Origin of the sequence: Duganella radicis (assembly GCF_009720825.1) — a bacterium.
Taxonomy (GTDB): domain Bacteria; phylum Pseudomonadota; class Gammaproteobacteria; order Burkholderiales; family Burkholderiaceae_D; genus Rugamonas; species Rugamonas radicis.
Window position 1 is genome coordinate 1 of record NZ_WNKY01000045.1, and the last position, 52,501, is coordinate 52,501.

General features: G+C 63.8%; 44 protein-coding genes and 1 tRNA gene. 34 read left to right on the plus strand and 11 right to left on the minus strand.

The window, feature by feature from the left end; genetic code table 11:
* The coding region (gene dsbD / locus GM676_RS25815; protein WP_155467077.1) for a protein-disulfide reductase DsbD at positions 1–1,464 on the plus strand (1,464 nt) is incomplete at its 5' end.
* Here dsbD and GM676_RS25820 read toward each other — a convergent pair.
* On the minus strand, positions 1,465–1,998 hold the full coding sequence (locus GM676_RS25820; RefSeq protein WP_155467078.1) for a Spy/CpxP family protein refolding chaperone: 534 nt from the start codon (positions 1,996–1,998) through the stop codon (positions 1,465–1,467).
* A 191-nt stretch (positions 1,999–2,189) separates the two neighbouring features.
* On the opposite strand from GM676_RS25820, the gene GM676_RS25825 reads away from it, so the two are divergent.
* The 6 genes from GM676_RS25825 (at position 2,190) to GM676_RS25850 (ending at position 11,698) form a co-directional block, all read left to right on the plus strand.
* Complete coding sequence (locus tag GM676_RS25825; protein WP_155467079.1) at positions 2,190–2,918, plus strand: response regulator; 729 nt, start codon at positions 2,190–2,192, stop codon at positions 2,916–2,918.
* Positions 2,915–4,270, plus strand: coding sequence for an ATP-binding protein (locus tag GM676_RS25830; RefSeq protein WP_371866378.1), 1,356 nt, complete (start codon positions 2,915–2,917; stop codon positions 4,268–4,270). The genes GM676_RS25825 and GM676_RS25830 overlap by 4 nt, the downstream gene beginning before the upstream one ends.
* 125 nt (positions 4,271–4,395) lie before the next feature.
* Positions 4,396–5,562, plus strand: coding sequence for an efflux RND transporter periplasmic adaptor subunit (locus GM676_RS25835; RefSeq protein WP_155467080.1), 1,167 nt, complete (start codon positions 4,396–4,398; stop codon positions 5,560–5,562).
* A gap of 3 nt (positions 5,563–5,565) precedes the next feature.
* Complete coding sequence (locus GM676_RS25840; protein WP_155467081.1) at positions 5,566–8,715, plus strand: efflux RND transporter permease subunit; 3,150 nt, start codon at positions 5,566–5,568, stop codon at positions 8,713–8,715.
* Positions 8,716–8,785: 70 nt separating this feature from the next.
* Positions 8,786–10,699, plus strand: a complete 1,914-nt coding sequence (locus tag GM676_RS25845; RefSeq protein WP_155467082.1) for an FAD/NAD(P)-binding protein — start codon at positions 8,786–8,788, stop codon at positions 10,697–10,699.
* Positions 10,700–10,795: 96 nt separating this feature from the next.
* Positions 10,796–11,698, plus strand: a complete 903-nt coding sequence (locus GM676_RS25850) for a hypothetical protein (RefSeq protein WP_155467083.1) — start codon at positions 10,796–10,798, stop codon at positions 11,696–11,698.
* Positions 11,699–11,771: 73 nt separating this feature from the next.
* On the opposite strand, the gene hemB is transcribed toward GM676_RS25850, so the two are convergent.
* A complete protein-coding gene (gene hemB / locus GM676_RS25855; RefSeq protein ID WP_155467084.1) occupies positions 11,772–12,779 on the minus strand; it encodes a porphobilinogen synthase in 1,008 nt (335 codons plus the stop codon).
* Positions 12,772–13,467: a ribosome biogenesis GTP-binding protein YihA/YsxC gene (gene yihA, locus GM676_RS25860; protein ID WP_155467085.1), complete on the minus strand. Its 696-nt coding sequence runs from the start codon at positions 13,465–13,467 to the stop codon at positions 12,772–12,774. The genes hemB and yihA overlap by 8 nt, the downstream gene beginning before the upstream one ends.
* Before the next feature lie 149 nt (positions 13,468–13,616).
* On the opposite strand from yihA, the gene GM676_RS25865 reads away from it, so the two are divergent.
* The 7 genes from GM676_RS25865 to GM676_RS25895 all read left to right on the plus strand — a co-directional run bounded on the left by GM676_RS25865 (position 13,617) and on the right by GM676_RS25895 (position 21,148).
* Positions 13,617–14,273, plus strand: coding sequence for a c-type cytochrome (locus GM676_RS25865; RefSeq protein WP_155467086.1), 657 nt, complete (start codon positions 13,617–13,619; stop codon positions 14,271–14,273).
* A gap of 100 nt (positions 14,274–14,373) precedes the next feature.
* Positions 14,374–16,452 (plus strand): cytochrome c biogenesis protein ResB, encoded by a 2,079-nt coding sequence (locus GM676_RS25870; RefSeq protein ID WP_155467087.1) that lies wholly within the window; start codon positions 14,374–14,376, stop codon positions 16,450–16,452.
* A 13-nt stretch (positions 16,453–16,465) separates the two neighbouring features.
* Positions 16,466–17,620 carry a c-type cytochrome biogenesis protein CcsB gene (gene ccsB / locus GM676_RS25875; RefSeq protein ID WP_155467088.1) on the plus strand — a complete coding sequence of 385 codons (1,155 nt, stop codon included), beginning with the start codon at positions 16,466–16,468 and terminating at the stop codon, positions 17,618–17,620.
* Between the two features lie 71 nt (positions 17,621–17,691).
* Positions 17,692–18,666 carry a protein-methionine-sulfoxide reductase catalytic subunit MsrP gene (msrP, locus tag GM676_RS25880; protein ID WP_155467089.1) on the plus strand — a complete coding sequence of 325 codons (975 nt, stop codon included), beginning with the start codon at positions 17,692–17,694 and terminating at the stop codon, positions 18,664–18,666.
* The gene (msrQ, locus tag GM676_RS25885) at positions 18,666–19,259 is read left to right on the plus strand and encodes a protein-methionine-sulfoxide reductase heme-binding subunit MsrQ (RefSeq protein WP_155467090.1); all 594 of its coding nucleotides are present in this window, start codon (positions 18,666–18,668) and stop codon (positions 19,257–19,259) included. Before msrP ends, msrQ begins: the two co-directional genes overlap by 1 nt.
* Before the next feature lie 32 nt (positions 19,260–19,291).
* Positions 19,292–20,173, plus strand: coding sequence for a transporter substrate-binding domain-containing protein (locus GM676_RS25890; protein WP_155467091.1), 882 nt, complete (start codon positions 19,292–19,294; stop codon positions 20,171–20,173).
* A gap of 54 nt (positions 20,174–20,227) precedes the next feature.
* On the plus strand, positions 20,228–21,148 hold the full coding sequence (locus GM676_RS25895; RefSeq protein WP_155467092.1) for a transporter substrate-binding domain-containing protein: 921 nt from the start codon (positions 20,228–20,230) through the stop codon (positions 21,146–21,148).
* Between the two features lie 10 nt (positions 21,149–21,158).
* Here the strand turns inward: GM676_RS25895 and lysA are convergent, their stop codons facing one another.
* Positions 21,159–22,436 (minus strand): diaminopimelate decarboxylase, encoded by a 1,278-nt coding sequence (gene lysA, locus GM676_RS25900; RefSeq protein WP_155467093.1) that lies wholly within the window; start codon positions 22,434–22,436, stop codon positions 21,159–21,161.
* Between the two features lie 6 nt (positions 22,437–22,442).
* The gene (gene lptM, locus GM676_RS32415) at positions 22,443–22,598 is read right to left on the minus strand and encodes an LPS translocon maturation chaperone LptM (protein ID WP_371866379.1); all 156 of its coding nucleotides are present in this window, start codon (positions 22,596–22,598) and stop codon (positions 22,443–22,445) included.
* Positions 22,599–22,641: 43 nt separating this feature from the next.
* Between lptM and cyaY the strand changes: the two genes are divergently transcribed.
* Entirely contained in the window at positions 22,642–22,974 is a 333-nt protein-coding gene (gene cyaY / locus GM676_RS25905) for an iron donor protein CyaY (protein ID WP_155467094.1), read from the plus strand.
* 3 nt (positions 22,975–22,977) lie between these two features.
* Here the strand turns inward: cyaY and GM676_RS25910 are convergent, their stop codons facing one another.
* Entirely contained in the window at positions 22,978–25,329 is a 2,352-nt protein-coding gene (locus GM676_RS25910; RefSeq protein WP_155467095.1) for a penicillin-binding protein 1A, read from the minus strand.
* A 312-nt stretch (positions 25,330–25,641) separates the two neighbouring features.
* Here GM676_RS25910 and GM676_RS25915 point away from each other — a divergent pair, with 312 nt between their 5' ends.
* The 9 genes from GM676_RS25915 to GM676_RS25955 all read left to right on the plus strand — a co-directional run bounded on the left by GM676_RS25915 (position 25,642) and on the right by GM676_RS25955 (position 36,143).
* Positions 25,642–26,718 carry a pilus assembly protein PilM gene (locus GM676_RS25915; protein WP_155467096.1) on the plus strand — a complete coding sequence of 359 codons (1,077 nt, stop codon included), beginning with the start codon at positions 25,642–25,644 and terminating at the stop codon, positions 26,716–26,718.
* Entirely contained in the window at positions 26,718–27,377 is a 660-nt protein-coding gene (locus tag GM676_RS25920) for a PilN domain-containing protein (protein ID WP_155467097.1), read from the plus strand. The genes GM676_RS25915 and GM676_RS25920 overlap by 1 nt, the downstream gene beginning before the upstream one ends.
* Before the next feature lie 11 nt (positions 27,378–27,388).
* Positions 27,389–28,063, plus strand: coding sequence for a type IV pilus inner membrane component PilO (locus tag GM676_RS25925; RefSeq protein ID WP_155467098.1), 675 nt, complete (start codon positions 27,389–27,391; stop codon positions 28,061–28,063).
* A complete protein-coding gene (locus GM676_RS25930; RefSeq protein ID WP_155467099.1) occupies positions 28,060–28,599 on the plus strand; it encodes a pilus assembly protein PilP in 540 nt (179 codons plus the stop codon). Before GM676_RS25925 ends, GM676_RS25930 begins: the two co-directional genes overlap by 4 nt.
* A complete protein-coding gene (locus tag GM676_RS25935; RefSeq protein ID WP_155467100.1) occupies positions 28,596–30,782 on the plus strand; it encodes a type IV pilus secretin PilQ in 2,187 nt (728 codons plus the stop codon). The genes GM676_RS25930 and GM676_RS25935 overlap by 4 nt, the downstream gene beginning before the upstream one ends.
* A gap of 29 nt (positions 30,783–30,811) precedes the next feature.
* A complete protein-coding gene (locus tag GM676_RS25940; RefSeq protein ID WP_155467101.1) occupies positions 30,812–32,989 on the plus strand; it encodes a beta strand repeat-containing protein in 2,178 nt (725 codons plus the stop codon).
* Positions 32,990–33,003: 14 nt separating this feature from the next.
* Positions 33,004–34,647, plus strand: coding sequence for a bifunctional shikimate kinase/3-dehydroquinate synthase AroKB (gene aroKB / locus GM676_RS25945; RefSeq protein WP_155467102.1), 1,644 nt, complete (start codon positions 33,004–33,006; stop codon positions 34,645–34,647).
* Positions 34,648–34,660: 13 nt separating this feature from the next.
* A complete protein-coding gene (locus GM676_RS25950; RefSeq protein WP_155467103.1) occupies positions 34,661–35,797 on the plus strand; it encodes a deoxyguanosinetriphosphate triphosphohydrolase in 1,137 nt (378 codons plus the stop codon).
* Between the two features lie 79 nt (positions 35,798–35,876).
* Positions 35,877–36,143 carry a hypothetical protein gene (locus tag GM676_RS25955; RefSeq protein ID WP_155467104.1) on the plus strand — a complete coding sequence of 89 codons (267 nt, stop codon included), beginning with the start codon at positions 35,877–35,879 and terminating at the stop codon, positions 36,141–36,143.
* A 3-nt stretch (positions 36,144–36,146) separates the two neighbouring features.
* Here GM676_RS25955 and mutY read toward each other — a convergent pair whose 3' ends face one another.
* The 3 genes from mutY to mutM are packed head-to-tail and all read right to left on the minus strand — an operon-like array spanning position 36,147 to position 40,080.
* Positions 36,147–37,277, minus strand: a complete 1,131-nt coding sequence (gene mutY / locus GM676_RS25960; RefSeq protein ID WP_155467105.1) for an A/G-specific adenine glycosylase — start codon at positions 37,275–37,277, stop codon at positions 36,147–36,149.
* Positions 37,278–37,290: 13 nt separating this feature from the next.
* Positions 37,291–39,219: a dynamin family protein gene (locus GM676_RS25965; protein ID WP_155467119.1), complete on the minus strand. Its 1,929-nt coding sequence runs from the start codon at positions 39,217–39,219 to the stop codon at positions 37,291–37,293.
* 27 nt (positions 39,220–39,246) lie between these two features.
* Positions 39,247–40,080, minus strand: coding sequence for a bifunctional DNA-formamidopyrimidine glycosylase/DNA-(apurinic or apyrimidinic site) lyase (gene mutM / locus GM676_RS25970; RefSeq protein ID WP_155467106.1), 834 nt, complete (start codon positions 40,078–40,080; stop codon positions 39,247–39,249).
* Positions 40,081–40,182: 102 nt separating this feature from the next.
* Between mutM and GM676_RS25975 the strand changes: the two genes are divergently transcribed.
* The 8 genes from GM676_RS25975 to GM676_RS26010 all read left to right on the plus strand — a co-directional run bounded on the left by GM676_RS25975 (position 40,183) and on the right by GM676_RS26010 (position 47,355).
* A complete protein-coding gene (locus GM676_RS25975; RefSeq protein ID WP_155467107.1) occupies positions 40,183–41,958 on the plus strand; it encodes a tetratricopeptide repeat protein in 1,776 nt (591 codons plus the stop codon).
* Positions 41,959–42,552 carry an outer membrane lipoprotein LolB gene (locus tag GM676_RS25980; protein WP_155467108.1) on the plus strand — a complete coding sequence of 198 codons (594 nt, stop codon included), beginning with the start codon at positions 41,959–41,961 and terminating at the stop codon, positions 42,550–42,552. It abuts the gene before it with no gap.
* Between the two features lie 9 nt (positions 42,553–42,561).
* Positions 42,562–43,428, plus strand: a complete 867-nt coding sequence (gene ispE, locus GM676_RS25985; protein ID WP_155467109.1) for a 4-(cytidine 5'-diphospho)-2-C-methyl-D-erythritol kinase — start codon at positions 42,562–42,564, stop codon at positions 43,426–43,428.
* A 76-nt stretch (positions 43,429–43,504) separates the two neighbouring features.
* A tRNA-Gln gene (locus GM676_RS25990) sits at positions 43,505–43,581 on the plus strand.
* A gap of 151 nt (positions 43,582–43,732) precedes the next feature.
* A complete protein-coding gene (locus tag GM676_RS25995) occupies positions 43,733–44,683 on the plus strand; it encodes a ribose-phosphate pyrophosphokinase (protein ID WP_155467110.1) in 951 nt (316 codons plus the stop codon).
* 135 nt (positions 44,684–44,818) lie between these two features.
* Positions 44,819–45,418, plus strand: a complete 600-nt coding sequence (locus GM676_RS26000) for a 50S ribosomal protein L25/general stress protein Ctc (RefSeq protein ID WP_155467111.1) — start codon at positions 44,819–44,821, stop codon at positions 45,416–45,418.
* An 86-nt stretch (positions 45,419–45,504) separates the two neighbouring features.
* Positions 45,505–46,086, plus strand: coding sequence for an aminoacyl-tRNA hydrolase (gene pth / locus GM676_RS26005; RefSeq protein ID WP_155467112.1), 582 nt, complete (start codon positions 45,505–45,507; stop codon positions 46,084–46,086).
* 9 nt (positions 46,087–46,095) lie between these two features.
* On the plus strand, positions 46,096–47,355 hold the full coding sequence (locus GM676_RS26010; RefSeq protein WP_155467113.1) for an amidohydrolase: 1,260 nt from the start codon (positions 46,096–46,098) through the stop codon (positions 47,353–47,355).
* Here the strand turns inward: GM676_RS26010 and GM676_RS26015 are convergent.
* Positions 47,342–49,162, minus strand: coding sequence for a DUF885 domain-containing protein (locus tag GM676_RS26015; protein WP_155467114.1), 1,821 nt, complete (start codon positions 49,160–49,162; stop codon positions 47,342–47,344). The two genes, GM676_RS26010 and GM676_RS26015, sit on opposite strands and share 14 nt — an antisense overlap.
* A 50-nt stretch (positions 49,163–49,212) precedes the next feature.
* A complete protein-coding gene (locus tag GM676_RS26020) occupies positions 49,213–49,644 on the minus strand; it encodes an acyl-CoA thioesterase (RefSeq protein ID WP_229262871.1) in 432 nt (143 codons plus the stop codon).
* A 102-nt stretch (positions 49,645–49,746) separates the two neighbouring features.
* Between GM676_RS26020 and ychF the strand changes: the two genes are divergently transcribed.
* Positions 49,747–50,838, plus strand: coding sequence for a redox-regulated ATPase YchF (ychF, locus tag GM676_RS26025; protein ID WP_155467116.1), 1,092 nt, complete (start codon positions 49,747–49,749; stop codon positions 50,836–50,838).
* Between the two features lie 221 nt (positions 50,839–51,059).
* A partial coding sequence (locus GM676_RS26030; protein ID WP_155467117.1) for an NYN domain-containing protein occupies positions 51,060–52,501 on the plus strand: 1,442 nt, incomplete at its 3' end.

Here is a 52,501-nt window from a genome sequence, read left to right on the forward strand (position 1 = left end):
GCCGCGGCGGCCGCTGCGAGCGCGACGGCGCCAGCGGTTCCAGCCGCCGCAGCCGGGCAGGGCGCGGTCAGCTTCGGCGTCGATGGCGGCAAAGCCGCGCCGGCCGCGCTTGGCGTCAAGATCTACACCGTGCCGAAGCCGACCGCCACCGACATCCCGCAACCGGTAGCCGCTGCCGCCGCGCCGGCCGCTGCGCCAACTAACGAGTCCGGCCGCCTGGAAGCCGCTTTGAAATCGGGCAAACTGCTGGTCATCCTGCCGCTGTTCGCCCTGCTGGGCCTGGGCCTGTCGTTCACGCCCTGCGTGCTGCCGATGGTGCCCATTCTGTCCTCCATCATCGTCGGCGAGGGCGCGCAATCGAGCCGCAGCCGCGGCTTGCTGCTGTCGGTCACCTACGCGCTCGGTATGGCGCTGGTCTACACCGCCCTCGGCGTTGCCGCCGGGCTGGCTGGCGAAGGCCTCGCCAGCGCACTGCAAAACCCCTGGGTACTGGGCGCCTTCGCCCTGCTGATGGCCTTGCTGTCGCTGTCCATGTTCGGTTTCTACGAACTGCAAGTCCCGGCCGCCCTGCAAAGCAAACTGAGCACCGTCTCCAACCGTCAGGCTTCCGGCAAGCTGGCCGGCGTCTTCGTGATGGGCGCCATCTCCGCTCTGATCGTCGGTCCGTGCGTGGCCGCGCCGCTGGCCGCCGCGCTGGTCTACATCAGCCAGTCGCGCGACATCCTGATCGGCGGCGGCGCGTTGTTCGCGATGGCGGTCGGCATGAGCGTGCCGCTGATTCTGGTTGGCATCTCCGCCGGCGCGCTGCTGCCGAAAGCCGGCATGTGGATGGATTCGGTGAAGCGCTTCTTCGGCGTACTGATGCTGGCGGTCGGCTGGTGGCTGGTATCCCCAGTACTGCCGGGCGCGGTGCAGATGATGGGCTGGGCCGCGCTGTTCGTCGGCTACGGCATGTACCTGCTGATGAATTCCGGCCAATGGCTGGCCAAATCGGTGGGCGTGATCGTCGCCGTGCTGGGCGTGTCGCAACTGGTGGGCGTGGTCAGTGGTAGCCGTGATCCGCTGGCGCCGCTGGCGCACCTGACCGGCGGCAAGACGCACGAAGCGCCGCTGGCCTTCCAGCGCATCAAGACCGTGCAGCAGCTGGACGCCGTGCTGGCCCGGACCGGTGGCAAAACCGCCATGCTGGACTTCTACGCCGACTGGTGCGTGTCCTGCAAGGAAATGGAAAAACTCACCTTCGTCGATCCGCAAGTGCGCGCCAAACTGGCCAACAGCGTGCTGCTGCAAGTCGATGTCACCGCCAACGACGACGACGACAAAGCCATGCTGAAACGCTTCGGCCTGTTCGGCCCGCCGGGCATCATCCTGTTCGACAAGACCGGCAAGGAAATCGCCAACGCCCGCGTGATCGGCTTCCAGGATGCGGCGAAATTCACCGCATCCCTGTCGGCCCTGAACTGATCAGCCCTGCTGGCGCGGGCCGCCCCAGCCTTCGTGACCGCCGTGGCCCCAGCCGCCGTGCATGCCATGGTGGCCGCGATGGCCACGGAAGCCGCCGCGCCCGCCGCCCAGGCCGTGCTCGTCAAACAGCGTCTGCTGCGCCGGGTTCAGCTGGGCGTAAAACGCGCCCACCGCCTTCACGCGGGTTTCCAGGAAAGCCTCGCGCTTCCTGGTCATCTCCAGCGCCAGGTTCAGGCGTTCCGGCGCGGTCAGCTTGTTCATCGGCTTGCGCTCCGGACGCTGGCCGTCCAACGCGGCCGGCTTGATGGCGGCTTGATACGTCGCCCAGGCCGACTCCTGTTGCGCGGTCAGCTTCAGCAGATCGTGCAAACGCGCCTGGCGCTTGGCGTACATATCGGCCATCTTGGCCTGCATCTGTTCCTTGGTCGGATGGGCGCCGTGCGGCTTGCCCGCCGGCTGGGTATCCTGTGCGTGGGCGGCGGCCATGCCCAGTACCGTAAAACCGATCAGTATGCTTTTGCGTAAGATGTTCATGGTCGTTCCTTCATGGTTGAGGTTTAAGTCATCGCAGTGATCTGCGCTGGTGACCATCTTCGCCCCCGAAGGTTGCTCTTACGTTGCTCTGGCCGAAGTTTTTGTATCCAGATGTTTCGCCGGCAAGAACGCCCTACGGCCATATACAAGACGATACAATAGCTTCATGGTCTTGCATGGATAATGAGCGCATGGAACCGACATCTACAATTCTGATCGTTGACGACGATCGCGATATCCGCACCCTGCTGGCTGACTACCTCGAATCGAATGGCTACCGCGCCCTGTGCGCGGCCGACGGCGCCGCCATGTGGAAGCTGCTGGACGAAGGCCGTCCGGAACTGGTGGTCCTCGATCTCAACCTCCCCGGCGACGACGGCCTGACCCTGTGCCGCAAGCTGCGCGCCCACTCGACCCTGCCGGTGATCATGCTGACCGCCCGCAACGAGCCGCTGGACCGCATCCTCGGCCTGGAAATGGGCGCCGACGACTACCTGCCGAAACCGTTCGAGCCGCGCGAACTGCTGGCCCGCATCCGCAGCGTCCTGCGCCGCAGCAACGCCATGCCGGTGGGCGTGGGCGCCGACAAGGCGCAGCAAATGAAATTCTCAGGCTGGACGCTGGACCTGACCGCGCGCCACCTGCTCAACCCGGACGGCATCGTCATCATGCTGTCCGGCGCGGAATTCCGCCTGCTCAAGGTTTTCCTTGAACACCCGAACCGCGTGCTCAACCGCGACCAGCTGTTGAACCTGACCCAGGGCCGCGATGCCGATCCCTTCGACCGCTCGATCGACATCCAGATCAGCCGCCTGCGCCAGAAGCTGGGCGAAGACGCGCGCATGCCGCAAATCATCAAGACGGTCCGTAACGGCGGCTACGTGCTGGCCGGCCAGGTGACGGTGGAGCCGCAGGCGTGAGAGCTTTCCTCGGTTCGATGACCGGACGCGTGTTTCTGGTCCTGTTGCTGGGCATCGTCGCCTCGGCGGCGCTGACCCAGTGGCTGGCCGTCAACGAACGCACGCGCGCGCTGGAGCGCTACCGCGACTTCCACGCGCTGGAACGGGCCGAGCAGCTCATCACCACCGCCGACGTCATGCCGGAAAGCGCGCGCCCGACCTTCCTGGTCGCCGCCAGCCGCGGCACGGTGCGCCTGGAAATGAGCGACGTGCCGCAAGCGCAAGCCTTGCCGGCCACCGAATTCTCCACCTCGCTGCAACAGCGCCTCGGCGAACGCTACAAGCTGGGCCCGCTGGCCGAGCACCCCATCGCCTGCGACCAGCCGCGCCAGACCACCAGCATCTTCGCGCCGACGCAATGGCGCGGTACCTGCGAAACCATGAACGTGCAGCTGCATGACGGCCAGATCCTCAAGCTGTCCGTGCTGCCGCCGCGCCAGCCGCCGGCCTCGCCGCACAGCGAGCTGCTGTCGCTGCTGCCGTTCCTGCTCAGCATTGCCTTCCTGGCTTATCTGGTGGCGCGCATGACCATCAAGCCGCTCAAGCGCCTGGCGCAGGCCGCCAAGGACCTGGGCAACGACATCAACCACCCGCCGGTGGCGCTGAGCGGCGCTTCCGAAATCCGCCAGGCCAGCGCCGCCTTCAACGCCATGCAGGCGCGCATCCGCCAGCACATCACCCAGCGCACGCAAATGCTGGCGGCCATTACGCATGATTTGCAAACGCCGCTGACGCGCCTGCGCCTGCGGCTGGAAAAGGTCAACGACCCGGAATTGCAGCAGCGCCTGATCGACGACCTGTCGGCCATGCAGCAAATGGTCAAGGAAGGGCTGGACCTGGCGCGCAGCATGGACTCCACCGAAACCATGCAGGCACTGGACCTCGACGCGCTGCTCGACAGCGTATGCAGCGACGCCACCGACGTCGGCCAGCATGTCGAACTGCGCGGCCGCGCGGCGATGGCGCTGATGGGCCGGCCGATGGCGATCCGCCGCTGCCTGGTCAACCTGATCGACAACGCCGTCAAGTACGGCCACTACGCCAACGTCACCGTCGAACGGCTGGCCGGCGCGGCGCGCATTCGCATCCGCGATGGCGGTCCCGGCATCGCCCCGGACCAGATGGCGCGCGTGTTCGAACCGTTTTACCGCATCGAGACCTCGCGTTCGCGCGAGTCCGGCGGCACCGGCCTGGGGCTGACCATCGCCCGCAACATCGCCGAGCAGCATGGCGCCAACGTCACCCTGTCCAACCACAAGGATGGCGGTTTGGAAGTGACGCTGGTGGTGCCCGAGTACTACGCCGGCAACTAACCAACACTACGCATAAAAAAGCGTCCGGCGGTAATACTGGTGCAGTTTTTCTCGTAGATACTATGCGACAATATTTCGCCCTATCACGGCGGCAATATTTTCCGACGTAAAAATTATTATTAAAAATGAAAAAATCTTCCTTAGCATTACTGGTTGGTGCGATCGTGGTGGTAGGCGGCGGCATCTGGACCATGACGCATCAGGGCGCCGCACCAGCCGGCGGCCAAAAGCCACTGGCCGGCGGCCCACAAGGCCCGACCACGGTCAGCATCATTGCGCCGAAAAAGCAGGATGTGCCGGTGGTATTGCAAGCCAATGGCACCGTGACGCCGATCAGCACCGTGGACTTGCATCCGCAAACCACCAGCACCATCGCCAAGGTCCACATCAAGGAAGGGCAATTCGTTAAATCCGGCGAGCTGATGTTCACACTGGACGACCGCAGCGAGCGCGCCAACATGGACAAGGCCAACGCCCAGGTCGAACGTGACCGCGCCGCGCTGGCCGACTACGAGCGCCAGTACCGGCGCTCGCTGGAACTGCTGGAGAAAAAATTCATCGCCCAGGGCGCGGTCGACACCCTGAAAAGCCAGGTCGACTCCGCCCGCGCGCTGCTGAACGCCGACATCGCCGCCGCCCGCTCGGCCGGTGTGGACGCCAGCTACACCGCCATCCGCGCGCCGATGACCGGCCGCGTCGGCGCCATCAACGTCTATCCGGGCAGCCTGGTGCAGATGACCACCTCGCTCACCACCGTCACCCAGCTCGACCCGATCACCGTCGCCTTCACCCTGCCGGAAACCTCGCTGGCCGGCCTGATGGCGGCCCAGCGCCAAGGCGCGGTGCCGGTGCAGGTCACGCTGGACAATTCCAGCGTCGCCCTGAACGGCAAGCTCAGCTTCATTGACAACACGGTCGACCCGGTGGCCGGCGTGATCCGCGTGAAAGCCGAGTTCGACAACAGGGACACCACCCTGTGGCCGGGCCAGTACGTCAACACCAAACTGATCTCCCACGTGCTAAAAGATGCGACGGTGATCCCGCAAAACGCTATCATTAGCAATACCCGCGGCACCTTCATCTATGCGGTGGACAAAGACCAGTCCGCCAAAGTGGTCAATATCAAGCGCTTGTACGCCTTTGGCGAAAGCGCGGCCGTGTCCGGCCTGAACGGTGATGAACAAGTAATCGTCGACGGCAAGCAAAACCTGCGGCCGGGCGGCAAAGTGCGCATCGCCGCGGCCGACAAGCCTGCCGATGCCAAGCTTGATGGATCTAAGCAGAAAGGCTAAGCGATGAACCTTTCCGAGTTGTGTATCCGCCGTCCGGTGATGGTGGTGCTGCTGTCGGCCACCCTGATCCTGGCCGGCGTGCTGTCCTACTTCTACATCCCGGTGGCGGCCCTGCCTAGCTACAACACGCCGGTGATCAACGTCTCGGCCGACCTGCCGGGCGCCTCGCCGGACACCATGGCGTCCTCGGTGGCGCTGCCGCTGGAGAAACAGTTCTCCACCATCGCCGGCCTGGCCCTGATCACCTCCACCAACACGCTGGGCAACTCCTCGCTGACCCTGGAATTCGACCCCAGCGTCAACGTCAATGAAGCGGCGGTCGACGTGCAGGCGGCGCTGCTGCGCGCGCAACGCCAGCTGCCGATCGAGATGACCGACCTGCCGTCCTACCGCAAGGTCAACCCGGCCGACGCGCCGGTGCTGTTCATGACCATGAACTCGCCATCGCTGACGCTGTCCGAGCTGAACGACTACGCCGAAAACCTGATCGCGCCATCGCTGTCCACGCTGCCGGGCGTGGCGCAGGTCTCGGTCAACGGCCAGAAGCGCTTTGCCGTGCGCATCCGCGCCAAGTCCGACCTGATGAACGCCCGCAACCTGACGCTGGACGAGTTGCAGCAAGCGATCAAGTCGGCCAACGCCAACACGCCGCTGGGCATCCTGGACGGCCCGGCCCAGACCCTGACCATCACCGGCAACGCCCAGCTGATGAAGGCCAGCGACTACGCCAACCTCATCATCGCCATGCGCAACGGCGAACCGGTGCGCCTGAAAGACGTGGCCGAGGTGCAGGACAGCTTCCAGTCGACCAAGGCGGCCGGCAGCTACAACGGCGAGCGCTCCATCGTGCTGCTGGTGCAGCGCCAGCCGGACGCCAACACCGTGCAGGTGGTGGACGGCGTGCGCCGCCTGCTGCCGCAGTTCAAGGCCCAGCTGCCGGCCTCGATCAACATCAACCTGGTCAACGACCGCTCGGTGTCGATCCGCGAGGCGATTCACGACGTCAACCTGACCCTGCTGCTGACCGTGGGGCTGGTGGTGATGGTGATCTTCCTGTTCCTGCGCCGCGCCGCCGCCACCTTCATCCCGGCGATCACCATGCCGATCTCGCTGCTGGGCGCGCTGGCGCTGCTGTACGCGTTTGGCTACTCGCTGGACAACGTGTCGCTGTTGGGGATTACCTTGGCCGTGGGCCTGGTGGTGGACGACGCCATCGTGGTGCTGGAAAACATCGTGCGCCACATCGAGATGGGCAAGCGGCCGCTGGAGGCCTCGCTGGTGGGCGCGAAGGAGATGGGCTTCACCATCGTCTCGATTTCCGTGTCGCTGGTGGCGGTGTTCATTCCGATCTTCTTCATGCCGGGCGTGATCGGCCTGATGTTCCATGAATTCGCCGTGGTGGTGGCGCTGTCCGTGCTGGTGTCGGCGGCGGTGTCGCTGATGCTGGTGCCGATGCTGGCCAGCCGCCTGCTGCCGGCCGACGCCATCGATCCCGAGCACGACAAGGGCAACTTCATCGGCCGCTGGTTCGAGGCCGGTTTCGGCGCGCTGCGCAACTTCTACAGCCGCACGCTGGACGTGGCGCTGGCACATCGCTACATCGTGCTGGTGGCCGCGCTGGGCACCTTCGCGCTGACGGCGGTGCTGTACATCACCATCCCGAAAGGCTTCTTCCCCGAGGAGGACCTGGGCCAGATCCGCGTCAATACCGAAGCCTCGGAAGACATCTCCTCGTCGGCGCTGCTGGAACTGCAAGAGAAAGTGGCGGCCGTCATCAAGGCCGATCCCAACGTGCAGGACGTGACCTCCTTCGTCGGCGGCGGCAACACCGGCCGCATGTTCCTGGTGCTCAAGCCGCGCAACCAGCGCGCCAAGATGCCGCAAGTGCTGGACAGCCTGCGCAAGGCCACCAGGCAGGTGGCGGGCATCTCGGTCTACCTGAGCCCGGTTCAGAACTTGCAGCTGGGCGGGCGCCAGTCCAAGTCGCGCTACCAGTACACACTGCAATCGGTCAGCCCGGGGGCGCTGAACGAGTGGGCCGATAAATACATGGAGCGCATGCGCGCCGACAGCGATTTCCGCGACGTCACCAGCGACTCGCAGAACAAAGGCCTGCAAGCCTCGCTCAAGATCGACCGCGACAAGGCCAACAACCTCGGCGTGGCGATCGGCGACATCCGCACCGCGCTGTATCTGGCCTTCGGCGAGCGCCAGGTCTCGACGATTTATTCGCCGGCGGCCAGCTACTACGTCATCCTGGAGGCGGCCGACGCCGACCGCCAGTTCGACAGCGCGCTGACCCGCATTTCGGTGCGCAACAAGACCGGCCAGCTGGTGCAGCTGTCCAGCTTTGCCACTGTCGAACGCACCATCGGCCCGACCGCCGTCAACCACCAGGGCCAGTTGCAAGCCATCACGCTGTCGTTCAACCTGGCGCCGGACGTGCCGCTGGGCGTGGCCACCGCCAAGATCGACAGCTGGGCGGCCGACATGCACCTGCCGCCATCCATCATCACCAACTATGGCGGCGATGCGGCGGTGTTCCAGAGTTCGCAGGGCAGCCAGCTGATCCTGATCATCGCCGCGCTGGGCGTGATCTATGTACTGCTGGGCGTGCTGTACGAGAGCTACATCCACCCGCTGACGATTCTGGCCGGCCTGCCGTCGGCGGCGGTGGGCGCGCTGATCACGCTGCGGCTGTTTAATCTCGACCTGACCATGATCGCCATCATCGGCATCCTGATGCTGATCGGTATCGTGAAAAAGAACGCCATCATGATGATCGACTTTGCGCTGGACGCGCAGCGCAACCAGGGCATGTCGCCGGAGAAGGCCATCCACGAAGCCTGTATCCTGCGCTTCCGTCCGATCATGATGACCACCATGGCGGCGCTGATGGGCGCCTTGCCGATCGCGCTGGGCCTGGGCGCCGGCGCCGAGCTGCGCCAGCCGCTGGGTCTGGCGGTGGTGGGCGGCTTGATCTTCTCGCAAGTGATCACGCTGTACATCACCCCGGTGATCTATCTGTTCCTCGACAAATACAGCGGCACCGGTCCGATGCTGGACGAGGAAATCGCCGCCGACAAGGCTATCCCGGCCGTCAAGCACGACCATGTGCAACCGGTACCGCTGAAAGCCGTGAACAAGCATTGAGCGGCCACAAGCCGGACTGAAGATCGTCTCTTTATCATGGACAAGTTGTCCACGATAAAGAGGCGATCAGATGAAACGGACCAGCATCACCATCATCGGCATGGGCCCGCGCGGGCTCAGCGTTTTTGAGCGACTGGCAGCCGCTGCGGCGGCGCGCCAGCTCCTGTTCGACATCATCCTCATCGATCCCGGCGAATGCGGTGCGGGCGTGCATGCGGCGCGCCAGCCGCAGCATTTGCTGATCAACACCCTGGCCAGCCAAGTCACCATGTTTCCCGCCCCAAGCGCCGTGGAGCACGCGCCAGTGTGCGCCACGCCCTCGCTGACGACGTGGGCGCGGCAGCAAGGCTACCGGCGCGTCGGCCAACGCTACTACCGCTTGGGCGATGACGGCGGCGGCCATCACAGCGGCTGCCGCGACGACCACCACGGCGGCACGGAAATCAGCGATGGCGACTACCTGCCGCGCAGCCTGCTGGGCGAATACCTGGGCTGGGTCTGCCGGCAGATCGCGGCGGCGCTGCCGGCCGGCGTCACGCTGACGCATCACCGCCAGCGCGCCATCGATCTGCGCAAGCAGCCGGACGGCGGCAGCGTGGTCGAGCTGGAGAGCGGTGACGCCCTGCTCAGCGATTTTGTGTTTCTGACCACCGGCCACGGCAGCAACCTCCCCGGCGACCTCGACGCCTTGCTGGCCAAATTCGCGCAAGACCATGCCCGCCACAACAGCAAACTGGCCTTCGTACGCCAAGCCTACCCGGTGGAACAACTGTCGCGCATCGGCGCCGATGCGCGCGTGGCGATCCAGGGACTGGGACTCAGCGCCCACGACGTCATTGCCGAGCTGACCGTGGGGCGCGGCGGCGAATTCATTGCGGAAGAGGGCGGCTTACGCTACCAGGCCTCCGGCCGCGAACCGCAACTGACGCTGTGCTCGCGCAACTGCCTCCCGTATGCCGCGCGCGGCATCAATCAGAAAGGGCTGGATGGCCGCCACCAGCCGCGCTACTTCACAATAGACGCGGTGGACGCGCTGCGCCGCCAGGCCCTGATCGGGCGCGGCAGCAGCCAGCTGGACTTCGACCGCGACCTGCTGCCGCTGCTCAAGCGCGAAATGGGCGAGGTCTACCGTGCCACACCGGGCGCGGCGGCCATCGACGACGACACCCTGTTCGCCGAACTGCTGTTCCCGCTGCAAGACCGTCGGTTCGCCTCGCTGGATGCTTTCCGCCACTACTTCCGCGACTGGCTGCGCGCCGACCTGGCCGAAGCGCAGCTAGGCAATCTTGCCAGTCCGGCCAAGGCCGCCACCGACGTGCTGCGCGACGTGCGCGCCACCTTGCAAGCAGCGATCGAGCACGGCGGCCTGACGCCGGCCTCGCACCGCAAATTCCTCAGCGTCTACCATCCCGCCATCAACCGCGCCGCCTTCGGCCCGCCGCTGCGGCGCAACCAGGAACTGCTGGCGCTGCTGGACGCCGGCGTCATCGCGCTGCACTCCGGCCCCGGCAGCCAGATCGGGATCGACGAAAACGACGCCACCTACATGCTCAGCACCAAATTCGATGGCGGGGTGGAAAAATATCCGGTGGATGTCGTCGTGATTGCAAGACTGGACGCGTTTTTTCCCGAAACCGACACATCATTACTTATCCGTAATCTGTTAAAACGCGGCCTGTTCCGGCCGTATTACAACGGCGTTTTCCACCCCGGCGGCATCGACATCAACCGCTCCGGGCAGCCGCTCGATAAACAGGGCAAGGTGGTGCCTGGCGTCTGGGCGCTGGGCTACCCGGTCGAGGGCGCGCACTACTACACGCACGCTTTGCCGCGCCCGCAGATGCGTTCGCGGCAAGTATTGGATGCCGACCGCTGCGTGTCCAGGCTGGTGGCGGACATCGTCAAACGCATGGCAGTTTGTAAATCAGTTGATACATACGGTAACACCCATCAAGACGGGGAACTTGTAAAGTGGGCACCCTGATACTGGTATCATGCCATTGGAGCGGTTCCCAAAATAGCGGGACTCTGGCACTATGGCCCCATTTTGACGACTTCTGCCTTCCCCAAGGTTTGCATTTTGCACCACGATTCCCACATCCTCAGCGCGCATTCCGAGTACTGCGAAACTTGCGGCCAGCGCCTGCCGTCGGCGCAGGAAGGGTTCGCCACGTGGGAACGCAAGTCCAGGAACAACCGCATCGGCATCGGCATCTCGATCGCGCTGCACTTGCTGGGGGTGCTGTACTACCTGTTCGTGCCGTCGCCCAAGCCGACCAAGGCGCCGCCGCCCAAAGGGGGGCAGATGGTCTACATCGCGCCGCTGCCTGAGAAAAAACAGCCGAACAAACCGGTACCCAAGCCACAGCCGGCCACCGCCGCCAAACCGCCGCCGCGCAAGCAGGTGGTGAGCAAAGACACGCCGGCCGCCGTGCGTCCGAAACTGGAAACCTACGTGCCGCCGGTACAGGCCACCATGACGCCGCCGCCCGAGCAGGACATGTCGGAAATGATCGCCAAGCGTCGCGCCGCGCGCGAAGCGCAGAATCCACAGCCGGCGCCGCCGGCCCCGGTGGAGAGCGAAGCCGATCGCGCCAACCGCATCGCCCGCGCCAACATCGCCCGCGCCAACGGCGCCGGCCAGAGCAGCGGCGCCGACAAGGACGACACCGGCGGCGTGTTCCAGGTCGACAAGAGCTACCACAGCGCCGAAGTGAAATTCCGCGGCTGGAACACCAACTTCAAGCGCAACTGGCTGCAACAGATCCACGTCGAGCAAGGCGCCGAACAGGACATCGAGACGGCGGTGGCGAAAGAGATGATCAAGATCATCCGCAAGGAAAAGCAGGGCGACTTCCAGTGGGAGTCGCGCCGCCTGGGCAAGGTCGTGACCCTGAGTGCGCGCAAGGAAGACGAAAAAGAACTGATGGCCTTCCTGCTGAAAGAAATGTTCCCCGAGTACACCCGGGGCGCTTCCCGCTAACGTCATTCCGGCGTAGGGCGGAATCCAATCGAACGCCGCCTGCATTGGATTCCGGCCTGCGCCGGAATGACGATCAGCCGGCTTTGAGCTTGCGCGCCACGTCCAGCGCGAAGTAGGTGAGCACGCCGTCGGCGCCGGCGCGTTTGAAGGCCATCAGCGATTCCATCATCACTTTGTCGTGATCGAGCCAGCCGTTTTGCGCGGCGGCCTTGATCATGGCGTATTCGCCGCTGACCTGATAGGCGAAGGTCGGCACCTTGAATTCATCCTTCACGCGGCGCACGATGTCCAGATACGGCATGCCCGGCTTGACCATCACCATGTCCGCGCCTTCCGCCAGATCCAGCCCCACTTCACGCAAGGCTTCGTCGCTGTTGGCCGGGTCCATCTGATACTGATTCTTGTCGCCCTTGCCGAGATTGGCCGCCGAGCCCACCGCGTCGCGGAACGGGCCGTAGAAGGCCGAGGCATACTTGGCCGAGTAGGCCATGATACGGGTGTGGATGTGGCCGCCAGCCTCCAGCGCCGCGCGGATGGCGCCGATGCGGCCGTCCATCATGTCCGACGGCGCCACCACGTCCGCGCCCGCTTCCGCGTGGCACAGCGCCTGTCGGATCAGCATGTCGGTGGTGATGTCGTTGATGACGTAGCCGTTGTCGTCGATCAGGCCGTCCTGGCCGTGGCTGGTGTACGGGTCCAGCGCGATGTCGGTCAGAATGCCCAGCTCGGGGAAAGCCTGCTTCAAGGCGCGCACGGCGCGCGGCACCAGGCCGTCAGGATTGGTGGCTTCAATGCCATCCGGCGTTTTCTTCGAGACGTCGATCACCGGGAACAGCGCCAGCACCGGGATGCCCAGCGAGACGCACTCCTCCGCCACCTTCAACAGCAGGTCCACCGATACGCGCTCCACGCCCGGCATCGAGCCCACCGCTTCGCGCTGGTGCGTGCCTTCGAGGATGAACACCGGGTAGATCAGGTCGGCCGCCGTCACCACGTTCTCGCGCATCAGCGCGCGCGAGAACGGATCGCGGCGCATGCGGCGCATGCGGATGCCGGGGAATTGCGCGCTCACTTTACTCATCGCTATCACTTTCTGAATCAGTTTCTTCTAAAAGACCGGCCAGTTCGAGAATCTTGTCGTTCGCCTCGTCGATGCCGACGCGCTTCACGGCCGAGAACAGCTGCACGGTGAACGGGAAGCCTTCGCCATCCTCATCGACATAGCTGTCCAGCTTGGCCTTCGCCTGACGCAGCACCTTGATCGATTCTTCGCGGTTCAGTTTGTCCACCTTGGTCAGGATGCAATGGATAGGCTTGCCGGTCGGGGCGAACCACTCCAGCATCTGGATGTCCAGATCGGTGAACGGACGGCGCGAGTCCATGATCAGGATCAGCGCGGCCAGCTGTTCGCGGCGCTGCACGTAGTCGCCCAGCAGGCGCTGCCAGTGCAGCTTGGCCGAGCCGGACACCTCCGCATAGCCATAGCCCGGCAAGTCGACCAGCAGGGCCTGGATTTCCTCGATAATGGTGGGGTCCTTGCGGTGCTGCGCCACATGCGCGCCGCCGATCGAGAAGAAGTTGATATGTTGCGTGCGGCCAGGGGTCTTGGAGGCGAACGCCAGACCCTTCTGATTGCACAAAATATTGATGGCGGTCGATTTACCGGCATTGGAGCGACCCGCAAAGGCAATCTCCGGCACTTGGGTGTCGGGGAGTTCGCGCAGTTGGTTTACGGTCGTGAAGAAGCGGGCTTGCCAGAGTTTGGACATGGGGATTGGGGAAAAAGCAACAGTTTAAAGCAGGTATTTTTTTAAGCTATTGTACAATGAGTGGTTACCAAGTGCTTCTATGCACGGTTTGGTGCTTGCAGCGGGACACTTTGGTGCATAACTTTTTAGACTCCTACTAGGGTGCTTTAATGAATAGTGTGTTTTCACCGTTTGTAAAATCCCTGTTCGTCGCTTTGCTGGCCGTTTCGGCCACCGCCTCCGCCGACGACAAGAAGCCCGCTCCCAAAATCGATCCAGCCAAAGGCGCCACCCTGTACACCGATGGCGACACCGCCCGCGGTTTGCCGGCTTGCGTGTCCTGTCACGGCGCCGGCGGCAATTCCACCATCACCGTCAATCCCAAGCTGGCCGGCCAGAGTGAAGCTTATCTGCACAAGCAGTTAGTGAACTTTACGACGCCAGACCGGAATCAACCGGTCATGACCACCTACGCCAAGTTGCTGACCGATGAGGAAAAGCACAACGTAGCGGCCTGGCTGGCCGCGCAAGCGGCCAAGCCGGGGGCGGCCAAGAACAAGGATACGATCGAGCTGGGCAAGAAGATTTACCGTGGCGGCATCGCGGAAAAGAACGTGCCGGCCTGTGCCAGCTGCCATGGCGCCTCGGGCGGCGGCGTGCCGGTGCAATATCCACGCGTCGCTGGCCAGCATCAGGACTACACGGTTGCGCAGCTGGGCTTGTTCAAGGCCGGCACCCGCAAGAGTGTGGAAATGTCGACCATCGCCAAGCGCATGTCGGATGAGGAAATGAAGGCGGTTGCGGATTACGTGGCAGGCCTGAAATAACATACCGGCAACAGCCAAAAAGAAGAGGGCGGCGGCGTGAGCATGCTGCCCTTTTTGTTGGTATGCTGCGGCTACCCATTTTTAAAGAATCTGAACACGCATGAGCAGTCCGAGCACCACCGGCATCCAGCTGAAAACCCGTCGTCCCGTCGTTGGTGAAATCGTTGAACTGATTTCCTCCATGCGTTTCGCCATCGCCTTGCTGGCGATGATCGCCATTGCCGCCGTGATCGGCACGGTGATGAAGCAGGGCGAGGCCACCAACAACTACATCAACCAATTTGGCCCCTTCTGGTTCGAAGTGTTCCGCAAGATCGGGCTGTACACCGTGTATTCCGCCTGGTGGTTCCTCTTGCTGATGGGCGCGCTGGTGATTTCCACCACGCTGTGCATCGTGCGCAATGCCCCCAAGATGCTGAACGATATGCGCAGCTGGCGTGAAAATGTGCGCGAGAACTCGCTGCTCAATTTCCACCACAAGATGCAGTGGCGCGCGCCGATGACGAGGTCGGCGCTGGCGCAGCAAAGCGCGGCGCGGCTGGCCGATGCCGGCTACAAGGTCAAGCTGGTCGAAAAGGATAACGGCACGCTGGTGGCGGCCAAGCAGGGCGCGGCCAACAAGTTCGGCTACATCTTTGCGCACTCGGCCATCGTGGTGATCTGCCTCGGTGGCTTGCTGGATTCGGACGTGCCGATCCGTTTGCAGGAATGGTTCCTTGGCAAGACGCCGTTCACCGGCAGCGGCCTGATTTCGCAAATCCCGCCACAGCACCGCCTCGGCACCAGCAATCCCACCTTCCGCGGCAACACCTTCATCCCGGAAGGCCAGACCAGCAACACCGCCACCCTGACCCGTCCGGACGGCGTGCTGATCCAGGAGCTGCCGTTCACCATCAACCTGAAAAAATTCACCATCGACTTCTACAGCACCGGCATGCCCAAGCTGTTTGCCAGCGATGTGGAAGTGCGCGACAACCAGACCGGCGAAACCGTCAAGGCCACCATCGAGGTCAACAAGCCGCTGATCTTCAAAGGCGTGGCCATCTACCAGTCCAGCTTTGACGATGGCGGCAGCAAGCTCAAGCTCACCGGCTTCCCGATGGCCGGCCCGGACAGCAAGCGCTTCGACATCGCCGGCGAAGTTGGCGGGACCACCCCGCTGGGCGATGCCTACACCGTCGAATGGTCGGGCTTCCGTCCCTTCAACGTGGAAAACGTCGGCCCGACCGACGACCCGCGCGCGGTCAAGAAAGGCAAGAGCTTGCAGGAAGAGCTGGGCGAGCACATGGGCTCGGCCGGCAAGAACGCCAACAACAAAAACCTGAAGAACGTCGGCCCCAGCGTCAGCTACAAGCTGCGCGACAAGACCGGCCAGGCGCGCGAATACCAGAACTACATGCAGCCGGTCACGGTGGACGGCGCCACGGTCTTCCTGGCCGGCATGCGCGCCAATCCTTCGGACAATTTCAGCTACCTGCGCATCCCGGCCGACGATGGCCACAGCGTGACCGAATGGATGCGTCTGCGCGCCGCCTTGCAAGACCCGCAACTGCGCGCCGCCGCCGCCAAGCGCTACGCCGAACGCGCCACGCCGAAATCGGCCGCAGGCGACGCCCTGCGCGCGCAGCTGCTGGCCTCGGCCGAAAAGAGCCTGGGCATTTTCGCCGGTGATCAGAAAGCCGGCGGCTTCATGGCCATGTCGCAGTTCCTGGAAAAAATTCCGGAAGCCGAGCAGAAAAAAGCCGCCGACGTGGTGTTGAAGATCCTCAACGGCAGCCTGTGGGACCTGTGGCAGGCCGCGCGCGCCAAGGACGGCCTGGAACCGGTGACGGAAGACGAAACCCACGCCCGCTTCCTGCAACTGGCCACCAACGCCTTGTCGGACGCCTTCTTCTACGGCGCCCCGGTCTACCTGCAACTAGACGACTTCACCCACGTGCAGGCCTCGGTATTCCAGGTCACGCGCTCGCCGGGCAAGAATGTGGTGTATCTTGGTTGCCTGTTCCTGGTACTGGGCGTGTTTGCCATGTTCTACATCCGCGAGCGCCGCCTGTGGATCTGGATCAAGGACGATGCCGGCGGCGCCGAGGCCCTGATGGCCATGAGCACCCAGCGCAAGACACTGGACTTTGAACGCGAATTTGAAACACTGAAGCAAAAGCTGCCACAAGCAGCCTAAGCCGGAGAATGAAATGGAACTGACGCAATCCCAGCAAACCTACCAACAGGCGCCAGGCTACTTCAAGCGCCTGACCGCGATCGACTGGCTGTTTGCGCTGGCGCTGCTGGCCGGCGCCGTGTTCGCCCTGAACCGCTACGGCCACTTCATGGACGTGTACGAGCAAGCCATCCTGCTGGCCGCCGTGCCGACCTTTGCCGCGCTCGGCTGGCACTGGAAGCCGGTGCGCTGGCTGATGCCGCTGGTGGCGCTGCTGTCGCTGTGGGCCATCTTCATGTACGCCGGCCAGCTCGACAACGGCAGCAAGAAATTCTGGCTGCGCATGATGCTGTCCAGCCAGTCGGCGGTGCTGTGGATGAGCGTGATGTTCACCATCTCCACCGTGTTCTACTGGATCGGCTTTGCCGGCCGTTCGCCGTCGGCATCGAGCATCGGCTCCAAGCTGTGCTGGGCCGCCGTGGTACTGGGCTGGACCGCCATGATGGTGCGCTGGTTCGAGTCCTACCTGATCGGCAGCGACGTCGGCCACATCCCTGTGTCCAACCTGTACGAAGTCTTCATCCTGTTCTCGCTGATCACGGCCATGTTCTACCTGTACTTCGAGCAGCGCTACGGCACCCGCCAGATGGGCCCGTTCGTGCTGCTGGTGATCAGCGCCGCCATCGGCTTCCTGATGTGGTACACCACCTCGCGCAACGCCGCCGACATCCAGCCGCTGCTGCCGGCGCTGCAAAGCTGGTGGATGAAGATCCACGTGCCGGCCAACTTCATCGGCTACGGCAATTTCGCGCTGGCGGCCATGGTGGCCTCGGCCTACCTGCTGAAAACCTCGGGCTACCTGAAAGACCGCCTGCCGTCGGAGGAAGTGCTGGATGACGTGATGTACAAGGCCATCTCGGCCGGCTTCGCCTTCTTCACCATCGCCACCATCCTGGGCGCGCTGTGGGCGGCGGAGGCGTGGGGCGGCTACTGGTCGTGGGACCCGAAAGAGACCTGGGCGCTGATCGTCTGGCTCAATTACGCGGCCTGGCTGCACATGCGCTTGATGAACGGCCTGCGTGGCCGTCCGGCGGCGTGGTGGGCGCTGGTGGGCCTGCTGGTGACGACCTTTGCTTTCCTCGGCGTCAACATGTTCCTGTCCGGTTTGCACTCCTACGGCAAATTGTAAACTTAAGTTTAATATTCGTTCCGGGAGATTCGGTGTAAGGTTTAGCCCTAGACCAATCTTCTGGAGCCGACATGCTGATTAAGCGCAGTCCCAACGGCATCGACCTGCCGTATTCCTCGGAAATCACGCCGCGCGAACTGTACGAATCGCGCCGCACCTTCATCAAGCAGATCGCCATGGGCGCGGTCGGCAGTGCGGCGCTGCTGGAGATGGCCAGCCGTGAAGCCTTCGCGCAAACCGGCACCAAGCTGCCGGCCAAGCTGAATCCGGCTTACTCGGCGCTGGACAAGCAGACCGCGTTCAAGGACGCCACCACCTACAACAACTACTACGAATTCGGCACCGACAAGAGCGAGCCGGCCATGTACGCGGGCACGCTGAAAACCCGGCCGTGGACGGTCGCCATCGAAGGCGAGGTCAAGCACCCGATGACGCTGGACATCGACGCCCTGCTCAAGCTGGCGCCGCTGGAAGAGCGCGTGTACCGCCTGCGCTGCGTGGAGGGCTGGTCGATGGTGATCCCGTGGATCGGCTATTCCTTCTCCGAGATCATCAAAAAGGTGGAGCCGACCGGCAACGCCAAGTACGTCGAATTCACCACCCTGGCCGACAAAAAGCAAATGCCGGGCGTGGGCAGCCGCGTGCTGCAATGGCCGTACACCGAGGGCTTGCGCATCGACGAAGCCAACCACCCGCTGGCGCTGCTGACCTTTGGCATGTATGGCGAAGTGCTGCCCAACCAGAACGGCGCGCCGGTGCGCATGGTGCTGCCGTGGAAGTACGGCTTCAAGTCGGCCAAGTCGATCGTCAAGATCCGCTTCGTGAAAGACCAGCCGCGCACCTCGTGGAACCTGTCGGCGCCCAACGAATACGGCTTCTACTCGAATGTGAATCCGGACGTCGACCACCCGCGCTGGTCACAGGCCTCCGAGCGCCGCATCGGCGAGGACGGCTTCCTGGCCCGCAAGCGCAAGACCCTGATGTTCAACGGTTATAACGACGTGGCCTCGCTGTACACCGGCATGGATCTGAAGAAGTTCTACTGATGCTGACGACAAAACAAGTCAGCTGGATCAAGGGCGCGGTGTTTGCGCTGGCGCTGCTGCCCCTGGCGCGCATGGTCTACCTGACCGTCACCGGGCAACTGGTCGATCCGCTGGAATTCATCACGCGCGGCACCGGCGACTGGACCCTGTACTTCCTGAGCATGGTGCTGGCGGTCACGCCACTGCGCAGACTGAGCGGCTGGAACTGGCTGGTCAGGCTGCGCCGCATGCTGGGCCTGTACGTGTTCTTCTACGGCTTCCTGCACTTCATGACCTTCCTGTGGTTCGATCACTTCTTCGACTTCCGGGAAATGTGGAAAGACGTGCTCAAGCGGCCGTTCATCACGGTGGGCTTCATCGCCTTTGTGCTGCTGATACCGCTGGCCGTGACCAGCACCAACGGCATGATCAAGCGCCTGGGCGGCAAGCAATGGCAGTGGCTGCACCGCCTGGTGTACGTGATCGCGCCATTGGCCATCCTGCACTTCTGGTGGATGAAGGCGGGCAAGCACAACTTCGCCCAGCCCATCCTGTTCGGCGGCATTCTCGGCAGCTTGTTGTTGGCGCGTGTCTACTGGTGGCTGAAGAAATAGGACGGCAGAGCCTGGAATGTTAAACTGCATTCATGCTGTCTGATATTAAGATTAACTTGCTGCGCCGGCGCACGCTGCTGGCCTTGGCCTCGCTGGGCGCGCGGGACGCCCATGCCACCACCGGGACCATGACCTATCGTTACTGGGACTGGGGCCGCACGCCCCGGCGCGACGACTACCAGGTCGCCGCGCTGACGCTGGCGCTGGAAAAGACCAAACCATCCTATGGCGCCTTTGCGGTGGAGCGCGTGCTGGACAGCATGAGCACCATGCGTGTGCGGCGCGAAGTCTACATGGGCCATCGGCTCAACGTCCATGTCGGTCCGTGGCGCGACGTCGCCGCCGGCGATGCGCAGGAACGCAATTTCATGATCGGCACGCCTATCCTGTCCGGCCTGCTTGGCTACCGCGCGCTCGTCGTGCGCAAGGAAGACTTGCCGAAGTTCGGGGCCATCAACGACGAGGCGCAGCTTAAAAAACTGTCGGCGGGGCAGGGGCGGGGCTGGGTGGATACCCAGGTGCTGCGTCACAACGGCTACAAGGTGGAGGACAGCGGCAACGTGGCCACGCTGGTGGAGATGCTGCTCAACAAGCGTTTCGATTATCTGCCGACCAGCGTGGTGGAAGCCCCGTCGCTGCTGACCGCCGATCTGGCCATCGTGCCCGAGCTGGTGTTGTACTACCCCTTGCCGGCCATGTTCTACGTCAGCGCGGCCGAACCGAAACTGGCCGAGCGGCTGGAAGCCGGCCTGGCAACAGCCAAGCGCGACGGCTCGCTCGATGCGCTGACCGCCCGCCATTTCCAGAAAGAAATCAAGCAACTCCAATCCCGCAATGTCCGCTGCTTCGTGTTGTCCAATCCCGCGCTGCCGAAAGCCTATGCGGCGGAACCGCCAGCGCTGGCGAAGCCCTGATCATCCGGCGCCGGCACGCTTGCTGAGCAGGGCGGCATGGCATAGACTGCATGCATGCAGCCTCCCGTCAAGCTGATCCACCCGTCACGCCGCAGCGCGCTGCTGGCGCTCATGTCCTTGGCGCTTGGCGTACCGGATACGCGGGCGGCGGGCGAGGTCATGGCCTACCGCTATTGGGACTCGGGCCGCACGCCCAAGCGTGACGATTACCTGATCGCCGCGCTGAAGCTCGCGCTCGACAAGACCGCCGCCAGTTACGGCGGGTACACGGTGGACCGCCTGCTGGATAACATGAGCACCTCGCGCGTGCGGCGCGAGATCCATACCGGCCAGCGCTTGAATATCTATGTCGGCCCGTGGCGCGACATGGACGAAGGCGCGCCGGAGGAGCGCAACTTCATGGTCGACACCCCGGTCATGGCGGGTTTGCTTGGTTACCGCACGCTGCTGGTACGCAAGAGTGAGGTCGTGGACTTCGCGCGGATCACCGACGCCGCGCGACTCAAGCAGTTGGTGGCCGGCATGGGGCGTGGCTGGGTGGACGTGAAGGTGTTGCGCCACAACGGTTACAAAGTGGAGGATAGCGGCAATCTGGCGACGCTGGTGGAAATGCTGGTCAACAAGCGTTTCGATTACCTGCCGCTCAGCGTGACGGAGGCCGGCTCGGTGCTGGCGCAGGATACGCCGCTGACCCGGCAGCTCACCACGGTGCCCGACCTGGTGCTGTACTACCCGTTGCCGAGCATGTTCTACGTCAGCCCCAATGCGCCCCTGCTGGCCGAGCGGATGGAAAAGGGATTGGCGACGGCCAAGCGCGACGGTTCGCTGGACGAACTGACCGCCCGCCACTTCCAGAAAGAAATCAAGCAACTTAAATCCAGCGCGATGCGCTGCTTCGCGCTGGCCAATCCCCTGCTGCCGAAGCGCTACGCGGCGGAACCACCCGCGCTGGTGACATCCGGGGCCAAGTCCTGACCCCGGCGGTTTACTTGATGAGCGATTCCAGCGCGTACAGGTCTTCCGGCTGTTCGCGCTTGCGCACCAAGTGCGGCACGGCACCGTCGACGATCACCTCGGCGGCGCGGCCGCGGGTGTTGTAGTTGGAGGCCATGGTCATGCCGTAGGCGCCGGCCGTGTGCATCACCAGCAGGTCGCCGGCTTCCACCGCCAGCGAGCGGTCGCGCGCCAGCCAGTCGCCCGATTCGCAGATCGGTCCCACCACGTCGTACGCGGCGGCGGCGGCCTTGCCTTGCACCACCGGCTGCATGTCCATCCACGCCTGGTACAGCGCCGGACGCGCCATGTCGTTCATGGCCGCGTCGACGATGCAGAAGTTTTTCTCTTCGCCGTGCTTGATGAATTCCACCTTGGTCAGCAGCACGCCGGTGTCGCCCACGATGGAGCGGCCCGGCTCGAAGATCACCTTGATCGGCTTGCCGTTGTGGCGCGCCGCGCGCCAGGCGTCGACCTTGGCGAACAGGCGGCCCAGGTAGTCGCCCACCGGCACCGGCGCCGACTCGCCCGCTTCACGGTAGTCGATGCCGATGCCGCCGCCGATGTCCAGGTGGTGCAGCTCGATGCCTTCCGCGCCCAGCTGGTCGATCAGCTCGATCAGGCGGTCCAGCGCTTCCAGCAGCGGCGTGTCGTCCAGCAGCTGCGAGCCGATGTGGCAGTCGATGCCCGACACCTCCAGGTTCGGCAGGGCGGCGGCGGCGCGGTAGGTCTCCAGCGCGTCGTCAAACGCCACGCCGAACTTGCTGGCCTTCAGGCCGGTGGCGATGTACGGGTGGGTCTTCGGGTCCACGTTCGGGTTCACGCGCAGCGAGATGCGCGCTTTCTTGCCCATGGCGCCGGCCACCTCGTTCAGGCGGTGCAATTCTGGAATCGATTCGACGTTGAAGCACAGGATGTCGTGCGACAGCGCCAGGCGCATTTCTTCCACGCTCTTGCCGACGCCCGAGAAGATCACCTTGCGCGGATCGCCGCCGGCCGCCAGCACGCGCAGCAGTTCGCCGCCGGAGACGATGTCGAAGCCCGCGCCCTGGCGCGCCAGCAGATCCAGGATCGCCAGATTCGAGTTGGCCTTCATGGCGTAGCACACCAGCGCGTCGCGGCCCTGGCAGGCGTCGGCGTAGGAGGCGAAGTTGGCAAGCAGGGCGGCCTTGGAATAGACGTAGGTCGGGGTGCCGAACTGTTCGGCGATGGCGCTCAGCGAGGCGCCTTCGGCGTGCAGCACGCCGTCTTTATACGTAAATTGAGACATAGATAATTATTGTTGAGGGGCGGCGGGTTCAGAAGTCGGTGCAGGGGCTTGGCCGCTCTTGGCAGGCTTGGCCGCTGGGGGCTTGGGCAGGTACAGGGGGCCGGGTTGGCCGCAGCCGCTCAGCAATACGCTCAGGATAATCAAACGGAGAGAGGACTTCACGATAAAATCACGGTTTATTTGAGATCAGATACTGGAGTGTAGCATGGGCGAATCAGAATTCCTGGCGCAGGCGGAAGCCGCTCTCGACGCCATCGAGGCGGCGCTGGACCGTTTGAACGATGAAGACGTGGTCGACGTCGAGTGCAGCCGCAGCGGCAATGTGCTGGAAATCGAGTTTCTCGACAACGGCAGCAAGATCATCGTCAACAGCCAGGCGGCGATGAAGGAACTGTGGGTAGCCTCCCGCTCGGGCGGCTACCACTACAAGCAGGTCGACGGCCGGTGGATCAACGGCCGCGACAACACCGAACTGTACGCCTCCCTGTCCGAGATGGTCTCGGCCCAGGGCGGCGCGCCGGTGGTGCTCACGCCTTAAGCCTTAGAACAGCTCGTTCTTCACGGCGTCCTTGGCCTTTTCCTCGGCCGGGGTGCCGTGGCCCGGGGCGTCAAGATTGTTCACGCCGGCGCCCGGCGGGTTTTCCGAATAGTAGTACTCATCCCCCACCAGCATCACGCCTTCCGGCACCGCGCGTTCCTCGATCGGGATATTCTTGAGCGCCTTCTGCATGTAGCCGATCCAGATCGGCAGCGCCAGGCCGCCGCCGGTTTCGCGGTTGCCCAGGTTCTTCGGCTGGTCGTAGCCGATCCAGGCGATCCCCACCAGCTTGGCTTGGTAGCCGGCAAACCAGGCGTCGATGGAGTCGTTGGTGGTGCCGGTCTTGCCCGCGATGTCAGGACGCTTGAGCACCAGCGCCTTGGTGGCCGTCCCGTAGCGCACCACGTCTTTCATCATGGAGTCCATCAGGAAGGCATTGCGCTCGTCGATCACGCGGTTCTTCTCGTCGCCCGCCACGTCCGGATGCGCCTGCGACAGGATCTTGCCGTCGGCATCGGTCACCTTGGAAATCAGGTAAGGGCTGACCTTGTAGCCGCCGTTGGCAAACACCGCGTAGGCGCCGGCCATTTGCAGCGGTGTGACATTGCCCGCGCCCAGTGCCAGCGTCAGGTAAGGCGGGTTCTTGTCGGCGTCAAAGCCGAAGCGGGTGGCGTATTCCTGGCCGTACTTGGCGCCGATGCGGTGCAGGATGCGGATCGAGATCATGTTCTTGGACTTGGTCAGGCCCTTGCGCATGGTCATCGGGCCGTCGTACTTGCCGTCGTAGTTCTTCGGCTCCCACGCCTGGCCGCCGGTCTGGCCGGCGTCGAACGAGATCGGCGCGTCGTTGATGACGGTGGCCGGCGACAGGCCGCGCTCCAGCGAGGCCGAATAGATGAATGGCTTGAACGACGAGCCCGGCTGGCGCCAGGCCTGGGTCACGTGGTTGAACTTGTTGCGGTTGTAGTCGAAGCCGCCCACCATGGCCTTGATCGCGCCGTCGGTGGTGCTGGCCGCCACGAAGGCCGATTCGATTTCCGGCATCTGCGCCACTTCCCAGTCCTTGCCCTCTTGCAGCACGCGGATCACGGCGCCACGGCGGATGCGCTTGTTCGGCGGGTTCTTGTCCGACAGCCACGAGCGGCCCATCTCCAGGCCGGCGCCGGAAATCTTGATCTCTTCGCCGGAAGCGGTGACGGCGGTGATCAGCTGCGGCGTGGCTTGCAGCACCACGGCGGCGATGATGTCGTCGTTGTCCGGATGCTCGGCCAGCACGGTCTCGATGGCGTCGTCGGCGTCTTCCTTGTTGGCCGGGATGTCGATATAGGCTTCCGGGCCGCGATAGGCATGGCGGCGCTCGTAATCCATCACGCCCTTGCGCAGCGCCAGGTAGGCGGCGTCCTGATCGGCCTTGGTGATGGTGGTGAACACGTTCAGGCCGCGGGTGTAAGTGTCTTCCTTGAACTGCTCGTACACCAGCTGGCGCGCCAGCTCGGCCACGTACTCGGCGTGCACGCCGAACTCGCTGCTGTCGGTCTTCACCTTCAGCTCTTCCGCCTTGGCGGTTTCGTACTGCTTGTCGCTGATGTAGCGCAGCTCGTGCATGCGTTGCAGGATGTACTGCTGGCGGGTGCGCGCGCGCTTTGGATTCACCACCGGGTTGTAGGCCGACGGCGCTTTCGGCAGGCCGGCCAGCATGGCCGCCTCGGCGATGCTAATGTCGCGCAGATTCTTGCCGAAATAGATTTGTGCGGCGGACGAGAAACCATAAGCGCGCTGGCCCAGATAAATCTGGTTCATGTAGACCTCAAGAATCTGATCCTTGCTCAGGTTCTTTTCGATCTTCCATGCCAGCAGCATCTCGTAGACCTTGCGCTTGATGGTCTGTTCGCTGGACAGGAAGAAGTTGCGCGCCACCTGCTGGGTGATGGTGGAGGCGCCCTGGCGGCCGCCGCCGCCCACGGCGTTGTGCACGGCCGCGCGCAGGATGCCGGTGTAGTCGACGCCGCCGTGCTCGTAGAAGCGGTCGTCCTCGATCGCCAGCACCGCCTTCTTCATGACGTCCGGGATGTCCTTGATGCGCACCAGGTTGCGGCGCTCCTCGCCGAACTCGCCGATCAGCACGTTATCGGCGGAGAAGATCCGCAGCGGCATCTTGGGGCGGTAGTCGGTCAGGGTGTCGAGCTCGGGCAGGTTGGGGTAGGCCATGGCCAGGCCGAATACCACCAGCAGCACGCCGGTCAGTCCCAGCCCGGCAATGGACAGGCCGGCCATCCACAGGAAGCGGGAGCCTTTGCCCGCCGGTTTTTTCTCAGGCGGAGTCGATGGTGGAGGTGTGGTGTTGGAAGAAGCCATGCGTTGCGATCCCTCGGTTTATCTGTGCAAGCCATTATAAGCGAGGGACAGAATATTTCCGCGTGAGCAACAAAGCAACTCAGTTGTTTTGTTGGTCACGAAGGCGAAAATAAGTGTGGTGAAACCCTCACACCAAGGCAATTGTGCACAGTAGAAATACCTTTACACTTAAATAGGGTCGTTTTAATGTACAGGCTGATATAGACCTTCTAACCGCAGGTTTTAAAACGAGTTTCCTTTTATGCAAACAGTTCGACAGCGGGTTCGGATGTACTGCACGACGGGCGCCAGCCATGGCGCCGGAGGACTCGTATGATCGATCTGAAGGCCCTGCTGGGCCAGGGCAACCCGCCGCTGGTGGGTATCGATATCTCCACCTCCAGCGTGCGGCTGGTGGAACTGGCGCAGGGCGCCAAGGGCGAGATTCGGCTGGAGCGCTATGCCGCCGAGCCGCTGCCGCGCAACGCCGTCACCGACGGCAATATCGAGAATCTGGAACAGGTGGTGGAAGCCGTGCGCCGGGTCTGGAAGAAAAGCGGCACGCGCGCCAAACACGTCGCGCTGGGCATGCCGCCGGCCTCGGTCATCACAAAGAAGATCATCCTGCCGGCCGGGCTGCAGGAAGACCAGCTGGAAGTGCAGGTCGAATCCGAAGCCAGCCAGTACATTCCGTTTGCCCTCGATGAGGTCAGCCTCGATTTCGACGTGATCGGCCCGGCCGCCAATTCGGCCGACGATATCGAAGTCATGCTGGCCGCCTCGCGCCGCGAGAAGGTCGAGGACCGCGTGGCCATCGCCGAAGCGTCCGGCCTCAAGGCCACCGTGATGGATATCGAGTCCTACGCCGCCCGCGCCGCGCTGGACCGCGTCACCGCGCAACTGCCGGAAGCCGGCGCCGGGCAGGTCATCGCGCTGTTCCAGATCGGCGCCCAGGTCACGCACATCTCGGTGATGCTGGACGGCGTCACCGTCTACGAACGCGAGCAGCCTTTCGGCGGCAACACGCTGACGCAGGACATCGTGCGCAGCTACGGCCTGTCCTTCGACGAAGCCGAGGCGCGCAAGAAAACCGGCGACCTGCCCGACAACTACCAGGCCGAACTGCTGACGCCTTTCCTCGAAAGCGCCGCGCTGGAAGTCACGCGCGCCATCCAGTTCTTCTACACCTCCACGCCCTACACCCGCGTCGACCAGCTGTTCCTGGCCGGCGGCTGCGCCCTGATTCCCGGCTTGCTGGAACTGGTGGCCAGCCGCACCCGCATTTCCAGCGCCGTGATCTCGCCGTTCAAGGGCATGCAGATCGGTCCGTCGGTGCGCGAGTCGCAATTGCGGCTGGACGCGCCCGCCTATCTGGTCGCCTGCGGCCTGGCCCTGCGGAGGTTCGGCTGATGATACGCATAAACCTGCTGCCCCACCGCGAGGAAAAGCGCAAGCAGAAGAAGGCCGCCTTCTTCGCCATGCTGGCGCTGGGCGGCGTGGTGGGCGTGGGCATCGTGCTGCTGGTCGGCGGCTACAACGCGCGCGCCATCTCGATCCAGGAGCAGCGCAATCAGGTGTTGAAGACGGCCATCGTCGGCCTCGATAAAAAGATCGCCGAGATCGCCACGCTGAAACAGGAAATCGAAGCGCTGAAGGCGCGTCAGCAGGCGGTGGAGGATTTGCAGGGCGACCGCAACCAGCCGGTGTATCTACTGGATGAACTGGTCAAGCAAACCCCGGCCGGCGTTTACCTCAAGGGCTTCAAGCAGGACGGGCAGAAGGTGGCGATCAACGGCTACGCGCAATCGCAGGAGCGGGTGTCGGAGTTCCTGCGCAACCTGGCCGGCGTCTCGCCTTGGCTGGAGAAGCCCGACCTGATCGAGGTGAAATCCACCGGCCTGGGACAGGGCAAGAGCGCGCGCAAGGTGGTGGAGTTCAACCTCAACGTCCTGATCAAGCGGCCGCGCGACAAGGACAAGCCGGAAGACGGCGCCAAGGGCAAGACGCCCGCCGCGCCGGGCACGCTACCCGCCACGCCAGCCACCGGCCTGCCGCCGGCGCATGCTTAGGAGCGTCGACCATGGCCAAGGCTAACCTCAACCTCAACCTGCTGTTCGCGCAGTTCACCGACCAGTTCCGCGACCTCAACGGCCGCCATCCGGGCCAGTGGCCGCTGGCGCCGCGCGTGCTGTGCGCGGTCGGCGTCACGGCGGCGGTGTGCGTGGCCGGCTATTTCGGCTACTGGAGTTCGCAGTTCGAGGAGCAGGAGGCCGGCGCGCAAGTTGAAACCAAGCTGCGCGAGGAGTACAAGATCAAGACCGCGCAAGCCATCAATCTCGATGCGCTGCGCGCGCAGAAGGCCCAGGTCGACCAGTACGTGGACCGCTTGCAGAAACAGCTGCCCAGCAAAGCCGAGATGGCCGCGCTGCTGACCGACATCAACCAGGCCGGCGCCGGCCGCGGCCTGCAATTCGAGCTGTTCAAGCCGCAGCAGGTGGTGGTCAAGGATTACTACGCCGAGCTGCCGATCGACATCAAGATCACCGGCAGCTACCACGACATCGGCGCCTTCACCGGCGACATCGCCAACCTGCCGCGCATCGTCACGCTCAACAACCTGGCGCTGAGCACCGGCAAGGACGGCACGCTGCAACTGGAAGCGGTGGCCAAGACCTTCCGCTATCTCGATCCGGAAGAAGTGGCCGCGCAGCGCAAGGCCGCCGCCGACAAGAAAAAGGCGGCGAAAAAATCATGAAGACGCTGATGCTCCCCACCCTGATGGCGCTGCTGCTGGCCGGCTGCGGCGACAGCGACGTGCAGGAAGTGCGCACCTGGATGAAGGAGGTGGATGCGCAAACCAAGGTCAAGGTGCCGCCGCTGGCCGAGCCGAAAACCTTCATTCCCTTCGCCTACGCGCGCAAGGACGAGCAGGACCCGTTCAACCCCAACAAGCTGCTGGCCGAGCTGGCCAAGATGACGGCCGCCGGCGGCGCCAACGGCTTGCGGCCGGACACCGCGCGCCGCAAGGAGTTCCTGGAGACCTTCCCGCTCGACACCATCAAGATGGTCGGCACCATCGAGAAAAAAGGCGTGATCTACGCCGTGCTGCAGGTCGACCGCACCGTGCACCAGGTGGTGGTGGGCCAGCATCTGGGCCAGAACTATGGCCGCATCACCAGCATTGACGAGAACAACGTCAACCTCAAGGAAATCGTCCAGGACGCCACCGGCGACTGGGTCGAACGCATGTCCAAGTTGGAATTGCAGGAAAGCAAGGAGACTAGCAAATGACCGCTCATCACACGGCCCGGCGCGCCTTGGCCGCCGCCACCTGGGCGCTGGCCTTGCACTTCGCCTGCGGCGCCCAGGCGCAGACCGCCGAGCCGGCCGCTGGCGCCGCTGGCGCATCGGCCGCCAACGCCATCGAATCGATCAGCGCCAACCAGCAGGGCGCCAATCTCATCGTCAAGATCGCGCTGAAAAACGCGCCGGACAAGTTGCCGATCAATTTCGCCATCACCAATCCGCCGCGCATCGCGCTGGATTTCGGCGCCACCGTCAACGCCACCGGCAAGGCCGTGCTGGAGCTGAATCAGGGCGATCTGCGCGGCGTCAACGTGGTGCAGGCCGGCGAGCGTTCGCGCCTGGTGTTCAACCTCAAGCGCACGCTCAACTACGCCACCGCCATCGACGGCAAATCGGTGATCCTGACCATCGACGGTTCCGGCGGCGTCGCCACGGCGGTGGACGCCGCCGGCCTGCCGGTGGCCAGGCCGGCCGCCGCGCCGGCCAGCAGGCAAGTGCTGCGCGATCTCGATTTCCGCCGCGGCGCCAACGGCGAGGGCCGGGTGGTGGTCGACCTGCCCAACAACTCGGTGGCGGTCGATGTGCGCCAGACGCCAACCGGCGTGATGGTCGACTTCCTCAAGACCGGCGTGCCGGAAAACCTGCGCCGTCGGCTCGACGTCGGCGACTTCGGCACCCCGGTGTCGCAGGTCACCACCGTGCCGCAGGGCGAGAACACGCGCATGATCATCGAGGCGCGCGGCCTGTGGGAACAGACCGTGTACCAGAGCGACACCCAGCTGGTGGTGGACGTCAAGCCGATCAAGGAAGACCCGAACAAGCTGACCCAGGGCTCGCAGGGCTATCGCGGCGAGAAGCTGTCCTTCAATTTCCAGAACGTGGAAGTGCGCGCGGCCTTGCAGGCGATCGCCGATATCTCCGGCCTCAACATCATCACCAGCGACAGCGTCAGCGGCAACCTGACCCTGCGCCTCAAGGAGGTGCCGTGGGATCAGGCGCTGGACGTGATCCTGCAGGCCAAGGGCCTGGACATGCGCAAGAACGGCTCGGTGATCTGGATCGCGCCCAAGGAAGAATTGCTGACCAAGGAAAAGCTGGAGCTGGAGCAGAAAGCCCAGATCGCCGAGCTGGAGCCGCTGAAGTCGGAAATCTTCCAGCTCAACTACCAGAAGGCCGAAGCGTTCAAGACCGTGTTCGGGCTGGAGGGCGGCGACGCCAAGAGCCGCATCCTGTCCAAGCGCGGCAGCGCCATCATCGAGCCGCGCACCAACCAGCTGTTCGTCACCGACATCGCCTCCAAGCTGGAAGACGTGCGCCGCCTGATCGCCAAGACCGACGTCGCCACCAAGCAGGTGCTGATCGAGGCCCGCATCGTCGAGGCCAGCGACACCTTCACCCGCAACCTCGGCGCCAAGCTGGGCTTCACCGACCTGCGCACCATCCGCGGCGGCGACGCCGGCTACCAGATCGGCAACGGCAACACCCGCATCGGCATCGCCGGCAACATGACCGGCATCGGCGAGGTGACCGGCCAGGTCAAGCTGACCGACTCCACCTACAACAACACCCAGTTCGTCAACCTGCCGGCCGCCAACATCAACGGCACCCAGGCCGGCAACTTGGCGATCAGCCTGTTCTCCTCGGCCGCCAACCGCTTCCTCAACCTGGAACTGTCGGCGCTGGAGGAGGACGGCACCGGCAAAATCATCTCCAGCCCGCGCGTGATCACCGCCGACAAGGCGGTGGCGCTGATCGAGCAGGGCATCGAACTGCCGTACCAGGTGGCCACCAGCAGCGGCGCCACCTCGATCCAGTTCCGCAAGGCCAACCTGCGGCTGGAAGTGACGCCGCAGATCACGCCGGACGGCAACGTCGTCATCGACGTCGACGTCAACAAGGACAGCGTGGGCCAGGAAACCCGCTCCGGCTTTGCCATCGACACCAAGCACGTCAAGACCCAGGTCATGGTCGACAACGGCGGCACCGTGGTGTTGGGCGGCATCTACCAGCAGACCGAGCGCAGCACCACCGACAAGGTGCCGCTGCTGGGCGATGTGCCGGTGCTGGGCTATCTGTTCCGCAGCAATACCCGCACCAATGACAAGACGGAACTGCTGGTCTTCATTACGCCGAAGATTGTGGCCGACCGCCTGTCCTCGGCGCGCTGATTTTGATTCACTTGAATGGGATGCGTTTCATGAAAAAATTCACTGCATGGCTGACTGCGCTGACCTGTGCCGGCTTGCTATCCGCGTGCGGCGGCGGCGGCGGTTCGCCCGGCACCAACGGTTCCGGCGTCACGCCATCCAAGGCGGCCAGCGTGACGCTGACCGCGTCCGCCCCCACCATCGCCTCGTCCGGCCTGGATGGCACCGAGGTGACGCTGACCGCCATCGTCAAGGACGCCGGCGGCAACGCGCTGGCCGGCGAGACCGTGTCGTTCACCGCCAGCTCGGGCACCGTCAGCAGCGTCAACCGCGTGACCGACACTGCCGGCCAGGTGGTGGAAAAGCTCAGCGTCAAGGGCGACAGCACCCCGCGCACCATCACCATCACCGCCAAGGCCGGCAACGCCACCTCGGCGCCGATCCAGATCCAGGTGGTGACCGCCGTGCCGACGCTGTCGCTGACCACCGACTCCGGCACGCTGGCCTCGGCCGGCACGGCCGGCAATGAAGTCACCCTCACCGCGCTGGTGCGCGACGCCAACAACACCGTGATGCCGGGCGTGGTGGTGGACCTGAAGACCGATTCCGGCAGCCTGACCCTGACCAACCGCACCACCAACGCCCAGGGCATCGTCACCGAGAAACTGGGCACCGGTGGCGATCCGACCTCGCGCGCCATCAAGGTCACCGCCACCGTGCCGGGCGCGGCGCCGGTGACCACCATCGTCAATGTCAGCGGCAACAAGCTGACCATCAACGCGGCGCCGACCATCAACGCCGGCGCCAGCGCCGACGTCACCGTCAAGCTGGTCGATTCGGCCGGCAATGCGCTGGTCGGCAAGCCGGTGACGTTCGGCTCCAACGCCAATTCGCTGACCGTCAAGGGCGGCGGCGCGGCCGTCACCAACGCCGGCGGCCAGCTGGTGCTGACCTATGCCGCCAGCGGCGGCACGGCCGATGTCATCACCGTGAAATCCATGGGCGAGATCGCCTCTGTCGGCATCGCCATCAACTCGTCCACCTTCGCCATCCGCGTGCTGGACGGCGGCGGCAATGTGGAAACCACGGCGCCTATCGGCGGCTGCCAGCAGGTGGCGGTCACCAACGCGCCGGGCACCAGCGTCACCATCAGCAGCTCGCGCGGCACGGTCTACAGCAATGCGTCCTGCACCACCGCGCTGGCCAGCGCGCTGACGCTGTCGGGCGGCGCCGCCACCGCTTACGTCAATGCCACCAGCCCCGGCGTGGCCACCCTGACCGCCAATGCCGGCGGCCAGACCACCCAGACCGATCTGGAATTCGTGGCGCCGGTGACCAACCTGACCACCATCACCGTGCAGGCCGACCCGGCGGTGGTGGGCGTCAACACGCCCGGCAGCAGCAGCCAGCAGGCCACGCTGCGCGCCATCGTGCGCGACGGCACGGCGCAGAACAACCTGGTCAAGAACGCCACCGTGGCCTTCTCCATCATCAGCGACCCGAGCGGCGGCACCCTGACCCAGCCGGCGGTGGTGACCACCGGCTCGGATGGCGTGGCCACCACCAGCTTCATCGCCGGTACCGCCGCCACCGCCACCGATGGCGTGCAGATCCAGGCCAAGCTGATCGGCGGCTCCGGCCCGACCGCCATCGCCAAGCTGACGGTGGGCGCCAAATCGCTGTTCATCAGCGCCGGCACCGGCAACACGGTCGGCACGCCCAGCAGCGCCACCTACCAGATGGATTACGCGGTGATCGTCACCGACGCCGCCGGCAACGCCGTATCGGGCATCAAGCTGACCGCGTCGGTGCTGCCGGTGCAGTACTTCAAGGGCTATCAGGCCTACACCCTGCCGACCGGCCCGTGGGAACCGATCGTGCGCGTCGCCTGCAACAACGAGGACGTCAACAACAACGGCATCCTCGATCCGGGCGAGGACTTCAATGGCAATGGCGTGCTTGATCCGGGCATTCCGGTCACCGTGACGCCGAGCGTGACGACCGACGCCAGCGGCCGCGCCATGGTCTCGCTGGTCTATCCGCGCGACCGGGTTTACTGGCTCGATGTGAACCTGACGATCCGCGGCCAGGCCAGCGGCACCGAGGCCAGCTACACCTCTCTGGTACACTTGATGGGATTAGGCACCGATTACGGTACCCAGAATGTCAGCCCACCGGGCCGGAACAGTCCTTACGGGGTATCTACGCAGTGCGGTAACACACTATAAAACTTGGATGTTGAATGCAGAATGTGTTTCTAGTCGGCCTGATGGGGGCGGGAAAAACCACCATCGGCCGCATCCTGGCGCGCAAGCTGGGGCTGAAGTTTGTTGATTCCGACCACGAGATCGAGGCGCGCACCGGCGCCTCGATTCCGTGGATCTTTGAAATCGAGGGCGAAGCGAGCTTCCGCCGCCGCGAGGCGGACGTCATCCGCGAGCTGACCGGGCAGAGCGGGCTGGTGCTGGCCACCGGCGGCGGCGCCATCCTCAATCCCGACAACCGCGCCTTTCTCAAGGCGCGCGGCACCGTCATTTACCTGCGCGCCTCGGTCAACAGCATTCTGCAACGCACAGCGCACGACAAGAACCGGCCGCTGCTGCAAACCGCCGATCCGCGCAAGAAACTCGAAGAATTGATGGCGGTGCGTGATCCCTTGTACATGGAAATTGCCGATTTGATCATCGATACCGGCCGTCCTAACGTACAATCGATGGTTCAGACCATCCTGACCCAATTGGACACCCTGGCTTGCGAAGCCGCGCCCAACTGCGTCACTCACGCCGAACCATCGATGAACGAACAATCCAACATCCTGTTAAACGTAGAACTGGGCGAGCGCAGCTACCCGATTTCCATCGGCCCGGACTTGCTGAACGATGGCGCGCTGCTGACGCGCCATGTGCATGGCGGCAAGGTCGCCATCGTCAGCAACGAGACGGTGGCGCCGCTGTACCTGGAGCGCATCGAGACCGGCTTGCGCAATGCCGGCAAGCAAGTCACCACCGTGATCCTGCCGGACGGCGAGGAGCACAAGAACTGGTCCAGCCTGATGGCCATCTTCGACCAGCTGCTGGAAACCAAGGCCGACCGCAAGACCACGCTGATCGCCCTGGGCGGCGGCGTGATCGGCGACCTGACCGGCTTTGCCGCCGCCAGCTACATGCGCGGCGTCGACTTCATCCAGGTGCCGACCACCTTGCTGTCGCAGGTCGATTCGTCGGTGGGCGGCAAGACCGGCATCAACCACCCGCTGGGCAAGAACATGATCGGCGCCTTCTACCAGCCGCGCGCGGTGATCGCCGATACCGCCACGCTGGAAACCCTGCCGCCGCGCGAGCTGTCGGCCGGCCTGGCGGAAGTGATCAAGTACGGCGCCGTGATCGACCTGCCGTTCTTCGAGTGGATCGAGGCGAATATTGAAAAGCTGATGGCGCGCGACAAGGGCGCGCTGGCCTACGCCATTGCTCGTTCCTGCGAAATCAAGGCCGACGTGGTGCGCCAGGACGAGCGCGAGGGCGGCCTGCGCGCCATCCTCAACTTCGGCCATACCTTCGGCCACGCCATCGAGGCCGGCATGGGCTATGGCGCCTGGCTGCACGGCGAGGCCGTGGGCTGCGGCATGGTGATGGCGGCCGATCTGTCGCAGCGCATGGGCCTGATCGACGCGGCCACGGTGGCGCGCGTGCGCCAGCTGGTGGCCGCCGCCGGCCTGCCGGTCAAGGCGCCGGACCTGGGCGTGGCCAAGTGGCTGGAGGCAATGGAGGTCGACAAGAAGAACGAGGGCGGCGCCATCAAGTTCATCCTGATGAATCCGCTGGGTTCGCCGAAGATCACCAACGCGCCGCAGGAGCTGCTGCTGGCGACGCTGGCGGCCTGCGTGTAAGCGGGAGGCCGCGATGTCGCCGGAAGAATATCTCGCGCCCTACGCGGCCCATTCGGAAGGCGGCGCCGGCCGCCGCCACCCCGAGACGGCGCACGCCTCGCGCAGCCAGTTCCAGCGCGACCGCGACCGCATCATTCACTCCTCGGCCTTCCGCCGGCTGGAGTACAAGACCCAGGTCTTCCTCAACCACGAGGGCGATCTGTTCCGCACCCGGCTGACGCACAGCCTGGAGGTGGCGCAGATCGGCCGCTCGCTGGCGCGCAACCTGCGCCTGAACGAGGATCTGGTGGAGGCCATCTCGCTGGCGCACGATCTGGGCCACACGCCGTTCGGCCACGTCGGGCAGGACGTGCTCAACGAGTGCATGAAGGATTACGGCGGTTTCGAGCACAACCTGCAAAGCCTGCGCGTGGTCGACGAGCTGGAAGAACACTACGGCGCCTGGAACGGCCTCAACCTGATGTTCGAAACGCGCGAGGGCATCCTCAAGCACTGCTCGCTGAACAACGCCAAGCTGTTGGGGCCGGTGGCGCAGCGCTTCATCGACCGCACCCAGCCGTCGCTGGAAGCGCAGCTGACCAATCTGGCCGATGAGATCGCCTACAACAGCCACGATATCGATGACGGCTTGCGTTCCGGCCTGATCACCATCGGGCAGCTGGAGCAGGTGGATTTCTTTGCCCGTCTGTGGCGCGATGTGCAGCAGGCTTTCCCCGGCTTGTCCGGCCGCCGCGCGATTTACGAAACCTTGCGCCGCCTGATCACGGCGCTGGCGGACGATCTGATCGTCACGTCAAGCGAACGCATCGCCGAGGCCGCGCCCAGGAACATCGACGACGTGCGCCATGCGCCGCCGCTGATCCGCTTCTCCGACGGCATGCGCAAGGACGCGACCGAGCTCAAGCGCTTCCTGCATGCGAATCTGTATCGCCACTACAAGGTCAACCGCATGCGGGTGAAGGCCAGCCGCATCGTGCGCGAGCTGTTTGACGCCTTCATGTCGGAGCCGGTGCTGCTGCCGCCGGATTACCAGGACAAGTCGGGCGATGTGAACAAGCAGGCGCGCAAGATTGCCGACTACATCGCCGGCATGACCGACCGCTACGCCATCCGCGAACACCGCCGCCTGTTCTCGCTCGACGAACTCTGATCCGCCTCAAGCACGACAAACATCCCGCTTGACCCGCTCCCTTGCGCGGCCGATGATGTAGTACACATCGGAGGCCGCCATGGATAACGAGGTTATGGATTTCATCAGGCAGTTCAGAGAGGAAGCGCGGAACACCTGCGCCACCAAGGTCGAATTGCTGGAGTTTCGCGAAGAAGTGGCCGTGCAATTTGGCAAGGTACATGTGGAGATCGCCAACGTTCGTACGGAGGTGGCGCGCGTGGAAGGCAAGCTGTCGGAGCTGGAAGCTCGCCTCATCAAATGGTTTGTTGGAACGGCCATCACTATTGCAGGCGTGGTTTTTGCGATGGCGCGTTATCTTCATTAACCTCTAGAACATGCGTTGCTGGGCGGCGTTGCTGTCGCCGACGAGTTCCAGCAGCAGCTTCTTCACCGGTGCGGGCAAAGCGGCGTTGCCGATGGCGGCGGCATCCAGCCAGACGTGGCCAGATTCAGCAGCCAGCGCCAGGCGCCGCGACAGCGTGATGCGGTAGGGCGCGATGTACAGCTTGTAGTGCGTGAACACATGCGTCACCGTCGACAAGCGCTCATACGATTCCATCTCGCCGAACTTGCCCACCGCGCCCAGCAGCGCATCGTGATCGGCCTCCGCCACCTCGTCATCCCCGGCCGCCACATGGCCCTCCAGCTCCGGCAGCGACAACAAACCGCCCCAGATGCCGCTTGGCGGCCGCTGCTCCAGCAACACCTGCCTGCCATCCACCATCGCCAGCATCACGGCATGCTTTTCAGGCGTCGCCTTCTTGGGCTTGCGCACCGGCAGATCCCGGGTGCGGCCGGTATTGAAGGCCACGCAGCGCGCCTGCATCGGGCAACGCTCGCATGATGGGCTGGAACGTGTGCACAGCGTCGCGCCCATGTCCATCAAACCCTGCGTGTACGACTCGATGCCTTGCTCCGGCAACAGCGCCTCCGCGCGCCGCCACATGGCTTCCTCGGTCTTCTTCTCGCCCGGATAGGTATCGATGCCGAACACCCGCGCAAACACGCGCTTGACGTTGCCATCCATGATGGCCGCGCGTCGTCCGGCGGAAAACGCCGCGATCGCCGCCGCCGTCGAGCGGCCGATGCCCGGCAACTCCGCCAGCAACAAAGGATCGGATGGAAACACGCCATCGTATTCCGCCACCACCCGCTGCGCGCACTTGTGCAGATTGCGCGCCCGCGTGTAGTAACCCAGGCCGCTCCACTGCGCCATCACCTCCTCCACCGGCGCGGCGGCGAGGTCGCGCAGGGTAGGGAAGCGTTCGAGGAAACGGGCGTAATAACCCAGCACCGCCGACACCTGCGTCTGCTGCAACATGATCTCCGACAGCCACACCAGATAGGCATCGCGGGTGTTCTGCCACGGCAGCGTATGACGGCCATGCACTTTTTGCCAGCCGATCAGATCGGCCGAAAAACCGGGATCCGCAAAATTCTCTACTGCTACAACTTTCATTCTGTTCCTGTACTTAGGCGGCGGCGTCCAGCGCCACGAATTCCGCGTTGATGGCGATGCTGATGGCACCGGCCAGTTCATTCAAGCGCGCCTTCTGCGCCTCCAGCTCCTGCTGGCTGCGCTCAAACGCATCGATCTTCTGTTCCAGACTGTCGGTCGCATCGTGGATGCGCTGGATCGACGCCAGCCGGTGTTTCAACTGATCCTTGTGTTGGCGGATCTGCGCCTCCAGCGGCGCCATGATCACCTTCAGCCACGCCTCGGCGTCATTGTTGGCGGCCTTGAAGCAGCCGCGCACGCGCGAGGCGATGGTATCGAAGAAGCGCTCCATCAAGGTCACGCGGCTGGTGGTCAGCAGCGTGGCCGTGCCGAAGGTCTTGGCGTAAATCGCCTCGATGCTGGCGATCTCCTCGCGGTACGGCGCCAGCGAGAACGGCATCGGCAAGGCCAGCGTCAGGCCGTGCTCGCTGGAGAAGCGGCGGTACATCACCCCCATCATCTCGGTGATTTCCACCGTCTTGTGCTCGGCCGCATCCAGATTGGCGCGCGTGCGTTCGAAATAGCCGCGCACCGCCTCGCGCACGCCGGTGAAGAAGCGGCTGCGCTGCATCTCTTCGCGCACCAGCTCGATATTGTCGCGCACGATGTCCATGCCCATGCAGGTGTACAGTTCGGTCGACAAACGCGTGAACACCGCGCGCGTCGCTTGCAGCTTGAACAGGCTGGCGTCGAATTCCTTTTTCTCCACGTCGATGCGGCGCATCATGTGCGCCACCACGCTCTGGTTCTTGCCGCGCAGGCTCTTCAACTCGTGCAACTGCTCGACGATGCCGCGGATGCGTCCGTTCAGCATGCCCAGCTGCGCCGTGTTCAGCGCCTGCAACTCGTCGCTCAGCTGCTTGCGCACGATTTCCTTCTTGGCCGGGATCAGCTCGTTGAACAGCGCGCCTTCCAGCGCGTGCAGGCGGCTGCGCGCTTGCAGTTCAACGTCGCGGTTGATCTTGGCCACCAGCGCCTTCTGCGCCGACACCGGGAACACCTGGCCCGGCTCCAGCGACAACACGTGCGCCACATTGGCCTGCTGGCGCTCGATCTCGGCGTTGATGTCCTCCTCGCTGCGCAGCTCGTCCCACATGCTGTCGATCTTGTTCAGCACCACCAGCCGCCCGGCGCCGGCGCCGATGTGGTTGCGCCAGACTTCGATATCGCTCTTGGTGACGCCGGTGTCGGCGGCCAGGATGAACAGCACCGCATGCGCGTTGGGGATCAGGTTCAGCGTGAGCTCCGGCTCGGTGCCGATGGCGTTCAGGCCCGGCGTATCGAGGATCACCAGCCCCTGCTTGAGCAGCGGATGCGGGAAGTTGATGATGGCGTGGCGCCAGTAGGAAATCTCCACCAGCCCGTTCTCGTCCAGCGTGACTGGCATGTCGGGATCGTCCTCGTCGTACAGGCCGTAGCGCTTGGCTTCCTCCACCGTCACATGGCGCGTCTTGCTGACCTGCTTGAACGCCTCGTGCATCTCGGCGCCGGCGTCGAGGTTCAGCGGCAGCACGGTCCACGCGGCCGGCTGCTCGCGGTAGTCGCTGGTGGACAGGTTGTCGGCGCGCGTCTCGATCGGCAGCAGGCGGATCGACGGCGCCATGCTGCCGTCCCACAGCAGCTCGGTCGGGCACATGGTGGTGCGGCCGGCCGCCGACGGCAGGATGCGCTGGCCGTACTCGGCAAAGAAAATCGCGTTGATCAGCTCCGACTTCCCGCGCGAGAATTCGGCAACAAAAGCCACCGACAGTTTGTCATCCTCCAGCCGCGCCAGATTGCGCACGATGCGCTGCTCGGTGGCGGCATCGGTCAGGGATGCGCCGGCCACCCACGCCTGGTAGTTTTTCAGCGCGGTGACGACGCCCTGCCGCCATGCGCTGTACTGTTCGAAGTCCCTGACCATCATCTGCCTGCCCTTATTTTTGGCAACTCATTTTTGACAATTGACGCAATAGAAAGTGGAACGCTGCCCCTGCTTGATCTGGCGTATCGGCGCCGCGCACACGCGGCAAGGCACGCCAGTTCGATCATAGACGAAATAAGTCTGCTGGAAATAGCCTGACTGCCCATTCACCGCAATAAAGTCGCGCAGCGTGCTGCCGCCCTGCACAATCGCCTCGGCCAGCACCTCGCGCACCGCCTGCGCCAGCTTCTCGTAGCGCGCCAGGCTGATGCGCCGCGCCGGCAGCTTGGGATTGATCCCGGCCCGGAACAAACTCTCCGAGGCGTAGATATTGCCCACGCCGACCACGATATCGCCCGCCAGCAGCACCTGCTTGACCGGCGCGCTGCGCTGCCGGGTTTGATCGTACAACAATTTGCCGCTGAAACCGGGCTCCAGCGGCTCCACGCCCAACTCGCGCAGCAGGACGTGATGTTCCAGTTCGCCGTCGGCGGCGTCATGCCACAGCACGGCGCCGAAGCGGCGCGGATCCTTCATGCGCAACACTTGCCGTCCGTCCGGTCCCTCGACCTCCAGATCGAAGTGGTCGTGCTTTTCCGGCGCGATGCCGGGTGCCAGCACCCGCAAATGGCCGGACATGCCAAGGTGGATGATCAGCGTGCCATGGTCGAAATGGACCAGCAGGTATTTGCCGCGGCGGCCGGTGCGCAGGATCTTGCGGCCGGCCAGCAGCTGCGGCAGATCGGGCGGGAAGGGCCAGCGCAGACCCTCGCGGCGCAGCACCACCTCGCGCACGATACGGCCTTCAATATGGGGCGCTACACCGCGCCGGGTGACTTCAACTTCTGGTAATTCTGGCATCGATGTGGCTCTAACGGAATATTTGGTTACACTAGTCAAACTCCGCGCGCGATGCGAACGGCGTAAAATCTGACTGACTATGCTGACTTGCCAGGATTTCTCTTGAAAAACGCTTTCGCCATTGTAACTCTCTCTGCCTTGCTGTCCGCGTGCGCCGTGGCGCCGCAGAAGCAGGCCGAGTCCGCCGCCGCACCGCAGCCGGCCGAATCCGGGCCGGCCGAGCCGGCGGTTGCCGAAGCGCCGGCGCCCGAAGTATTGCCGAATAACGAACTGACCGGCGACATGCTGTACCGCATCACCAAGGCGGAACTGGAATTCAAGCAGGGCCAGTGGCAAGGCCCGTACATCACCATGATGGCGCTGGCGCAGCAAACCCGCGACCCGCGCCTGGCGCGGCGCGCCGCCGAAATGGCGCTGACCGCCAAGCAGGGCGGCGAGGCGCTGTCCGCCATCCGCCTGTGGCGCCAGCTGGCGCCGGATTCGGACGAAGCCACCCAGTACTTCCTCGGCTTTGCCGTGGTGGCCGACAGCCTGGACGAGGCCGAAGCCGTGTTCGAGCAGCGCCTGAAAAACGCCAAGCCGGAAGCGCGCCCGCTGGCCATGTTCCAGATGCAGCAATACCTGCTGCGCGCCAAGGACAAGGAAGCCGCCTTCAAGCTGGAAGAGCGCGTGCTGATGCCCTATGACGGCATGCTGGAAGCGCATCTGATCCTGGCGCAGGGCGCGTTCGCCCTCAACGACCTGGCGCGCGCCCGTGAGGAAGCCACCAAGGCGCTGGCCATCAAGCCGGATTCCGAACTGGCCATCCTGACCACGGCGCAAGTGTCGGGCGATATCGAATCCGCCATGAAGCTGCTGACCGGCTTCCTGGAAAAATACCCGAACGCGCGCGAAGTGCGCGCCGCCTATGCCCGCATTCTGGTGGACAACAAGCAGTTCGACGAGGCCCGCAAACAGTTCCTGACCCTGCTGAAAGACCAGCCGGACAACATCGCCACCCTGTACGCGCTGGGCGTGATGGGCATGCAGGCCAACGACATGGCGGAAGCGGAAAAATACTTCAGCCGTTTCGTGGCCGCGCTGGAGCAGCACCCGAACGACGAGCGCGATCCCTCCAAGGCGCTGATGATCCTGTCGCAAATCGCCGAGCAGCGCGGCGACCTGGACGCGGCCTACAACTGGCTGGAAAAGGTCGAGGGCAATGACGAAAAAGTCTACCTGGCGGCACGCATGAAAATGGCGGTGCTGACCGCCCGCAAAGGCAATGTCGACCAGGCCCGTCAGCAACTGGCCGAACTGAAGCCGGCCGATCCTGCCGATCAGGCGCAGGTATTCCAGACCGACGCCCAGCTGCTGCGCGACGCCGGCGACCACCGCGCTGCCTACACGGTGCTGGAAAACGCCGTCAAACGCTATCCGGACAATCCGGATCTGCTGTACGACTTCGCGCTGGTGGCGGAAAAACTCGGCCAGGTCGAGCTGATGGAAAAAGCCCTGCGCCAGGTGATGATCGCCGCGCCGGACAACCAGCACGCCTACAACGCGCTGGGCTACTCGCTGGCCGAGCGCAACGAGCGCCTGCCGGAAGCCCTGAGCCTGATCGACAAGGCGATGCAGATGGCGCCGGGCGATCCGTTCATCATGGACAGCATGGGCTGGGTGCAGTTCCGCATGGGCAACCTGAATGAGGCGGAGGGCTTCCTGCGCCGCGCCTATGCCCTGCGCAGCGATCCCGAGATTGCCGTGCACCTGGGCGAAGTGCTGTTCGCCAAGGGCGATGTCGAGGGCGCGCAAAAAATGTGGAAAGAAGCCCACGCCAAGGACCCGAAAAACGATGCGCTGAAAAGCACGCTGGCGCGCCTCAACCAAAGCCTGTAAATGAAACGACCTCTCCTGATCGCCCTCGCCATGGCCGTGCTGGCCGGCTGCGCCACCACCCCGTCCGTACCACGCTCCACGGCCGCCGTGGCCGCCTACCAGGACAATATCGAGCTGGCCGGCGGCATCTTCATCAGCTATACCCGCGACGGCAAGCGCGAGCCGCTGAACGGCAGCTTTGTCTGGCGGCAGACCAAAACCAATACCGACATCCGCCTGAACTCGCCGACCGGGCAAACGGTTGCCGTGATCAACGTCACGCCGCGCTCGGCCACGCTGACCGAAAGCGGCAAGCCGCCAAAGAGCGCGCCCGACGTCGATACGCTGACCGCGCAAACGCTGGGCTGGACGCTGCCAGTGTCCGGCATGCGCGACTGGTTGCAAGGCTACGCCACCGACCGCGATGGCAAGCGCTTCGTCGCCTCGCCCGCCAACAACAACGTCATCACGCGCGACGGCTGGAAGCTGGAGTACGTGTCGTGGCAAGACGACAGCGCCGCCGTGCCGCAGCCCAAGCGCATCGACGCCACCCGCATCGTGCTGGGCGAGGCGGTGGATGACATGCAGATCCGCGTTGTCATTCGTCCGCAGTAAAATGCCGGCATGACCGAACTCAAAAACTGCCCGGCTCCTGCCAAGCTCAACCTTTTCCTGCACGTGACCGGCCGCCGTCCCGACGGCTATCACCTGCTGCAAACCGTGTTCCAGCTGATCGACCACGGCGACACGCTGCACTTCACCCTGCGCGACGACACGGCCCTGCGGCGCGTGACCGACCTGCCCGGCGTGCCGGAGGAGAGCGATCTCATCATCCGCGCCGCGCAACTGCTGCAAGCCGAAGTGCGGCGCCGCACCGGATCGCTGCCGCGCGGCGTCGATATCGCGATTGACAAAGTGCTGCCCATGGGCGGCGGCGTGGGCGGCGGTTCGTCCGACGCGGCCACCACGCTGATGGCCCTGAACCAGCTGTGGAACGCCGGCCTCGGCAAGCAGGAGCTGATGGACCTCGGCCTGCCGCTGGGCGCCGACATTCCATTCTTCATCTTTGGCGAGAGCGCCTTTGCCGAAGGGGTGGGCGAAGCCTTGCAGCCGGTGTGCACGCCGGATTGTTGGTATGTCGTCATCGAACCCGGTGTCATGGTGCCAACAGCCGCAATTTTTGGCTCGGAACATTTGACAAGAAACACGCCGGCCGTTAATATAGCGGACTTTTCCAGCCACTCCGGAACAGCGGGGTTTGGAAAGAACGACTTGCAACAGGTAGCAACGAAGTTATTCCCGCCGGTGGCAGAAGCGGTAGAATGGCTGGGTGCTTATGGTGATGCCAGGATGACTGGCTCCGGTGCATGTGTGTTCAGCGCGGTAGCAACCGAGGCGGACGCCGACGCGGTACTTGCAAAGGTGCCGGCGAAGTGGCAAGCCTGGAAGGCCAGGTCGCTGCACCATCATCCATTCACCGCGAAGTTGTGAAGCGGCAAAAAAGATTTTGCGAAGCGTGAAAAAGGCTGTACAATATCGGCCTGTAACGACGAGCAGTCAGTTGCGTAGGGGAATCGCCAAGCTGGTTAAGGCACCGGATTTTGATTCCGGCATACCAAGGTTCGAATCCTTGTTCCCCTGCCATTCGTTTGTATCTGGGTCCGTCGAGGCAGTAGTCTCCGGCCAGATAAAGCAAAGTGAGGCGCACGATGCGCCTCATTCCATTTGGTTAGTTCAGCACCGCGCGGCATGCGCGAGCTCTTCAAGAATCTTCTACAACTTCTCTGGAATCCCAATGGCTTACGAAAACCTGATGGTTTTTACCGGCAACGCTAATCCTGCGTTGGCAGAGGGAGTCGCAAAAAATCTCGGCATCCCCCTCGGCAAAGCGAACGTTTCGAAATTCTCGGACGGCGAAGTCATGGTTGAAATCAACGAAAACGTCCGCGGCAAGGACGTGTTCGTGCTGCAATCGACCTGCGCGCCAACCAACGACAACCTGATGGAACTGATCCTGATGGTTGATGCACTGAAACGCGCGTCGGCAGGCCGTATCACCGCTGCGATTCCTTACTTCGGCTACGCCCGCCAGGACCGCCGCCCGCGTTCGGCGCGTGTTGCGATCTCGGCCAAGGTGGTGGCCAATATGCTGGAAGAAGCCGGCGTCGAGCGCGTCCTGATCATGGATCTGCACGCGGACCAGATCCAGGGCTTCTTCGATATCCCGGTTGACAATATTTACGCTTCGCCAATTCTGCTGGGCGATCTGCAAAAGAAACACAATGAAGACCTGCTGGTCGTGTCGCCGGACGTCGGCGGCGTGGTGCGCGCCCGCGCCCTGGCAAAACGCCTGGGCTGCGACCTGGCCATCATCGACAAGCGCCGTCCAAAAGCCAACGTCTCGGAAGTGATGAACATCATCGGCGACGTCGAAGGCCGCAACTGCGTGATCATGGACGACATGGTCGACACCGCCGGCACCCTGGTCAAGGCCGCCGAAGTGCTGAAAGAGCGCGGCGCCAAGAAAGTGGTGGCCTATTGCACCCACGCGGTGTTGTCGGGTCCGGCAATCGACCGCATCAACAGCTCCTCGCTGGACGAGCTGGTCGTGACCGACACCATTCCGCTGTCGGACGCCGCCAAGAGCTGCGCCAAGATCCGTCAGCTGACCTGCGCACCGCTGCTGGCCGAGACCTTCAAACGCATCATCAAGGGCGATTCCGTGATCTCCCTGTTCGTCGACTAAAGCGTCGGCGGCACACCGGTTTTTCAGGCGGCGCGCCCGGTATTTTGCCGGGCGCGCCGTTTTTCCCGAAGCGCGCCTGGTCGCGGGGCGCTTCTTAACGCGGGACGCAAGTCCTGTTATTTATTGGAGTATCACATGAAAGTAGTAGCCTTCAAACGCGAATTGCAGGGTTCCGGAGCGAGCCGCCGCCTGCGCAACTCGGGCCAGACCCCTGGCATCATCTACGGCGGCACCGAAGCGCCGGTAGCGATCGCCCTGGACCACAACGCCCTGTTCCACGCTCTGAAAAAAGAAGCGTTCCACTCGTCGATCCTGGACCTGGAAATTGACGGCAAAGCAGAAAAAGTCCTGCTGCGCGACTTCCAGATGCACGCCTACAAACAACTGGTTCTGCACGCTGACTTCCAGCGCGTTGACGCTTCGAAGAAGATCCACGTGAAAGTGGCGCTGCACTTCGTGAACGCCGAAATCTCGCCAGCGGTCAAGCTGCACGGCGCGACCATCAGCCACGTTGCCAACGAACTGGACATCGAGTGCCTGCCGGCCGACCTGCCAGAGTTCATCACCGTTGACCTGACCAACGTGGACGTAGGCCACTCGGTGCACGTTGCCGACCTGACCCTGCCAAAAGGCGTGACCGCTGTCACCCACGGCAACAACCTGACCATCGCTACCGCCTCGGTACCGGCTGGCCACGTTGCCGCCGAAGCTGCTGCCGCTGAAGAAAAGAAGTAATCTGACTTTTTAGTCATGAAGACCCGCCGGTTCCGGCGGGTTTTTTTTTGCGCGATAATAGAGCGTTTATTTTACTGAGCATTCCCATGGCAATCCGCCTCATCGTCGGCCTCGGCAACCCCGGCCCTGAATACGAACAAACCCGCCACAACGCCGGCTTCTGGCTGGTGGACAACCTCGCCAACGACAGCGGCGCGCGCCTGCAGCGCGAAACCAAGTACAACGCCATGTTCGCCAAGGCCGCCATCGCCGGCCAGGAAGTGTATCTGCTGGAGCCGCTGACCTATATGAACCGCTCCGGGCAGTCGGTCGGCGCCTTGTGCCGCTTCTTCAAGATCAACGCCGACGAAGTGCTGGTGGTGCACGACGAACTGGACCTGATGCCCGGCGTCGCCCGCCTGAAAAAAGGCGGCTCGGCCGGCGGCCACAACGGCCTGAAGGACATCACCGCCGCGCTCGGCACGCAAGACTACTGGCGCCTGCGCCTGGGCATCGGCCATCCGCGCTCGCTGAACCTGGCGCAGCAGGTGGCCGACTTCGTGCTGCACCGCCCGCGCCGCGAAGACCAGGATCTGATCGAACGCGCCATTGAAAAATCGCTGCTGGTGATGCCGCAGATCGTCAAAGGCGAATTCCCCGCCGCCACCATGAAGTTGCACACTGACTGAAAGGACGCCATGAAACGCTTACCGATCATCGCATTGCTGGCCGTCGCCGCCGCCGCCCAGGCGCAGGACGCCGGCAGCGTCATCAACGGCATCTATCCGCAGCTGGACGCGATCTACAAGGACCTGCATGCGCATCCCGAGATCGCCTTCCAGGAAGAGCGCACCGCCGCCAGGCTGGCCGCTGAAATGCGCAAGATCGGTTTCGAGGTGACGGAAAAAGTCGGCAAGACCGGCGTGGTGGCCATCTACAAAAACGGCCCCGGTCCGCTGGTCCTGGTGCGCACCGAGCTGGACGGCCTGCCGATGGAGGAGAAATCCGGCCTGCCTTACGCCAGCAAGAACGGCGCGGCCCACAGCTGCGGCCACGACGTCCACATGACCGCCTGGCTGGGCGCGGCGCGCACGCTGGTGACGCTGAAAGCGCAGTGGAAAGGCACGCTGATGTTCATCGGCCAGCCGGCGGAAGAAACCGTGTCCGGCGCCAAAGCCATGCTGGACGATGGCCTGTTCAAGCGCTTCGGCAAGCCGGACTATGCGTTCGCGCTGCACTCGTGGCCGCTGGCCTACGGCACCATCGGCTACAACAGCGGCGCCGTTTCGTCGAATTCCGACGCGATTGAAATCACCTTCAAAGGCCGTGGCGGCCACGGCTCGGCGCCGGACAAGGCGCTCGACCCGGTCACGATTGCCGCGCGCTTCGTGGTGGATGTGCAGACCGTGATCAGCCGCGAAAAAGATCCCAAGGAATTCGGCGTGGTGACTATCGGCGCCATCAACGGCGGCACGGTGGGCAACATCATTCCCGACACGGTGAAAGTGCGCGGCACCATCCGCAGCTACAGCCCGGCGGTGCGCGAGAAAATCCTGGCGGGCGTGCGCCGCGTCGCCAATGCCTCGGCGGCGATGGCCGACGCGCCGGCGCCCGAGGTCGACCTGATTCCCGGCGGCGCCGCCATCGACAACAACGACGCCCTGGTGACGCGCACCGAAGGCGTGCTGAAGAAAGCCTTCGGCGACGCCAACGTCTCGCGCATGCCGGCCATGACCGCCAGCGAAGACTTCTCGCAGTACGTGAACCAGGGTGTGCCGGGCATGTTCTTCTTCACCGGCGTGTACGATCCGAAAACGCTGGCCGAAGCGGAGCGGGGCGGCAAGCCGGTCGCCTTCAACCACTCGCCGTACTACGCGCCGGTGCCGGAACCGTCGATCAAGACCGCCGCGCAAGCGATGACGCTGGCGGTCATGAACGTGATGTCTACTTCGAAGTAGCGATCCAGTTGTTGACGCGCTGTTCCAGGATCGGCATCGGCAAGGTGCCGTCGCCGATCACCACTTCATGGAATTTCTGGTAGCTGAACTTGTCGCCCAGCGCTTGCTGCGCGCGGGCGCGCAGTTCCAGGATTTTCAGCGAGCCGATCTTGTAACTCAGCGCCTGCGCCGGCATGACCATGTAGCGTTCGATCTGATTGCGCGCACGCGCTTCCGGCCAGCCCAGCACGTCCATCAGATAGCTGATCGCCTGCTCGCGCGTCCAGCCCTTGGCGTGCATGCCGGTGTCCACCACTAGCCGCGCGGCGCGCAGCATCTCGGCGTTCAGGTGGCCATAGTAGGCCACCGGATCGTCATACAAGCCCATCTCCTTGCCCAGCGTTTCCGAGTACAGCGCCCAGCCTTCGGTGAAGGCCGCGCTGTTTGGATTCTCGGTGCTGAATTTGCGGAAATCGGGCAGGTCGATTTCTTTCAGCAACGCCGCATGCAGGTGGTGGCCCGGCACGCCTTCATGCAGGAACAGGCTGACCATGTCGACCCGGCTGTACTTTTTCGGATCGTTCACCACTGGCCAGAACACGCCTGGATGCGAACCGTCGGCGGCCGATGGCGTGTAGTGGTCGGAGGCGGTGGCGCGCGTCAGTTCCGGCTCCAGGTGCAGCTCCAGCTTGGCCTTCGGTACCAGGCTGAAGTAGGCTGGCAGCTTGGTCTGCACTTGCGCGTAGATGGCGCGGTAGGCGTCCAGCACCTGCTCGTCGGTGGTGAAGATGTTAAACCTGGTCTGTTCGCGCATCCATTGTTGCAGCTGTTTCTCCGGGCCTTCGTAGCCCAGCTTCGGACCCAGCAAGGCCATCTGCTGCTGGATGCGCGCCACTTCCTTCAGGCCCAGCGCGTGGACTTCGTCGGCCGACAGCGGCAGGTTGGTGCTGTCCTTGATGTGGGCGGCGTACCAGGCGGCGCCGTTCGGCAGGGCGCTCCAGCCGGTGCTGGCGCGGCCGGCTGGCAGATATTCGTTTTCAAGGAAGCTGACCAGGCGGTTCAAGGCCGGCGCGACTTTGCTGTCCACCGTTTTCAGGTAGGCGGCGCTGAGTTTCTTTTTATCCGCCTCCGGGAACGAGGCCGGGAAACGCGTCACCGGCGAGTAGAACACACTGGTTTCCGGCGAGGCCGCGCGCAGGTTTTGCAGCTGCGGCAGCATGGCGGTGATGATGGCTTTCGGATGCACCACGCCCTTGTGCATGCCTTCGCGCATATTGGCGATCGCCTGGTCGATCCATGCCGGCAGCTGGTTCAGGCGGCTCAGGTAAGCTTGGTACTGCTTGACCGTTTCCAGCGGCTGCGAGCCAGTGCCGCCGGCATAATTGGCCAGCGTGCTGGGCACGTTATCCATCTGGTTCAGCGGCAGCAGATGATCGGGGAAGGATTCCATCTGCATCGCGTTATTGAGCTCGTAGGTCAGCAGATCGTAGGTGAGCTGATCGTGGGCGCTGAGCTGGTTGCGGTTCACCGCCATCAGCTGTTTCTGCATGCCGCGATACAGCGTGAACTGCGCCGCGCGCACCTTGGGCGAAATGGCCAGGCCGATCTGGTCGTCATAGCGGCTGTCGCCATTGGCGGTGGCAAACAGCAGCGGATCGAACTTGCAGCGCGCCATATGAAACGCCGCCGCCAGCCTGGCCAACTGCTTTTGCGCTTGCGCAGCCTTGGCCGCCGTCGCCGCAGGCTTGGCCTGCACCGGCAGCGTGTAAGCACCAGCCAGCATCAGGCTGGCCACCAGAACAGAAGTACGCAGACGAGAAATGGACATGAAGTTTTTCCGTAGGGTCGTGATGGCCAAGGAGTCTAGCACCAAAAAAGTCAGTCGAGGATGATCAAGTCGCTCAGCACTGCGCGCACCGCATCCGGAATCGGCACGGCGCGGTTGCTGGCGCGTTCGACGTAAACGTGGACGAAGTGGCCGGCGGCGGCGGGCAGCGGCTCGTTGTTGCGGTACAGGGCGATTTCGTAACGCACGCTGGCGTTGCCCAGCTTGGCCACGCGGATGCCGGCGTGCACCGCGTCCGGAAACGCAATCGGACTGAAATACGAACAGCCGCTGTCGACCACGAAGCCCACCACCTCGCCCTGGTGAATATCCAGCACCCCCGCCTCGATCAGGAACTGGTTCACCGCCGTATCGAAATACGAGTAGTAGACAACATTGTTCACATGGCCATAAATGTCATTGTCCATCCACCGCGTGGGGATGGTCAGGAAGTGGCGGAACTGGTCCCGGCCGGCGTCGCGCATGCTCATGCAAGCTCCTGTTTTTTGAAGTGTGAGGCCAACAAAGGTACAATGGACCCTTGAACGCTGTAAATAGCAAGCAACTCCATACTGTAAAGGTTTTTCATGAGTCTCCAATGCGGCATCGTCGGCCTGCCCAACGTCGGCAAGTCCACCCTGTTCAACGCCCTGACCAAGGCCGGCATCCCGGCCGAGAACTATCCGTTCTGCACCATCGAGCCGAACGTCGGCGTGGTCGAAGTGCCGGACCCGCGCATGGCCGCGCTGGCGGACATCGTCAAGCCGGAACGCATGGTCAACGCCATCGTCGAATTCGTCGACATCGCCGGTCTGGTAGCGGGCGCTTCGCAGGGCGAAGGCCTGGGCAACCAGTTCCTGTCGCACATCCGCGAAACCGACGCCATTGTCAACGTGGTGCGCTGCTTCGAAGATGAAAACGTGATCCACGTGGCCGGCAAGGTCAGCCCGCTGGACGACATCGAAGTGATCCAGACCGAGCTGGCGCTGGCCGACCTCGGCACGGTGGAAAAAGCTATCCATCGCGAGCAAAAGAAAGCCCGCTCCGGCGACAAGGACGCGATCAAGCTGGTGGCCCTGATGGAACGCCTGGTGCCGCACCTGAACGAAGCCAAGCCGGTGCGCTCGCTGGGCCTGGATGAAGCGGAAATGCTGCTGATCAAGCCACTGTGCCTGATCACCGCCAAGCCGGCCATGTACGTGGCCAACGTGTCGGAAAGCGGCTTCACCAACAACCCGCTGCTGGACCAGCTGACCGCCTACGCCGCCACCCAGAACGCGCCTATCGTGGCCATCTGCGCCGCCATCGAGGCGGAGATCGCCGACCTGGACGACGCCGACAAGACCGCCTTCCTGGCCGACATGGGCATGGAAGAGCCGGGCCTGGATCGCCTGATCCGCGCCGGCTACAAGCTGCTGGGCCTGCAAACCTACTTCACCGCCGGCGTGAAGGAAGTGCGCGCCTGGACCATCCACATCGGCGACACCGCACCGCAGGCGGCCGGCGTGATCCACACCGACTTCGAACGCGGCTTCATCCGCGCCCAGACCATCGCCTACGACGACTACATCCAGTACAAGGGCGAGGCCGGCGCGAAGGAAGCCGGCAAGATGCGCGCCGAAGGCAAGGAATACGTGGTGAAAGACGGCGATGTGCTGAACTTCCTGTTCAACGTCTGAGTTTTACCCGCTTCATGAAAATCCGCGATTTATCGCGGATTTTTTTTCGCCTTGCGCAAATCATTGTTTTTGCTGGGTTATTTCGGAATGGCGGTGGCGCGTTGTTGGACGTTGAGCGGGGCTGCCGCTGCGCAATCAACAGTGTTGTTGATTGCAATAGTGGCCAGTTCGGTATAATCGCCGGATTGCCTGCCTTACCCCTACTCTAGAAAATACTCTTCATGGCTTCTTCCAACGAAAACGTCAGCATGGCGCTGTTCTGCGATTTTGAGAACGTGGCGCTCGGCGTGCGTGACGCGAACTACGATAAATTCGATATCAAGCCGGTGCTGGAACGCCTGCTGCTCAAGGGCAGCATCGTGGTCAAGAAAGCCTATTGCGACTGGGACCGTTACAAGTCGTTCAAAGCCTCGATGCACGAGGCCAACTTTGAGCTGATCGAGATTCCGCACGTGCGCCAGTCGGGCAAGAATTCGGCCGACATCCGCATGGTGGTGGATGCGCTGGACCTGTGCTACACCAAGTCGCACGTGGATACGTTTGTGATTATTTCCGGCGACTCCGATTTTTCGCCGCTGGTGTCCAAGCTGCGCGAGAACGCCAAGAAGGTGATTGGCGTGGGCGTGAAGCAGTCGACTTCCGATCTGCTGGTGGCCAACTGCGATGAGTTCATTTTCTACGACGATCTGGTGCGCGAGAGCCGCCGTGCGCGTCGCGAGGCCAGCAACGATAAGCCGCAGGTCAAGCGTACGCCGGAGGAGGAACGCGCGCGCCGCGAGGAGATGGAGAAGCGTCGCTCGCAGGCGGTGGAAATTGCGGTCAATACGTTCGAGGCTTTGGTGCTGGAGCGTGGCGACAGCGGCAAGATCTGGGCTTCTGTGTTGAAGGAGGCGATCAAGCGCCGCAAGCCGGATTTCAGCGAGTCGTACTATGGCTTCCGTACCTTCGGCAATCTGATCGAGGAGTGCAAGGCGCGCGGGTATCTGGAGTTTGGCCGCGATGAGAAGTCGGGTGCGTATGTGTACCGTGGCAGCGGCGTGCCGCAGCCATTGCCAGTCAGCGAGGCGCCAGCCGTTGCCGATGGCGTGGCGCCGGTGGCTGCGCCGGAGGAAGGCGGCCAGCAGGAATCGCGCCGCAGCCGCAACCGTGGCCGTACCGCCGCCGAGCGCTTTGCCGAACGCCAGGCCCAGCGCCTCGCCCAGCAACAGCGCGCCGCGCAGACACAAACGGAAGGTGCGGCCGTCGACGGCGACGAGGGAGCCGACGATGCGCACGTTGCAGCTGGCGTTGACGTAGCCGATGTCGCACAGCCTGCCGCCATCGAGCCGGCACCCGCCGCGTGGTGGGACAGCGCGCCCGCCGCCCCGGCCGACGTTGTGCCCGCCGATGACGACGCGCAGCCAGCCGACGCCGGTGCGCCAGCCGCTGCCGCTCCGGCGCGGGGCAACGCACCCGCCAAGAAGAAAAACGGCACCAAGCCGCCAGCACGCAAGCTGAAAGAGCAGGCCAAGAAAGGCATGGCCGTCAATGCGCCAGCCCCGGCGGACACTGCCGCCGCAGCGGACGCCGCGCCTGCCGCCAGCGCGCCCGCCCAGCGTGCCGATGTCGCATCCGCTGACCGCGCCCCGGCGCCCGCCGCTGACGTGTCCGCCGCTCGTGACGG

Excerpts from the sequence above, each read along its gene's own strand:
- GM676_RS25820 (WP_155467078.1), bottom strand. The coding sequence starts at position 1,998 with ATGAACATCTTACGCAAAAGCATACTGATCGGTTTTACGGTACTGGGC.
- GM676_RS25825 (WP_155467079.1), top strand. The coding sequence starts at position 2,190 with ATGGAACCGACATCTACAATTCTGATCGTTGACGACGATCGCGATATC.
- GM676_RS25835 (WP_155467080.1), top strand. The coding sequence starts at position 4,396 with ATGAAAAAATCTTCCTTAGCATTACTGGTTGGTGCGATCGTGGTGGTA.
- GM676_RS25840 (WP_155467081.1), top strand. The coding sequence starts at position 5,566 with ATGAACCTTTCCGAGTTGTGTATCCGCCGTCCGGTGATGGTGGTGCTG.
- GM676_RS25845 (WP_155467082.1), top strand. The coding sequence starts at position 8,786 with ATGAAACGGACCAGCATCACCATCATCGGCATGGGCCCGCGCGGGCTC.
- hemB (WP_155467084.1), bottom strand. The coding sequence starts at position 12,779 with ATGAGTAAAGTGAGCGCGCAATTCCCCGGCATCCGCATGCGCCGCATG.
- yihA (WP_155467085.1), bottom strand. The coding sequence starts at position 13,467 with ATGTCCAAACTCTGGCAAGCCCGCTTCTTCACGACCGTAAACCAACTG.
- GM676_RS25865 (WP_155467086.1), top strand. The coding sequence starts at position 13,617 with ATGAATAGTGTGTTTTCACCGTTTGTAAAATCCCTGTTCGTCGCTTTG.
- GM676_RS25870 (WP_155467087.1), top strand. The coding sequence starts at position 14,374 with ATGAGCAGTCCGAGCACCACCGGCATCCAGCTGAAAACCCGTCGTCCC.
- ccsB (WP_155467088.1), top strand. The coding sequence starts at position 16,466 with ATGGAACTGACGCAATCCCAGCAAACCTACCAACAGGCGCCAGGCTAC.
- msrP (WP_155467089.1), top strand. The coding sequence starts at position 17,692 with ATGCTGATTAAGCGCAGTCCCAACGGCATCGACCTGCCGTATTCCTCG.
- msrQ (WP_155467090.1), top strand. The coding sequence starts at position 18,666 with ATGCTGACGACAAAACAAGTCAGCTGGATCAAGGGCGCGGTGTTTGCG.
- GM676_RS25890 (WP_155467091.1), top strand. The coding sequence starts at position 19,292 with ATGCTGTCTGATATTAAGATTAACTTGCTGCGCCGGCGCACGCTGCTG.
- GM676_RS25895 (WP_155467092.1), top strand. The coding sequence starts at position 20,228 with ATGCAGCCTCCCGTCAAGCTGATCCACCCGTCACGCCGCAGCGCGCTG.
- lysA (WP_155467093.1), bottom strand. The coding sequence starts at position 22,436 with ATGTCTCAATTTACGTATAAAGACGGCGTGCTGCACGCCGAAGGCGCC.
- cyaY (WP_155467094.1), top strand. The coding sequence starts at position 22,642 with ATGGGCGAATCAGAATTCCTGGCGCAGGCGGAAGCCGCTCTCGACGCC.
- GM676_RS25910 (WP_155467095.1), bottom strand. The coding sequence starts at position 25,329 with ATGGCTTCTTCCAACACCACACCTCCACCATCGACTCCGCCTGAGAAA.
- GM676_RS25915 (WP_155467096.1), top strand. The coding sequence starts at position 25,642 with ATGATCGATCTGAAGGCCCTGCTGGGCCAGGGCAACCCGCCGCTGGTG.
- GM676_RS25920 (WP_155467097.1), top strand. The coding sequence starts at position 26,718 with ATGATACGCATAAACCTGCTGCCCCACCGCGAGGAAAAGCGCAAGCAG.
- GM676_RS25925 (WP_155467098.1), top strand. The coding sequence starts at position 27,389 with ATGGCCAAGGCTAACCTCAACCTCAACCTGCTGTTCGCGCAGTTCACC.
- GM676_RS25930 (WP_155467099.1), top strand. The coding sequence starts at position 28,060 with ATGAAGACGCTGATGCTCCCCACCCTGATGGCGCTGCTGCTGGCCGGC.
- GM676_RS25935 (WP_155467100.1), top strand. The coding sequence starts at position 28,596 with ATGACCGCTCATCACACGGCCCGGCGCGCCTTGGCCGCCGCCACCTGG.
- GM676_RS25940 (WP_155467101.1), top strand. The coding sequence starts at position 30,812 with ATGAAAAAATTCACTGCATGGCTGACTGCGCTGACCTGTGCCGGCTTG.
- aroKB (WP_155467102.1), top strand. The coding sequence starts at position 33,004 with ATGCAGAATGTGTTTCTAGTCGGCCTGATGGGGGCGGGAAAAACCACC.
- GM676_RS25950 (WP_155467103.1), top strand. The coding sequence starts at position 34,661 with ATGTCGCCGGAAGAATATCTCGCGCCCTACGCGGCCCATTCGGAAGGC.
- GM676_RS25955 (WP_155467104.1), top strand. The coding sequence starts at position 35,877 with ATGGATAACGAGGTTATGGATTTCATCAGGCAGTTCAGAGAGGAAGCG.
- mutY (WP_155467105.1), bottom strand. The coding sequence starts at position 37,277 with ATGAAAGTTGTAGCAGTAGAGAATTTTGCGGATCCCGGTTTTTCGGCC.
- GM676_RS25965 (WP_155467119.1), bottom strand. The coding sequence starts at position 39,219 with ATGGTCAGGGACTTCGAACAGTACAGCGCATGGCGGCAGGGCGTCGTC.
- mutM (WP_155467106.1), bottom strand. The coding sequence starts at position 40,080 with ATGCCAGAATTACCAGAAGTTGAAGTCACCCGGCGCGGTGTAGCGCCC.
- GM676_RS25980 (WP_155467108.1), top strand. The coding sequence starts at position 41,959 with ATGAAACGACCTCTCCTGATCGCCCTCGCCATGGCCGTGCTGGCCGGC.
- ispE (WP_155467109.1), top strand. The coding sequence starts at position 42,562 with ATGACCGAACTCAAAAACTGCCCGGCTCCTGCCAAGCTCAACCTTTTC.
- GM676_RS25995 (WP_155467110.1), top strand. The coding sequence starts at position 43,733 with ATGGCTTACGAAAACCTGATGGTTTTTACCGGCAACGCTAATCCTGCG.
- GM676_RS26000 (WP_155467111.1), top strand. The coding sequence starts at position 44,819 with ATGAAAGTAGTAGCCTTCAAACGCGAATTGCAGGGTTCCGGAGCGAGC.
- pth (WP_155467112.1), top strand. The coding sequence starts at position 45,505 with ATGGCAATCCGCCTCATCGTCGGCCTCGGCAACCCCGGCCCTGAATAC.
- GM676_RS26010 (WP_155467113.1), top strand. The coding sequence starts at position 46,096 with ATGAAACGCTTACCGATCATCGCATTGCTGGCCGTCGCCGCCGCCGCC.
- GM676_RS26015 (WP_155467114.1), bottom strand. The coding sequence starts at position 49,162 with ATGTCCATTTCTCGTCTGCGTACTTCTGTTCTGGTGGCCAGCCTGATG.
- GM676_RS26020 (WP_229262871.1), bottom strand. The coding sequence starts at position 49,644 with ATGCGCGACGCCGGCCGGGACCAGTTCCGCCACTTCCTGACCATCCCC.
- ychF (WP_155467116.1), top strand. The coding sequence starts at position 49,747 with ATGAGTCTCCAATGCGGCATCGTCGGCCTGCCCAACGTCGGCAAGTCC.